We start from the raw sequence: 55,071 nt of genomic DNA on the forward strand, positions 1-55,071 counted from the left end.
GCCAGAGCCAGAGCCAGAGCCAGAGCCAGAGCCAGAGCCAGAGCCAGAGCCAGAGCCAGAGCCAGAGCCAGAGCCAGAGCCAGAGCCAGAGCCAGAGCCAGAGCCAGAGCCAGAGCCAGAGCCAGAGCCAGAGAAGATTGCGGCCAGAGCGATGCCTCCGCAAGCTGCTACGCCCGAAAATCCCGAGGAACCGGTATTCAGTTCCCGGCTTGCGGGTTTGCGTGTCGATCGTCGCTCTCCACCGGGCGCGCCCCCGACCGACGTGCCGCCGGTCGGTGAAACGGCAAGACCTGCCGTGGAGCCATCAGGCCCTGCGAAACCGCTTGCGGTGCGCGATACCCCGGTGCCGCCTCCGATCAGCCGACCATCGTTCATGCCGGCGCCGGACGCTCCGCGTCCCACTTCGGCTGTTTCTCCGTCTCCGAATCCGGTGGTTGCCCCTGTTGCCTCCACATCGGACGACAAGCCTTCACCGGCCCCCTCGATCCGTGCCGGAGCTGGTCCATCCGCGCCGATTGACGGAGACGCGCCGCAGCTCGCGCCCGCGACACGAACAGTGGTGCCATCGCCCAGGGTTCAAGCGGCGCTCAAAGCCGCCGTTTCCGCGCCCGGCAAGGTGGACATCGTCCGCCCAACCCCGAGTCTTGGGGCAAGTCTTGATCCGGTTCAGTCAACACAACGCACTCCTCCAGCCGGCGGTGCGAATGCGTTCGATACGAAGCCGAAACAATCCAACGGCGGTTTCTTCTCCAGCCGGCGCAAGAAGGATGCGAAATCCGCTACGGCAAAGGCCAAAGCACCGGTCGACGCGAAGGTCGCAGCGCGCAAGCGTGAGCGAGATCAGCTGACAATCTTCGGCGCCCGCAAAAAAGAAGAAAAGATCGTCGGAGGGAAACCCAGATTTCTTGGTTTGATCCTGACCGCCCTTTTGCTTTTTGTTCTGGCCGGCGTAGCTGCTTGGGCCACGCTTTCAGATGGCGGTCTGGGGCGATTGTTCGGCACCGGCGAGAACCAGCCAGCCGCAACTGCTTCGGCTCCGGAGCAGACATCTGACACCCCTACCGAGACATCGGTCCCAATTACCTCTTCACCCGATGCCGCACCTGTTTTGCAGGAAAACCCGGACGTAGAGGAAAACACCACTCCGGCCGCTGAGGATCTGATCTCGTCGACTGATGAAGTCACCCCTGAGCCGGATGAACTGGCGACAACCGCTCTGGCGACGCCAGCCGAGGCTGTCAACATTGCCCCAGGCGAAGTTTTGAGCCCGGCCGCTGCGGATCGGTTTTACGCCGCCACCGGTGTTTGGCTCAGAGCGCCACGCTTACCGCTCTTGCCGCAATCTGACAGCTTGGGAGAGTTGTCGTTTGCCGGTCAGGACGCGAGCGTCGTGCGAAGTTCGGCAGACACACTGCCGAGCTTGGGCGAACTGGCGCCTGACAGCACCTTGCCGGTTCAGATCACGCCTCCCCCACCGGATGTGGCATTCCCGCGAGACCCACGTGGTTTGATCCTTGCGACCGAGGCGGGCACCCTCACCCCCTACGGAATGCTGATCTACGCCGGGAGCCCGGCAGTTGTGCCTCCGACAAGGCCAAATACAATCGCGCCTCAGCAAGAAGCCACATTGCCAGAAGCGACCGAACCCGCATCGGATGCGCAACCGTCCCCCACCGAAGCCGAGACCTCGGCCGACGACGCAACGCTCCCGATTTCGCCCGAAGACGCCTTGGCGGCACTGCCCGCTTCAGAGCAGACAGAGGCACCCGCATCCGATGCTGTCGAGCGCGTCTCGACCGCTGGTGCTGTCAGCCTCGATGGCCTGCGACCACCGGCACGACCCCTTGATCTTGCCCCTCAAGAAGCGGCGCCTGAGCCGGAGCAGGTGGCATTTGCCGGGCCCAGACCCTCACTTCGCCCAGCCTCCATTGCACCTGCGCCACCTCCAGAAGAAGAAGAGGAGATCGCCGAGGAAGCCCCTGCAGAGCCTGATGTTCAATCCGCTCTGGCTGCCATCGTGGCCTCGGCACCGGATCCCCTCGCCACAGCGACGCCGCAAGCCGTGGCCCGTGCATCCCGCCCAGACGCACGGCCGCAGAACTTCTCTCGAGTCGTTTCACAAGCTCAAACACGGGCCGCTCGCGAGCAGCCTGCCGCGAGTGCGCCGCAGCCCGAAACGGTTTCCTCGGCTGCCGCGCAGCCGACCGGGCCGGTGTCGAGCAGCGTCGCCAGTGCCGCCACGACCGACAATGCGATCAATTTGCGGAACGTGAACCTGATCGGCGTCTACGGACGGCCAAATGACCGCCGGGCGCTCGTCCGTCTGGGCAACGGCCGCTACGTACGGGTCGGCGTCGGAGACAGCCTTGATGGCGGACAGGTGGCGGCGATTGGCGACAACTCGTTGAACTATGTGAAGCGCGGCAGAACCGTTACCCTGCAAATTCCAAGCGGCTAGACGACCGATCTGTGCGCACGAAAACGGCCAACTGCAGTTGCAGCTGGCCGTTTCCTTCAATCTAGCAGCTACTCGGCCTATTCGGCGGCAGTATCGTCCAGCACACCCCGTGCAATCTGATCCGCCTCGATGCTCTCGAACAACGCTTTGAAATTGCCCTCCCCGAAGCCGTCGTCACCTTTGCGCTCGATGAATTCAAAGAAGATGGGACCAATCACCGTCTTGGAGAAGATCTGGAGCAGAATGCGGGTCTCTCCGCCGTCGACAACGCCCTCGCCGTCGATCAGGATTCCGTGCTTCATCATCCGATCCAGCGGCTCTTCATGACCGACAACACGTGACTTGCTGAGATCGTAATATGCTGGCGGCGGCGCGGGCATGAACTTGATCCCTCGCTCGGCAATCTCGTCGACCGACTCGTAGATGTTCTGCGCACCCACGGCGATGTGCTGGATCCCTTCGCCGTTATAGCGCTTGAGATACTCGACGATCTGACCTTTCTCGCCTCGGTCCTCGTTGATCGGAATGCGAATACGTCCGCAAGGCGATGTGAGCGCACGGCTGAACAAGCCGGTAAACTTGCCTTCGATGTCAAAGAACCGGATTTCGCGGAAGTTGAAGATATCGCCGTAGAACTTGAACCACTTGTCCATATTGCCCTTGTGGACATTGTGGGTCAGGTGATCGAGGTAATAAAAGCCCACGCCGCTCGGGTGCGCATCCGTGACCCAATCGAACTCCTCGTTGTACGGACTTGCTTCGTAATACGTGTCGAGGAAATAGATCAAGCTGCCACCAATACCGATGATGGCCGGAGCGTCGATGGTTTTACCGTCCCCCGTATACTCGGTTGCCCCCTTCGAGAGCGCATGTGTCAAAGCGTGCTGAGCATCCACGACCCGCCACCCCATCGACGGCGCACAAGGACCATGTTCCTCCACGAATGCTCGAGCGTGCGAACCGGGTTCATTGTTGATGACGTAGGTGATGTCGCCTTGCTGCCATAGCTGAATGTCTTTGGACTTATGCGTCGCGACATGGACGTAGCCCATCTTGCCGAACAATTCGCGCAGAACCTCGGGTTCCGGATGGGCGAACTCAACGAACTCGAACCCGTCGGTGCCCGCCGGGTTCGCCTCTGTGATCGTGGACTTCGGTGCATCGTGTGGGAAGGGACCCATTGCATTCTCCTGCTGGCATGCCTGTGTTTCGGCATCAGTCTATGATGAATCGCATACACGTTGTGCGCCTATTGAAGCGCAGATATTGCCATTGGCGCGGGTTTCGAGCATGAAATAGCAAAAAGACGAGGATATCCCGCATGCCGCTTGATTCGACTGATATCCGCCTGCTGGCCGCACTTCAGCGGAATGCGCAAATGACGGCGCAAGAGCTAGGTGACGCCCTCAATCTGTCGCCGAGTCAGGCGGGACGCCGAAAGCAGCGATTGGAGACTGAGGGATATATCACGCACTACGCCGCTCGGCTTGATCCAAATCGTGTGGGTTTGGCCGTGCAGGCATTTATACAAGTCCAGCTTGGCACGCATGGCGCCGAAAACGCGCGCAGCTTCGCCACCTTGATTCAAGCCCGCTCAGAGATTGTCAGCGCTTGGACGATGACAGGCGAAGCTGACTACCTGCTGCGATGCTGGACGTCGGACTTGGCCGGTTTGAACAGTTTGATCCACGACGTCGTCTTGGCTCATCCGGCGGTTGCTCGCGTGCAAAGCCAGATTGTCATGGAGCAGTTGAAAGTCGACGCGCCTTTGCCGCTCTAACTTCTGAATTCAACCTAGAGACGAACAAATCCCCAAAACTGAACGCATTGTTAACGCGGCATTAACCTTTTGGCATCATTGATGAATAGTGTGTTCAGGGAAGCAGCGCCCTTGACCCACGCTTGGCCACCCTGAAGCGGGGCCCGGTGTCAGAGACCACCGGATGTAGCCGCTTTGGGGTGCGCCGTGGCGCTTCTCACAAATGATTGATTAGAAGTCAGGCAGTTGCGTGCCTGATGGCGCATTTGCAGACTGTTTCCGATTGCCTTGCCAACAGTCAGTTGTAATAGCTGCAATATGGACGCCTTTCTCCTCCAAGCCTCGATCTATCTCGGCGCGGCCGTGATCGCAGTGCCTTTGGCCGCACGCCTGGGGCTTGGATCGGTTCTGGGCTACTTGCTGGCGGGGATTGCAATCGGTTTCATTCCGGTGATCGGCTCTGGCACCGAGGATCTCCAGCACTTTGCCGAGTTTGGCGTTGTGATGATGCTGTTCCTGATCGGACTAGAACTCGAGCCCCGCGCTTTGTGGAATATGCGGGACCGTCTGATTGGACTTGGCGGATTGCAGGTCGTGGTGACCACCGCGGCGATCATGGGCGGAGCGATGTTGCTCGACCTTGGCTGGTCCGCGGCGCTTGCGGTCGGCCTCATCTTCGCACTGTCATCGACCGCGATCGTCCTTCAGACCCTATCGGAAAAGGGGCTGATGCAAACATCCGGTGGACGCTCGACCTTTTCGGTCTTGTTGACCCAGGACATCGCCGTGATCCCGATGCTGGCCCTGTTGCCGCTGTTGGCCGCCCGCACAAGTCGGGTCGAACTGTCAGAAGACGGTTCCATGCATCTCGTGACCGAGGCCCATGACGATGCGCATGCCGCGCTCAGCCTCGTCGAGGGCCTACCCGGTTGGGGCGTCACCCTTGTCACTCTCGGCGCAGTCGCCGCCGTCATTCTGACCGGCATCTACCTGACCCGCCCGGTCTTTCGCTATATCCACCACGCCCGCCTGAGAGAGATGTACACGGCCCTCGCTCTCTTGATGGTCGTCGGGGTCGCTGTGCTTATGGGCATGGTCGGTCTCTCGCCTGCTTTGGGGACATTTCTCGCTGGCGTCGTCTTGGCAAACTCGGAGTTCCGGCACGAACTGGAAAGCGACCTTGCACCGTTCAAGGGCCTGCTCTTGGGCCTGTTCTTTATCACCGTCGGAGCCGGCATAAATTTTGGCCTGCTGCTCGACGCTCCGTTGCAAATCTTGGGCCTGACCCTTGCCGTGATGGTGATCAAGGGTGCGGTGCTCTATGCCTTGGCGCTGCTCTTCAAGCTAAGAGGCAAAGATCGCTGGCTGTTTACATTGGGCCTCGCGCAGGCTGGTGAATTCGGTTTCGTCCTGGTTTCATTCTCGCTGCAACAAAACGTTCTGGGCGCTCAGTTGTCCGAATGGCTGCTGCTCATCATCGCCTTGTCGATGCTGATCACGCCGCTCCTGTTCATCCTCTTTGACGCGCTATCGCACAGGCTCGAAGCACCGGAAAGCCGGGAGGCGGACGAGATCGACGAACAAGGCACCGTCATCGTCGCTGGCGTCGGTCGGTTTGGACAGGTCGTGAACCGTCTGGTTCAGGGAGCGGGTTTCGCAACCGTCATTCTGGATAACAACCTCGAAACGGTGCAGACGATGCGTCGCTTTGGATTTCGGGGGTATTTCGGAGATCCGACCCGCCCCGAGATCCTACACGCAGCCGGCATCGAAGACGCGCGGGTTCTGGTCGTCGCATTGGATGATCGCAAGGCTGCGACCAAACTGGTGTCCTATGCCCGCAGAATTCGCCCGGATATTCACATCGTTGCGCGCGCTTATGATCGCGTCCATGTCTATGAGCTCTATCAGGCCGGCGCCAACGACATCGTGCGCGAGATGTTTGACTCGTCCCTGCGGGCCGGTCGCTACGTGCTCGAAAACCTTGGGCTCAGCGAGTATGAAGCCTCGGAAGCCGAGATGACGCATTACCACCATGACCGCGCTTCCGTCCGGGAGCTGGCCGATCTGTGGAAGCCCGGTGTTCCGACCAAGGACAACCCCGAATACGTGGCCCGTGCGCGCGAGCTGAGCAAAGAGCTGGAGACGTATTTCGCGAGCCGGAGCGAAACCGGGAGCACTGAACCGAAACCCGAAGCCAACAAGGATCAGGGGTTCCGGTCCAAGTCACGCAACTAGCCGTCGCTCACACCTGCCTCGGCGAATGTCGCCATACCGGAGAGGCATGCAACTGCCGCCTGCATCACGCCGATGGCGAGAGCCGCGCCGGACCCTTCGCCAAGACGCAACCCCATCGACAGGATCGGCTGCTTGTCCAAAGCCTCGAGCAACCGCGCATGTGCGCCCTCCGCGCTCTGATGTCCGGCGACCGCATGATCCAGCGCACCGTTCGACGACTTGGCGAGGACCGCCGCCGCCGCACAGCAGATGAACCCGTCGAGGATGACCGGAATGCGATGGAACCGCGCAGCGGCTATGGCGCCAGCCATCGCCGCGATTTCTCGACCACCGAGACACCGCAAAACCTCCAGGGCCGATGTCATGTCGGCCGCGTTCCGAACCAGCCCGGCAGCGACAGCCGCGGTTTTTCGTGCAAGCCCCGCATCGTCGACGCCGGTGCCACGACCGGTCCAATCCGCAGCGTCGCCTCCGTAGAGCGCAGCCGCGATCGCGGCGGCCGAAGTGGTGTTACCAATCCCCATCTCGCCGGTGACGACCAGATCGGCACCGGGATCCACGGCCTCCCAACCGGCGCGCAAGGCATCGACGACGTCAGCCTCACTCATGGCCGGGCCCTGCGTGAAATCCTGTGTCGGCCGGTCGAGCTCCAGCGCATGAACCTGCATCGTCGCGCCGAAAGTCTTGGCCAGTTGGTTGATCGCCGCTCCACCATGCTCAAAATTGGCCACCATCTGCGCGGTCACTTCCGCGGGGAAGGCCGACACGCCTTGCGCCGTCACCCCGTGATTGCCTGCGAAGATAAGTATCTGCGGCGCCATCAACGTCGGGCGCGCTTGGCCTCTCCACCCCGCGTACCAGATCGCTAGATCTTCTAGACGCCCGAGCGCCCCTGGCGGCTTTGTTAGCTGGCTGTTCCGGTCGTTGGCGGCAGCATTGGCCTCTCCATCCATATCGGGGAGTCCGACCAGACAATCCTGGAATTCCGTTAGAGTCGTGAAGGGGGCTGGCATTGTGGTCCTCTTTGCGTATCCATGGCCCCATGTCCCACAACACGGGCAGGCAGGGAAGGTGGAAATCGGCATGACAAGGCTCCCGCGCGGCTTGATCGCATGGTCCGACATTCCAGCGGCATTGGGGCTGCTCAGCCGGCTGCCGATTCCCGTGGATTCAGACCGCGCGACCAAGCGCGGCGCGAGGGCCGCATGGGCTTGGCCCCTCGCAGGCTTCGTATTGGGCGCGATGGCGGCAATCGTCGGAGCACTGTCGCTTTGGTTCGGCCTTGCCCCTACACTCGCAGCAGGGTTGGCTCTCGCCACTCAGGTCATACTCACAGGCGCCATGCACGAAGACGGGCTTGCGGACTGCGCCGATGGCTTCTGGGGCGGCTGGATCCCGGAGCGAAGGCTCGAAATCATGAAAGACAGCCGAATTGGGGCATACGGGGTCATTGTGCTCGTGCTGACGCTGATTTTGCGTTGGCATGCGCTTGCGCTGCTCTTTGAGGTCGACGCGCTTTGGGCGCCGCTGATTGCCGTCGCAGGACTGAGTCGGGCGCCGATGGTTGCCATGATGGCCCTCTTGCCAAACGCGCGCAGCGGCGGCCTCAGTCGGGCGGTCGGGCGCCCTAGCCCGATTGCTGCCATTCTGGCCGGCGTCATATCCGTGCTGGTTGGACTGCTTTTGTTGGGTTCGGTGGCGATCCTGCTCGCGCTGACCAATTGCGCCATAGTCTTGGGCTGGGCCGCTCTTTGTCGCCGCAAAATCGGCGGCCAGACGGGAGACACCTTGGGAGCCTTGCAACAACTCAGCGAAATCGGAGCGCTTCTGGTTCTCGCTGCGGGAATGGGGCTTGGCTAGGGCGGCACTGTTCCGATTTCAAAAATCAGCAATGCGCGGTAGCGCTCAATTGGATCAGAACCGGCAAGCAAGCGCGTCGGCAAACGATGCGCGGTTCTTATGCGCACCGATTTCGCGGCCGACCAGTTCGCCGTCCTGAAACCGAACCGCGACCACGTGACGCCAATCGGCACTCGCCACGATCATCTCAGGGCCCTGACCGCACTCTCGAATGCCACCCGCGATGTCGGCCTCACCGATCCGGTGATTGGTCAACCCACCGATCGCTGCGATCTCAGTCAGCACGCTTTCGTCAAAGCGCCAGACCCGCAAGGTTCGGGCCAGATGCGGACGATCGATATAGGCGACCTCGATTTGCCCGTCGCCATCCAGATCAGCCGCGCCGATCGGGGCGAGCCAACGGTGGGTTTGCCCGATGAACGGCGTTGCCGCCACGAGTCCACCGTCGCCGCCATAGATCGCCAATCGAGCGCCTCGATCGATGTCGGTTTCCACGACGACGACCTCGTTGGTGCCATCGCCGTCCATGTCGACGAGGCGCGGGGCGACATCTTCGAACACCCGGCTGTCTGGCAGTCGCAGCGTGATCGTTTGGATGTTGCCCACCGCGCAACGAGCGCATCGGTCGACGACCAGTCCCACGGCACCCCATTCGATGGCGTCGCCGAGGATGCCGTGATCGTAGCGCGTCGTCGGCTCGGTGTAGCGGGCCGACACGACACTATCGGTCGGGGTCGCCCCCGCCTGCCCGCCCCAAAGGCAGAATACCAAGAGCGCGGACGGGAATCGCATCAGATCTGCTTTTCGGGCATTTGCACCACGAGACCGTCGAGCGCATCGGTGACCTTCAACTGGCATGTCAGACGCGATCGGACAGGATCAGGCTCGTACGCGAAATCGAGCATGTCCTCTTCCATCGCATCCTTGGCGGGCAGTTTCTCTACCCAGTCGGCAGACACGTAAACGTGACAGGTCGAGCAGGCGCAGGCACCACCACAATCGGCCTCGATCCCCGGAATCCCGTTGTCGCGGGCGCCTTCCATCACGGTCAAACCGTTCGAGACGTCGACGACATGTTCTTTGCCGCCATGCTCAATATACGTAATCTTGGCCATATGCCTTGGGTCTCCATCGAAAGCTGATCTATCCGGGGCATATGTAGACAAGCTTTGCGCTGCCGACCAGAGGCTGTTCCTGTCCTGTGGGGGATCCGCGACAGTTCGCGCCTCGTTGAAGGCGGTATCGCCTCTGCGCTTGGCCTGTGCCCCTTGCCCGGCTAATCTGTGGGCAACAATAACGAGGCAGGTCATCGCGCCTGATGAGCAGAGCAAACTTCTATATGTCGGCCTTGTCGGGTCTGGCGCTGGCTGCCTGTGCAGCACAACCGTCCGCGGTGCCCGAAATGGTGCCCGCCTTTATGGCGGCTCAAATCGAGAGCGACAGTGACGGCCGCTGTTTCGGCCGCGACATCACTCCGGCAGTGATCGAAACCGTGACCGCGCAAGTGCTCGACGCGCCTGCCACGATTGCTGAGGATGGCAGCGTCATATCCCCTGCGTTCTACCGGAGCGAGATCCGCCAACAGATCACCCGCGAACGCCAGGAGGTCGCCTTCGAGACCCTTTGCCCCCCTGCCTACACGGTAGAATTCGTGCAAACGCTACAACGTGCCCTCAAGGCGCGCGGCTATTACACCGGGGATGTCCACGGTCATCTCGATACGATGACAGGCCGCGCGGTTCAGGAATTTCAGCGCGATGATGGGCCCGACAGTCCTTTGCTATGGATCGCGACGGCACGTGAACTCGGGATCGTCGAACTGTCACCAGAGCAAATCGACCTGCTCAACACTATGTGACGACACCGCATCGTCGAAAACAGAAAGGCGCCCCAAAGGGCGCCTTTCATGAGGGCTGATGCGTTTCGATCCGCTGATCAATCCGTATCGAGAACCAATGCCACGAAGCGTGGGTCACCACCCCGCCGCACCAGCAGCAGCAGCGACTTGCGCCCTGCCTCCGTTGCCGCGTCGATCCGGGCCGTGAAATCCTCGACCGTCGCGATGGCCTGCTGTCCTGCTTCGGTGATCACATCGCCGGCCATCAAGCCCTTTTCCTCTGCATCGGAGAGAGGCTCGACCGAGGTGATGACGAGGCCCTCGGTCTCGGAGATGCCATACTGATCGGCCAATTCCTCGGTGATCTCGGAGAGGCTCAGGCCGAGCATTTCCAACTCCTCCGGAGCCGCAGGCTCTTCGGCTTCGGCAGAGGCAGGGACAGCCGCCTCGGCTTCTTCGCGGCGACCGAGTGTGATGGTCAGCGTCACGGTTTCACCGCCGCGCAGCACTTCGACGATGACGTCGGTGCCGACCGGCGCGTTGCCCACCATGCGGACGAGTTCGCGCGTGTCGGGGACCATCAGACCGTCAAACGACAGGATCACATCGCCAGCAAGCACGCCGCCGTCCTCCGCCGGGCCGGGAGGCACGTCCGTGACCATTGCGCCGGCGGACGAGGTCAACCCGTCGATCGCATCGACCATGTCCGGCGTAATGTCCTGAATGCGAACACCCAGCCAACCGCGCCGTGTCTCGCCATATTCCTGCAGCTGCCCGACGACGTTCTCGACGACGGCAGCGGACATGGCGAAGCCGATGCCGATCGATCCACCGTTGGGGGACAGGATTGCGGTGTTCACACCGATGACTTCGCCTTGCAGGTTGAACAACGGACCGCCCGAATTGCCGCGGTTGATTGCAGCATCCGTCTGGATGTAGTCGTCATAAGTGCCCGAAAGCGCCCGATTGCGGGCCGAGACGATACCGGCGCTGACCGAAAAGCCCTGCCCCAGTGGATTGCCCATCGCCATCACCCAGTCGCCGACCCGGCTTCCCGGTCCGTCGCTGTCACCGAAATCCACATAGGGCAAATCCGTCGCATCGACCTTGAGCAGCGCTATATCGGTATTCGGATCGGTGCCAATGAGGTCCGCCTGAAGCAATTCGCCTCCACCGGGGAAGAATTCGATCTCGATCTCGTCCGCCCCTTCGATCACGTGATTGTTCGTCACGATATAGCCGTCGGGCGAAATCACGAAACCGGAGCCGAGCGCGGATGACCGGCGGGGCGCACCGTCGCCCCGATCCTGAAAGTCGCGGAAGAAATCCTCGAAGGGTGAGCCTTCCGGCACCATGCCTTCTGGGCCCGTGCTGGAGGCCACTACCGTGGACGTGGTGATGTTCACGACCGCAGGGCTGACCATCTCGGCAAGTTCGGCAAAGCTGATGGGACGACCGTCGTCCATCGTCTCGACGGGAAGAGCTTCCTGTGCGGACACTGGCAGAGCCTGACCGAGAGCCAATACGGCGCCCACGGCAAGCCCGCCAAGAAACAGCCGGGGCCAGTAAGTGTCGGCTTGATCGTGTGTCATTGTCTTTGCGATTGCCTGTGATTGCACGGGATGCTCCCTTTGTATTGCCAAACCCCGGGCGACCGGATTGCCGTCTGCCCGCTGCGTTATTGGTGAATGTAGGGCGGCAGGCCCGCAACGCAAAGCCTGAAAAGCAATCGTCACCGGCCCGTGATCGCGGCAAGGGCCGCGGCAGGACACAGACAGTGATTGTTGGGCCTTGCCAATACGATGCCGTCCCGGCTATCGATATCACGTCAGGTTCGGGAGAACCCGGTCCCAATCGTTCGTGGGTTGGTATCGGTGCCGAAGGAGCATCCGCCCCGGTAAACTCTCAGGCAAAAGGACCTTGCCTGGCTAACAGATTCTGGAGAGTGGCCGCCCCCGATGAGGGAACGGCCCGCCGAAGGGATAACAATCTCAGGCGCCTTTCGAGGCAGGGACAGATGGGGCATCAAACCGTGGGCGAAGCCGTCCGCGAATAATGATGCCCGGCCAAGTTCGGCTGGCCAGACAGGGACCGACCATATGACCGAGCTCGAGCAACTGCCCTTGCATGACCTTCACCTTGAGTTGGGCGGCAAGATCGTGCCCTTTGCCGGCTATGAGATGCCGGTGCAGTACCCCCTCGGGGTCATGCAAGAGCATCTGCATTGTCGCGCCAATGCCGGCCTCTTTGACGTCAGCCACATGGGGCAGGTGTTGCTGAAGCCCAAAGGCACCATGGAGCAAACCGCACTGGCGTTTGAAGAATTGATGCCCGTCGATGTGGCGGGATTGCCCGAGGGCCGTCAACGCTACGGCCTGCTGACCAATGACGACGGCGGCATTCTGGACGATCTGATGTTCGCCAACCGGGGCGATCACTTCTTTGTCGTCGTGAACGCGGCCTGCAAGGCGGCCGACATCGCCCACATGACCGCGCATCTGTCGGAAACCACGGACGTGATCCCTGTCACCGACCGCGCTCTGCTGGCCTTGCAGGGCCCAAAGGCCGAGGCCGCTCTTTCCGTACTGATACCGGATGTCACGGCCATGCGGTTCATGGACGTCCTCACGCTCGCGACGATCTATGACGAGATGTGGATCTCGCGTTCCGGCTATACCGGCGAGGACGGCTTTGAAATCTCGCTCCCCCAAGCAGGCGCCGAAGGCTTCGCCAGAGCGTTGCTGGAGATGGAGGCCGTGACACCCGTCGGCCTTGGCGCTCGGGATTCGCTCCGTCTTGAAGCGGGGCTCTGCCTCTATGGGCACGACATCGACGAGACGACGTCGCCGGTCGAGGCCGGGCTGACATGGGCCATCCAGAAAGTGCGCCGCAGCGGCGGTGACCGGGCCGGCGGGTTTCCCGGCGCCGCCCGGATCCTTGCCGAGTTGACCGATGGTCCGTCGCGCAAGCGGGTCGGCCTTCGGCCGGAAGGCCGTGCGCCGATGCGCGAAGGCACGGCCCTGTTCGAGGGCGACACCGAAATCGGCAAAGTGACCTCCGGTGGCTTTGGCCCCACGGTCGGCGCCCCCATCGCCATGGGCTATGTCCGTTCCGAACACGCCGCGGCAGACACGACGATCACCGGCGAAGTGCGCGGCAAACGCTTGCCGGCCACCATCAGCCCGATGCCCTTTACCCCCACCTCTTACAAACGTTGAGGATCACACAATGAAATACACCGAAGATCACGAATGGCTGCGTGTCGAAGACGACCTGATCGTCGTCGGCATCACCGAACACGCCGCGACGCAGCTTGGCGATATCGTCTTTGTCGAATTGCCCGAGATCGAGACCATGGTCGCCAAGGGTGACGAGGTCATCGTGATCGAAAGCGTCAAGGCCGCTTCGGACATCCTCGCCCCGCTCGACGGTGAGATCGTCGAAGTGAACGAAGCTCTTGGGGACACCCCCGGCCTCGTCAACGAAGACCCCACCGGCACCGCTTGGTTCTTCAAGCTGAAAGTCGACGATCTTTCCGTCCTCGACGATTTCTTGGACGAATACGAATACGCCGACCTTATCGCCTGACACCGCAATCGGCACCGCTCTGGATTTCGCCCTCAAAGGACACAAGATGCCCTACACGCCAACCACATATGACACATATGATTTTGCCAACAGGCGCCATATCGGCCCCTCGCCCAGCGAAATGGACGAGATGCTGGAGGTCGTCGGTGCGGCGGATTTGGATGCGCTGATCGCGGAAACGGTGCCGAAAGCAATCCGACAGGCCGATCCGTTGACATGGGCGCCGCTCACGGAGCACCACTTGCTTGACCGGATGCGCGAGGTTGCGGCCAAGAACAAGGTGATGACCTCGCTTATCGGCCAAGGCTACTATGGCACGGTCACGCCACCTGCGATCCAGCGCAATATCCTCGAGAACCCTGCGTGGTACACGGCCTATACTCCGTATCAACCAGAGATCGCGCAGGGCCGGCTGGAGGCGCTCCTGAACTATCAGACCATGGTGGCCGATCTGACGGGTCTGCCCGTCGCCAACGCGTCCTTGCTGGACGAGGCGACCGCCGCGGCCGAGGCGATGACCACCGCCAATCGGGTTGCCAAATCCAAAGCCAAGGGCTTCTTCGTCGACCGCAACTGCCATCCGCAGACCATCGCCGTCGTGCAAACCCGCGCCACGCCTCTCGGGATCGAGGTCATCGTGGGCGACCCCGCCGACCTCGACCCCGAAGCCGTCTTTGCCGCGCTGTTCCAATATCCCGGAACCTATGGCCATGTCGTCGACTACACCGACGACATCGCCCGCCTGCACGAGGCCAAAGCCGTCGCCATCGTGGCGACCGACCTTTTGGCTCTAACGATGCTCAAGGAACCGGGCGCGATGGGGGCGGATATTGCCGTCGGCTCGTCGCAGCGCTTCGGCGTGCCGATGGGCTATGGCGGACCACATGCCGCCTTCATGGCTTGCCAGGACGACTACAAGCGCGCCATGCCGGGGCGGATCGTGGGCGTCTCTGTCGACGCGCGTGGCAATATGGCCTACCGTCTGTCGCTGCAAACGCGCGAACAGCACATCCGCCGCGAGAAAGCGACGTCCAACGTTTGCACCGCACAGGCCCTGCTGGCCGTCATGGCCTCCTTCTTTGCGGTGATGCACGGCCCGGAGGGGCTTCGCGCGATTGCCGAGCAGGTGCATTTCCGGACCGTTCGGCTGGCCAAGGCCTTGCGGGCCGCGGGGGCCAAGGTATCGCCCAAGCACTACTTTGATACCATCACCGTCGAGGTCGGGGTCGGCCAGGCGGGCATCCTTGCCGCCGCCCGCGCCGAGGGTATCAATTTGCGCAAGATCGGCAACGACCGGGTCGGCATATCGCTGGACGAGACGACCGACGACAAGGTGCTGCACCGCGTTCTGCGGGCCTTTGGGATCGAGATCGCACCTCCGCATCGCGAAACTTGGGGCGTGCCCAAGGAGATGCTGCGCGAAACCGAATACCTCACCCATCCGGTGTTCCACATGAACCGTGCGGAATCCGAGATGATGCGCTATATGCGGCGATTGTCGGATCGGGATCTCGCGCTGGACCGGGCGATGATCCCGCTGGGCTCCTGCACGATGAAGCTCAACGCCGCCGCCGAAATGATGCCGATCACCTGGCCGGAATTCGGGGCGCTGCATCCGTTTGCACCCGTGGATCAAGCCGCCGGCTATGTCGAGGCGATCACCGATCTGTCTGAAAAGCTGTGTGAAATCACCGGCTATGACGCCATGTCGATGCAGCCGAACTCCGGCGCGCAGGGCGAATATGCGGGGCTTTTGACCATTGCCGCCTATCACCGCGGCCGTGGCGATCTGGACCGCAACATCTGCCTGATCCCGGTCTCGGCGCATGGCACCAACCCGGCCTCGGCACAGATGGCGGGGATGAAGGTCGTCGTGGTGAAATCGGCACCGAACGGCGACGTCGATCTGGTGGATTTCCGCGACAAGGCCGAGGCGGCCGGCGACAATCTCGCCGCCTGCATGATCACCTATCCGTCGACACACGGCGTGTTTGAGGAAACCGTCCGCGAGATCTGTGAGATCACGCATCAGCACGGCGGGCAGGTCTACCTCGACGGGGCCAACCTGAACGCCATGGTGGGCCTGGTCAAACCGGGCGAGATCGGCTCGGACGTGAGCCACCTGAACCTGCACAAGACCTTTGCCATCCCGCATGGCGGCGGTGGTCCCGGCATGGGGCCGATCGGGGTCAAAGCCCACCTCGCCCCCTATCTGCCCGGCCATCCGCAGACGGGCGGCGACGAAGGCCCGGTCTCTGCCGCCCCCTATGGCTCTGCCTCGATCCTGCTGATTTCATGGGCCTATTGCCTGATGATGGGCGGGCCGGGGCTGACCCAGGCGACCAAGGTTGCGATCCTGAATGCGAACTATATCGCAGCGCGGCTGCGCGGCGCCTACGACGTGCTGTTCATGGGCAACAAGGGCCGGGTCGCGCATGAGTGCATCCTCGACACGCGTCCCTTTGCCGATGTGGGCGTCACTGTGGACGACATCGCCAAGCGCCTGATCGACAACGGGTTTCACGCACCCACGATGAGTTGGCCGGTGACAGGCACGTTGATGGTTGAACCAACCGAGAGCGAGACCAAGGCCGAGATCGACCGGTTTGTCACCGCCCTGCTGGCGATCCGGGATGAGATCCGCGCCGTCGAGGCCGGCGAAATCTCTGCCACCGACAGTCCGCTGCATCACGCCCCGCATACGGTGGAAGACCTGATCGCAGATTGGGACCGCAAGTATCCCCGCGAACAAGGCGTCTTCCCACCCGGAGCGTTTCGCGTGGACAAGTATTGGCCCCCTGTCGGTAGGGTCGACAACGTCTTTGGTGACCGCAATCTGGTGTGCACCTGCCCCCCTCTAGAGAGCTATCAGGACGCCGCAGAATGACAGAATTGGCACCACAGGGCCTTTGGCTCGGCCGGGTAGAAACCGCAGCGGGACCGAGCGTTGTTACCCTCCGGGACGGGCGGGTTATCGACATCACGAGTCGCGCCGCCCCGACGGTCAGCGACGTGTTGGAGCAAGCGAACCCAGCCGAGTATGTGCGCACGGCCACGGGCCAAGACATTGGTTCCTTGGAGGATTTGGCCACGAGCCTGCTTGCCCCATGCGATCTTCAGGCGGTCAAGGCCTGCGGCGTGACCTTTGCCGGCTCCATGGTCGAGCGGGTGATCGAAGAACGCGCGGCGGGAGATCCGAGCAAGGCCCAGGAGATCCGCGCCCGCGTCGGCTCACTGATCGGCGACAGCCTTGCCAACATCGTGCCGGGCAGCGAAAAAGCAGCGACGGTCAAGTCGGCCTTGATCGCGGAGGGGCTGTGGTCTCAATACCTTGAGGTCGGTATCGGGCCTGACGCCGAGGTCTTTACCAAGGCGCCTGTGCTTTCATCCGTTGGCCACGGTGCGGCCGTTGGATTGCATCCGAACTCGGAATGGAACAATCCGGAGCCAGAGGTCGTGCTGGCCGTCAATTCGCGGGGCGAAATCGTTGGGGCCACCTTGGGCAACGACGTCAACCTGCGTGATATCGAAGGGCGTTCGGCGCTGCTTTTGGGCAAGGCCAAGGACAACAACGCCTCGTGCTCCATCGGTCCGATGATCCGGCTTTTCGATCAAGGCTTTAGCCTCGATACGGTGCGCGGATTGGAACTGTCATTGACGGTGACCGGCGCCGACGGATTCGAGATGAAGGGCGCGTCGCGGATGTCTGCCATCAGCCGCGATCCGGCCGATCTGGTTGCGCAGACCATCGGCGATCATCACCAGTATCCCGACGGCTTCATGCTGTTTTTGGGCACGCTTTTCGCCCCAACCCAAGACCGGTTCGGTCCGGGCCAGGGCTTTACCCATGCGGTCGGCGACATCGTGCGCATATCGACGCCGGAGCTTGGCCTGCTGGAGAACGAGGTTCGCCTCTCAACCCATTGTCCCAAATGGGATTTCGGCATCCGCGACCTGATGCGCAATCTGGCGGGGCGCGGCCTGATCTAGGCCGGGTCGCCAATCGTCAATCGCAGCGGTTCCAGCCCGTCGATCCCCCCGTCGAGCACATCGCCGGGGGAGACCGGGCCGACGCCTGCGGGCGTGCCGGTCATGATCAGATCGCCCGGCACGAGGTGATAGAACCCCGACAAGTGGGCGATGATCTCGGGCACGGACCAGACCATTTCGGCCAGCGTCGCGTCTTGGCGCGTCTCGGCGTTCTGTTGCAGCCAGATGCGCTGTGCACCGATGTCTCCAAATGCCTCCGCCGGCGTCAGGGGCCCAAAAACCGCTGCGTTTTCAACGTCTTTCCCCAAATCCCACGGCCTTTGTTTCTTGCGTTCCGAGAGTTGTAGATCCCGGCGTGTCATGTCGAGGGCGCAAGCGTAACCAAAAACAACCTCCATCGCGCGGTCCTTATTGATTCGGAATGCGGACGCGCCGATGGCGACGGCAAGCTCCATCTCGAAATGGAAGTCATCGGTCCCCGGTGGATAGGGCGTTACCGCGCCGCTCAACACCGTGGCGTGACAGGATTTGGTGAAATAGAACGGCTTTTCCCTGTCGACCTCCTGCCCCATTTCGGCGGCGTGCGCGGCGTAGTTGCGGCCCACGCAGAAGATGCGCCCGACCGGATAGACCGCGGTCTGTCCGACGACGGGTAGGATCGGTTGCGGGCGGGGTGGAAAGACATAGTCGGGCATCAGAGCCTCCGTTTCGGGATGGCCACGCGATTGGCATGTCCCACCGCAGCTTGTTGAGATTGCGTCATTTATTGACGAGAAACGCCGCAGGAACAAGGCCACGATCCGCACGGCCCCTGGCCATTTCCGGCCGCCTTAGACGGCCGCCCAGACGTGCGGCGATTGCTGGCAGGCTTTAACGCCGCAGCACATCGACCTTGAGCATTGCCGACCAAAGCGGACGCGCAACGCCTTGGGTTCGAGGCCGGAGCGTGTCGCGCGGGCTGCGTGTCATGGCGCTTGATGCCAGCCGATTCGGCGGTCATGACACGCCGCGCGACCGGAGCCGGCCCCGTTTTCGGCGGGATTTCCGGGGTTTATCGCGGCCGGCCACCTGCCGATCCGAAAGAATGCCGACGCCGCACGAGCGTGAAGCGAAGGCCATCCAGCCCCCGCACAGGGTGTTGCGCGCGCTACTTTTGCCCGCGTCTGGCGGCGCATCGGCATTTTTGGCCAAGTCGTCGGTACGACGTCGGTATGGCGTCGGTGTCGTTGCGGACGCGAGACCGACCGAACGGTGAAAATATTGTGATCCGGTCAGGTGGCGAGGAGCGCCTCGATCTCATCCAGCGTCGGCATGGACGGGGCGGTTCCGGGGCGGGTTACCGAAATCCCGGCGGTCGCACAGCCGAAACGCACGGCCTCGAGCGGGGCCATCCCCCGGGCCAAGGCCGCGGCGAAGCCGCCGTTGAACGCATCGCCCGCGCCCGTCGTCTCGACGACCGCGCCCGCGTTGAACACCGGCACCAGTTCGCTGACCTGCCCGTCGTGATAGAGCGCCCCCTGATCACCAAGCGTTATGATCGCGGCCCCTGCCCCACGTCTGATAAGGATATCAGCAGCTTGCCGCGCGGAGCTCATGTTCGTGACGGCGATGCCGGTGATCCCGTCGGCCTCGGTCTCGTTCGGGGTGACGAAGTCGCAGAGCGCCAGCATGGTGTCCGGCACATCGGCAGCGGGTGCGGGATTGAGGATGGTCTTGGCGCCGCCCTCACGGGCCAGTTTCAGCCCGCGCATGGCCGCGCTCATCGGCTGTTCCAACTGGGTCACGAAGACCGCCGCCGCGCGGATCAGGTCGCCACGCGCATCGACATCGACCGCCGAGATGCCTTCGGCGGCACCGGGGGCGACGATGATCGCGTTGTTACCCGTTGATTCCTCGACGAAAATATAGGCCGCGCCAGTATAGCTATCGGCGTCTATCGTGATCTCGGGGGTGACGCCGGCCTTGGCCCAGGTATCCTGCGCCATCTTGCCGAAGGGATCGTCACCGATCCGGGTGATGAAGTGAACCGACCCGCCGGCCCGTGCCGCAGCGACCGCCTGGTTCGAGCCTTTGCCACCTGGGCCGAGCGCAAAGCTGGTGCCCATGAGCGTTTCGCCCATCCGCGGCTGCCGCGCCGCCCTGTAGGCGGTATCGGCAACGAAGACTCCAAGGATAACAATATCTTCCGACATGATCTTCACCTTACTCCGCGTCGGGTGGGATCACCCCTTTGCGCAGGATGAAACAGCCGTAGAACCGCCGCTCGCCGGTCTGGATGACGGCATAGGCGTCCTTGGCCTGTTCGTAGAATGCGAACCGCTCGATAGAGACCATCGGGCGCGGTTCGCCCTCGGCGCTGTCGATGGCGGCTTGCACCTCTTGCGCGACGGGCAGAATTTCGGAGGGGTTTCCGACGACCTCCATCCGGGCGGCGTGATCCTCGACGAAGGTGTCGAGCGGCAGCACCGAGAGCACCGCTTCGCAGGCCTCTCCGGCGGTCAGGTTTTCCATCCGAAGCAGCTGACCATAGACGGTTTGCTGCGCGATGCTGTCGGCCGGGAAATTGGTGTCCGAGATCACCAGAGTATCCCCGTGCCCCATCGCCCGTAGCACGTAAAGCACATCGGCATTGAGCCGGTTGTCGATCCCCTTGAGCATCCTATCCTCCGTCTATTCGATGCGTTGCCCGGTTTCACCGTCGAAGATATGAAGATCCTCGGCGTTGGCGCTGATGTTCATGGTCTGCCCGACCTGCACCTCCTGCCGCTCGCGCAGGAGCATCACGAGATCGACGCCGTCGTGCCGCATGACCACGTGAGTCTCGGAGCCGGTGGGCTCGATCACGGTCACGGTGGCCGGCACTCCGGCAGCACCGACGCGCATGTGTTCGGGCCTGATCCCGATGGTGATGGACTGCCCCGCCTTGACCGGCAGCCCGGGTGGCAATTGGAACCGCGCCTCGCCCACCTTTGCCTCGACCCCGTCCAGCACCACGCCCTTGAGCATGTTCATCGAGGGCGAGCCGATGAAGCTGGCCACGAAGGTGTTCGCCGGCTTGTCGTAGACCGCGAGCGGCGCGCCGACCTGCTCGATATGCCCGGCTTGCATGACGACGATCTTGTCGGCCATCGTCATGGCCTCGATCTGGTCGTGCGTGACGTAGACCGTCGTGGTCTTGAGCCTTTGGTGCAGCTCCCGAATCTCGGTGCGCATCTGCACCCGCAGCTTGGCGTCGAGGTTGGAGAGCGGCTCGTCGAACAGAAACACCTGCGGGTCGCGCACGATGGCCCGCCCCATGGCGACCCGCTGCCGTTGCCCGCCGGACAGCGCCCGCGGATAGCGGTCGAGGTAGGGCGTCAGCCCCAGAACCTCGGCGGCGCGGTCGACCCGCTGCTTGATCTCGGCCTTGGGCATTTTGCGCATCCTGAGCGAGAACGCCATGTTCGCCCCAACCGTCTTGTGCGGGTAAAGAGCGTAGTTCTGGAACACCATCGCGATGTCGCGTTCGGCGGGCGGCAGGTTGTTCACCGTCTTTTCGCCGATGTTGATCTTGCCCGATGTGATTCCCTCAAGCCCGGCGATCATCCGCAGAAGCGTAGATTTCCCGCAGCCCGATGGCCCGACCAAAACCACGAATTCGCCGTCGTGGATATCGACATTTAGGCCATGAATGACCTCTAAAGACCCGTAATTCTTGCGCAAATCGCGAACGGTGACCTCGGCCATAGACGAGCATGCCTCCTGTGTTGGTGCCAAAGGGTTAGCGCAGCCGACGCCCTGTGTCCAACATCTAATCATACTAACATGTTAGAAGCTTGACAGGGCGCGGGGTGGCTGTGATGGTTTGACAGTCGGCGCCGTTTCGTGCGGTTCGAGACGCGAGAAGGTTTGGGCCTTGCAGGACTGTCGAACTGTGTGAGCCGCCCATCGTCATCCCGCGATTTCGGTGCTTGATCCATGAGATAGGGAGGACTGCTCGTGAAAGTTGAACTATATAACGCGATTTCCGGGGCCATGATGAGCCGCCGGAAGATGTTGGCCGGTGCGGCCAGCGTCGGTGCATTGGGCGCCATGGGGGGAATGGGTGCCACGCCAGCGATGGCCGATGCTCACAGCAATGTACGTGCCGAGATCCTGAAGATCCCCGGCGTCGGCATGGGAAGCCCGACAGATGCCGATTGGCAGAAGGTCGGCGAATTGTGTCTTGGACCAACCAAGGGCAACGTGGCCGAAGGCGAGTTCGAGGGCGTTGAGCTGACCTTTATGGGTCTAAACAACCAGAACCTGCACAACTTCCTGTTTCGCGGTTTCCTGAAGCCTTGGGAAGCCTACACAGGGGCCAAGATCAACTGGATCGACCTCGCGCAGGCCGATTACAACGCCCGCCTTCAGCAATCGATCGCCACTGGCACTGTCGATTTCGACATCATCGAAATGGGCGCACCTTTCGAGGGTGATACCGCCAGCCGTGGCCTTCTGGACGAGATGCCCGACTGGGTGAAGGAGCAGATCGAGGACGATGACCTCGTCGGCTATCTGCAACCGCCCGTCGGCACTTGGGACGGCAAGACCTACCGTGTGACCATCGACGGAGACTGCCACACCTTCTCGTATCGCAAGGACTATTTCGGCGAGGGTGGCATCGGCGGCGCTGAAGTGCCGAGCACTTGGCAGCAGGTCAATCAGGTGACCAAGGACCTCGTCGGCAAGGAAGACCCGCTGACCGGTCTGCCGGCACATGGCTATCTCGACCCGCTCAAGGGCTGGGGTGGTTTCGGCATGTACTTCATTGCCAACCGTGCCGCAGCCTACAACAAGCACCCGGACAGCCCGGCGTGGTTGTTTGAGCCGGACACCATGAAGCCCATGGTCAACAACCCCGGCTGGGTTCAGGCGATTCAGGACGTGATGGACCTGATTGCCGTCGACGGTGCCTATCCCGCCGACCAGATCAACGCCGACCCCGGCACCACGGCCTTCAGCCAGTTCCTTGCCGGCACCGGCTCGATGCTGATGTGGTGGGGCGACGTGGGCTCTAACGCCCGCACCTCCGACAGCTCTGTCGTGGGCGACGTCGTCGGCTTTGGCATCAACCCGGCTTCCGAGCGCCGCTACAACGCGGTGACCGGCGAGTGGGAAGAGGAGCGCAACGAAGCGCCGCAGATGGCCTATATCGGCTGGGGCGTCTACGTGACCTCGAACGTGTCGGGTGACGAAAAGCGTCGCAAGGCGGCATGGTCTGCCGCGGCCCATCTGGGCGGCAAGGACCTCAGCCTTTGGACTTCGGCCTATCCGTCCGGCTTCCAGCCCTACCGCAACTCGCACTTCCAGTACGACGAGTGGGAAGCAGCCGGCTATGACCGGGCGTTCGTCGAGGACTATCTCGGGTCCAACGCAGACAGCTACAACCACCCGAACGCGGCGATCGAGCCTCGGATCCCGGGCATCTTCCAATACTATTCGGTGGCCGAGGACGAATTGTCCAAGGGCTTTGCCGGGCAGTATGGATCGGCTCAGGAGACCGCCGACGCCATTGCCGCCGCATGGGAGGCGATCACCGACCAGATCGGTCGCGACAGCCAGATCGCCCTCTACAAGGCCAGCTTGGGCATGTAGCCCGGCCCGCAGGGCGCGTTCGGCGCGCCCTGCCGCACCTGATACGGGCCCGTCCGGAGAGTCCGGGCGGGCCGCCCCCTACCACCCTCAGTCAAGCAGGCCCCATGAGCAGCACCGAAGGCGACCTTCTCCATATTGTGACGGCGGACGATATCTCGCCCGGCCGGCAGAAGCTTGGCAAGTTCCTCATCTGGGGCTCGGCGGCGCTGATCGTCGTGGTTGCGGCCTTGCAGGTGTGGCGCGGCACCGCGACACCAGAGGCCGGTTTCGCGAATTGGCGCCCCACGCTCTATGCGTTTCTGGTCTGGGCCGTCTGCCTGTGCTGGGCGCAGGTCCTGATCCGCGGCGAATACGGCAAGCGCGTGCTCTTCGTCCTGCCGGCGGCTCTCTTTGTCGGCTGCATGGTGGTCTTCCCGCTGATCTTCGGCCTCGGGATCGCCTTTTCCGACTGGAACCTCGCCTCGCCCGACGGTCGCAAGTTCAACGGCGTCGACAACATTCGCCAGATGTGGACCGATCCGTTCTATTGGAATGCCATGACCAACATGGTCTGGTATGTCCTCGCGATCCTGCCGGAATACGCGATCGCCTTTGGCCTCGCCCTATTGCTCAACGCCCAGATCAAGGCCCGGAAGTTCTTTCGCGTGGCCTTTCTGATGCCCCTGATGCTCAGCCCCGTGGCGGTGTCGTGGATGATCGGCAAATCGATGCTCGAGGTCCGCTTTGGCCCGATCAGCCGCCTCGCCCGCGAATTGGGCGTCGACAGCCCGGCGTTCTTTTCCTCGCCCGAGATGGCCCGGTTCATCATCATGGCGATGGATGCCTGGACCTTCATCCCCTTCATGATGATCATGATCCTCGCCGGCTTGCAGGCGATCCCCAAGGAGCTTTCCGAAGCCTCCAAGGTGGATGGCGCCAGCCCGTGGCGCGGCTTTTGGGAGATCACCTTTCCGCTGATGCTGCCGGTTTCGATCACCGCGATCCTGATCCGCATCATCTTCAAGCTCAAGCTCGCCGACATCATCATCAACGTCACTTCAGGCGGCCCCGGCGGCGCCACCGACAGCGTGACGTCCTTCATTTTCCGCGAATACCGGGATCGGTCGAACGTGGGCTACGGCACCCTGCTGGCCATGGTCTATCTGGTCATCATCGTGATCGCGATGACCATCCTGATGAAGATCGCCGACCGTTGGATGAGGCCAAAGTTCTGATATGCCAAATTCTGCAAGCAACGAACAGATTTTTCACGACAGCCCGGCCGACAAGGGTCACTCCGCCAAGTGGTGGACCAGCCGCGTCCTGATCTACGGGATCCTGATCCTCTGGGCGTTCATCTGCCTGTTCCCGATCTATTGGACGATCACCACGTCGTTCAAACGCGCGCCCGACGTGATGCAGGGCAACATGATCCCGTGGGTCGACTTCGTCCCGAACTGGCTCGGCTGGCGGTCGCTCGGCCTGTCGCCGGACACCATCGGCGCCGAATCCACGGTCCGCGCCGAATTCATGAAGCGGTTCCTCAATTCGACGATCATCTCGGTGTCGGCCTCGCTGCTCGCGGTAATCCTCGGCAGCCTTGCGGCTTACGGGCTGTCGCGGTTCAGCTACAAGTTCGGCTTCATGCGCAATTCGGACATCTCGTTCTTCTTCCTGTCGCAGCTGATCCTGCCGCCGGTCGTATTGGCGCTGCCGTTCCTCGTGCTCTACAAGTCGTTGGCCCTGCTCGACACGCGGATCGGCTTGATCCTGCTTTACACGCTGACGGTGCTGCCCATCGTCATCTGGATCATGCGCGATCAGTTCGGCTCGATCCCAACCGAGCTGGAAGAAGCCGCCCTCGTCGACGGCCTGTCGATCTGGGGCGCCTTCCTGACCATCATCATGCCGATCGCCTTGCCCGGCATGGTCGCGGCCTTCATCATCAGCCTCGTGCTCACGTGGAACGAATATTTCTTCGCCGCCCTGCTCACCTCGACCAATGCGGTGACGCTCCCGGTCATGGTGGCCAGCCAGACCGGATCACAGGGGATCTCTTGGTGGTCGATGGCCGCGCTCAGTTTCGCGGCGATCTTGCCGCTGATCGTGATCGGCATCATCCTGGAGCGGTTCATCATCAAAGGCATGGCCGCCGGGGCAATCAAGTAGCCCTGCCTCGCGCCACAGGGGGGGGCAGTCACCCTCGCCCCGACTTCTTTGGGTCGAAAATATCCCACGGGGGTTTGGGGGTGTGAAACCCCCAATCCTACCCCAAGAGCCTGTTCAATCGCTCGAGGATCAGCGCCACACCGCGTTCGCCCTCTTCGGCCGTCGCGGCCTCGGCCCCGGCCACATACCACGGCGCGCCTTTGGCCAAGGCCTCCATATCCACCGTCTCCGGGGCCAGCGCCAGCATCAGAGCGGTCTCACCAAGCCCGGCATGGTCGAAATGAAACGCATCGATCACGCCCTGATCCATCAAGGGATGCACCTGCACCCAGTTGAACGGATTGTCCCCTGCGGCATGTCCTTCGTAGTAGCTCGCGTTGTCCGCATTGCCCCACCAGCCCTCTCCGCGCTCACCCTCGATCAGCTTGAAAACGGCCTGCCGACCGGCCAGCCGAAAGGCCAGATCGGTGGGCATGCCTTGCCCGAAATTCTCGGTCTGGTGATGGATCACCGCGTGGATATTGCGAAATCCTACCCGCAAGAGCCCGTAAAACATCGCCTCGGCAAAGGGCACCAGCGCCTCGGCCCCCACATGCACCGCGCCGCCTTCCGGGCCGCGCACCGCGTGGCTGGCCGCGCCGTAGGGGAAGGCGGGCAGGATCACCAGTTCCCGCGTCTGTTCAAGCCGGTCGAACACCCGCGTCACCGCGAGGCTGTCCATGCCCAGGGGCAGGTGTTCGCCGTGATATTCCAGCACCCCCAGCGGCAGGACGACAGGTGTGTTGGCCGCAATCGCCGCCCGGATCTGATCGGGTCGCATGAGTTCGTAGCGCATGGTCTATTCCAGATTGGTGTGCCGCGCCCGCATCGCCTCAGAGCTTTGCCCCAAGAGATCGCGTAGCCGCAGCACCATGATTTCAAACAGAAAGAACAGCGCCGCCTCATAGACAGAGCCCATCGGCAGCACCCCTGCCCCGGCGCCTTGGTCCCGCGCCATTGTCTGAGCCGGGATCAGCACGGTCTGGCCGGCATGCACGGCGCAGTCCGCTTCGGGTTCTGCCGTCAGAAGCAGCACCTTTGCCCCCGCTTGTTCCGCCACCTGCATCAGTGCCGTCACCGTGGACAGCGCCCCCGGCCCCGCCGAGCAGAGGAACAGATCGCCCGCCCCCACCGGCGGGCAATTCATGTCACCCTGCATCGCCACCCGGCACCCGAGGTGGTGAAGTCGCATCGCCAGTGCACGCATCATCAGCCCCTCGCGCCCGCAGCCATAGAGCACGATGGCCCCGGCCCCCGCGATCGTCTCACAGGCTTGAACGATCTGCGATTGGTCGATCCCCGCCAGCGCGGCTTGGGTTTCGGACAAGGCTCCGCGTAGCGCGTCGTCGAAGTCGGTCATGGCGCCCCCAGCGCATGGGCGATATCGCGCGTTTGCGTATAGAGCGCCCGGAACAGTGGCCCGGCCTTGTCATAGGCCGGGTGACTGACCGGTTCGACGACCTGCTCGGGCGGGTTCCAAGTCTGGATGTCGTCGCGCGTCGCCAGACCGACCGCCACCGCCGCAAGGAACGCATCGCCAAGCGACGCCCCGACGGAGGATCGGCTGATCACCTGCGGCACGCCCCCGATATCCGAGGTCGCCTGCAACCAGATGCCGTTCTTGGTCCCTCCGCCTACGGCCAGCACCCGTAGCGGCGCTTGCCCGGCATCGCGGAAAGTGTCGATCACATGCGCCGTGCCATGCGCGATCCCTTCGATCACCGCCCGGTAGATGTCGGCCCGGGTGTGCGTGAGATCCAGCCCGAAGATCACCCCCTTGGCATGCGGATCATGGATCGGCGTCCGTTCCCCCGAGAAATACGGCAGCACCAGCAACCCCTTGGCCCCCGGCGGCGAGGCGGCGGCCTCTTCGGTCAGGGTGGCAAAGGCGGTGTCGGTGTCCAGATCGCTTGCGAACTGGTCGCGGAACCAGTGCGTCAGCGTGCCAGAGGTGGCGAGGCCAGCCATTGAGACATGCTCGCCCGGAAACATCCACGGCGCATACCAGAGTGCCGGATCGGTGACTCGTTCGCTGGTGCGCTGGATCACGAAAATGGTGGAGCCATACATCATCATCATATCGCCCGGCGCGCGCAGCCCGACGCTGAGCGCCTCGGCGCCTGCGTCGATCGTCCCGCAGAGCACCGGCGTGCCCGCGGCCAGCCCGGTCTCTGCGGCGGCGGCGTCACTGATCTCGCCCGCGATTTCCGACGACCACATGAGCTTTGGCAGCTTCTCCAGCCCGATGATGTCGGGCGCGAGGTCGTCACACCAATCCTGCGTCGTGACGTCGTAAAGCGGGCTGAAATTCGCAGCAGTGTAATGGTCGATCACATATTCGCCGGTGAGCCGGAACGTCAGGTAGCTGCTCGCCGTCAGCACCCGGGCGGTCTTGGCGTAAAGCTCGGGCCGCTGTCGTTTCAGCCAGAGGATTTTCGGCCCTACGGATTGAGAGGTCAGCGCATTGCCGCACCGATCAAGGATCGTGCCTTCGCCGATCTCGGCGTTGAGCAGGTCGATCTCGGCGTGAGCACGGGTGTCGACCCCGTAGAGCACGCCGTTCATCAGGGGCCGTCCTTCCGCATCCACGGGCAGCATGCACGGCCCGATCGCACTGGCGGCGACGGCGGCAATGTCGGATGCGGCCACACCGGATTGTGCCAGCAGATCCCGCGTGATGGTGACGAAATCGCCCCACCAGTCTTCGTCCGGCCGATGCTCGGCCCAGCCCGGTTGCGGCACCAGCATCTTGTGCGGCGTGGACGATTGCGCCACCACCTTGCCCGTCTGATCCGCCAGAACCCCTTTGGATTCAAAGGTTCCTATGTCGATGCCGAGAGTGTATTTCATGACGCGTCTCGCGATAGCTCGAAATCGGGGGTGATATTGCCCAGTGCGGCGATCAGCAGGTCGCGCAGCTGTTCGAGATCGCGCATATCGGCGACTTCGCGCGACGAATGCGAATACCGCATGGGAAAACCCACATCCAGCGCGGCCACGCCGTTCCCGGTCAGTTGGACGTAGGACAAATCGGTCAGCACCCCGGACTGGGCGCTTCGTTGCAGGGGGATCCCTTCCGCCTGCGCCGTTGTCTCGAACAGCCGGACCATCGCCGGATGCGGGATCACACCGTTGAGCGTGCCGCGGCCGTGGAAGGTATAGAGGCTGATCCCCGGCCCGCCGCCCAAGGTCATTTCGCCCCGGTCCGCCATATCGGGCGTGTCGCTGGCGAGCATGAGATCGACCTGAATCGCGATGTCGGGTTGCAGCCGTTGCGCCAGCGGCTGGGCGCCGCGCAGGTTGAATTCCTCGAGCGTGGTGAAGGCGGTATGCACGGTGACACCGCTTTGCTTGGCCAAAGCCTGCGCCACCTCGACCAGCACCGCGCAGCCTGCCCGGTCGTCGATGGCCGGGCCGCATATCCGGTTCTTGCCCAGAGGGTAGCCGCCGGTCAGATAGACCACGGGCGCGCCGATCTGGATGCCCGCCGCCTCGGCCTCGGCCCGGCTTTCGAAGCCGCAGTCGACATAGAGGTCGGCAATCCGGGTGACGGTGTATTTCTCCTCCGGCGCGGTGGCGTGATGGCTCTTGTTGGTGATGATCCCTAGAACGTCGGTGCCGTCGCGCAGCGGGATCATCACCTCTTGGCTGGGCAGCGCCTTTTCCGGCACGCCGCCCATACGTTCCAGCCGCAGATAGCCGTCCGGCTCTATCTTGCGCACGATGAATCCGAGCTGATCCATGTGGGTAAAGAGCAGAACGGTCGGCCCCTCGCCTTGCCGCGTCGTCCAGAGGTTGCCCAGCATGTCGGTCTCGCACGGCAGGTTCAGCCGATCCCGGATCCGCGCGCGGATCCGGTCTTCGTGCCCCGACAGCCCCGGCACGTTCATCAGATCGAGTGTCAGGTCGCGCAGCGTCATCGCGCGGCCCTCGCCAGCGCCATGAACTCGGCCGCGCGGTCGGCGTCGACCGGCTTCCACGTGTCGCCGTCGATCTTGAGCGCGGAGCCGACCACGCATCCGTCGGCAATCGCCAGAACATCGGCCACCGTGGCGTGCTTGACCCCGGTGTTGGCCAGCACCGGCGTGTCGGGAAGCACCTTCTTGACCGCCTCGAGATCCTCCATCCGGGCGGCTTCGCCGGTGATCTGCCCCGACACCAGCACCGCGTCCGGGATCGACGAAAACACCGCGGAGCGCGCCCGGTCTGCCAGAGGCCGCTGATCCAGCGAATGCGCGAATTCAGCGGAGACGTTGTAGAGCATCGCCACATCCGAAGCCCCTAGCCTGTCGCGGTAGCGCATCGCCTTGCCCGCGTCGGGCGTCCACGGCCCCATGTCCGAGGCATAGGTGCCGGTGAAGATCTCGCGCACGAATTTCGCCCCGGTGGCCGCGGCGAGCGCCACGGTGGACATCGGATCCCAGAGCACGTTGACCCCGAACGGCACCTTGATCTCGGACCGCAGCGCCCCGATGATCCACGCCATCGTGGCGGTCGACGCGGTGTCGACGTCGAACTCGTAGGGCCGGTCGTTTTCGTTGCCGAACATCACCGCGTCAAAGCCCGCGGCCTGAAGCGCCTGAAGATCGCGCCGCGCCCCGTCGAGCAGGGCCTGAATGCCGCCGTCTGCGTCATAGAGCGGGGTTCCGGGCATAGCGCCGATATGAACCATCCCGATGACTGGCTTGCCGCCCCCGAACACCGAAGCAAATTTACGCATGATCCCTCCTGGATTGAATTTGTCCGCAGCCTAGCGCGGAAACCGTTGGCTCCCAAGCGATTCATGCTAGCATGTTAGCGAATAGGGAGGCGAAGAATGACGCTGACGACACGACACTGGGATCGCCATGGCACGGGCGGCCTGACCTTTACCGAACTGGGCTTTGGTGCCGCCCCTCTGGCCAACCTGTATCGCGCGATCAGCGATGCAGAGGCCGAGGCGATTCTGGAGGCCGCATGGGCTGCGGGGGTCCGCTATTACGATACGGCCCCTCTCTACGGGCTTGGCCTGTCCGAGACGCGGCTGAACCGATTCCTACGCGACAAGCCTCGCGACGAATACATCCTGTCGACCAAGGTCGGCCGGTTGCTTCGCCCCTGCGCGCCCGAGGATCGCGACGGCTTTGGCAAGTGGTTCGACGTGCCGGCCCGCAACGAGGTCTATGACTATTCCTATGACGGGGTGATGCGGTCGGTCGAGTTCTCGCTCGAACGTTTGGGTCTGCACCGGATCGACGTGCTCTATGCCCACGATCTGGATCAGCGCAATCAGGGCGGCGCCGAGGGCCTGCAGGCCCGCCTCGAAGAGTTCATGGGCGGCGGCCACCGCGCCTTGGTCGAATTGCGCGAGCAGGGTGTGATCGCGGCCATCGGCGCCGGCGTCAACGAATGGGAGCCCTGCGAGTGGCTCGCCCGGAACGGCGATATGGACCTGTTCCTGCTGGCCGGCCGCTATACCCTGCTGGAGCAGGAGGCACTTGAGACCATGCTCCCCCTCTGCGAGGCCAAGGGCATCGGATTGGTCATCGGCGGCCCCTATAATTCCGGCATTCTGGCCACCGGGCCTGTCGAAGGTGCCTATTACGACTACGAGATCGCCCCGCAGCCGATCCGCGACCGGGTTGCCGCGATCGAGGCAGTCTGCGCCCGTCACGACACCCGCCTCGTCGATGCCGCGTTCCGGTTTCCCCTGTGCCATCCGGCCGTGGTGTCGGTGATCCCCGGCGGCCAGTCCCTCGCGGATATGGCGGGCAACGTGAAGGCCGCGACGGCGGTGATCCCGCCCGCGCTCTGGACCGATCTCAAGGCAGAGGGACTGATCCGCCCCGACGCCCCCGTGCCGGAGGTATGACCGATGCAGATTGACGCTCACCAGCATTATTGGTGCCCGCAGCGCGGCGACTACGACTGGATGCCGATGGACAACGCGATCCTCGCCCGGACTTATGGCCCGTCCGATCTGTCGCCTTTGCTCGCCGCCGCCGGGGTCGACCGGACGATCCTCGTGCAGGCCGCGGCGACGGTGAACGAGACGGAGTATATGCTGGGGCTGGCCGACGCGACCCCGCATGTGGCCGGTGTGGTCGGATGGGTCGATTTCGAGCGCCCCGAGGATCTCGCCACGCTCACCCGTTTGGCTGGCCATCCGATGTTCAAGGGCGTGCGCCCGATGATTCAGGACATTCCCGACGACGACTGGATGCTGCGCGACGATGTTCAGTGGGCGTTTCAGGCGCTGTCCGATCTGGACCTGAGCTTTGACGCGCTCGGATTTCCGCGCCATCTGGCGAATTTCCTGACCATCCTCACCCGCTATCCCAAGCTGCGCGCGGTGATCGACCATTGCATGAAGCCCCAGATCCACGACCCTGCCCAGTTCGATCCCTGGGCCGAGGGGATGACCCGGCTCGCCGAGCAGACCGGCGCTTTCGTGAAATTCTCGGCGCTCGTGACCGAGGCGGCACCGGAGTGGACCGTTGCCGATCTGCGCCCCTATTGGGAGCATATCCGCGATGTCTTTGGCCCGGCTCGGATCATGTGGGGATCGGATTGGCCCGTCGTCCGGCTACGCTGTGAATACGATGTCTGGCGGGCGGCCGCGCTGGAGCTGACCGCCGACCTGAGCGACGCGGACAAGGCGCGCGTGTTTGGCGGCACGGCGGCGGAGTTCTACCGGGTCGGCTAGGCCCCGTAGAGCACCTGACCGATGATCCTCTGGCTGATCGCCGCGTCCTGCCGGGCGATGGCGGCGGCCAGTTCCAGATGATCGACCAGCCCTTCGGCGATGCTCCGCAGCCGCTCGACGAGGGCCAGATTGGTCCGCGCCTCTTCGATCGGGTCGAGCCCGCCGTGGTCGGGGAAGGTGTCGAAGTAGATCACGCCGTCATAGCCGATCCGGGCCAGTTCGACGAACAGCTCCAGCGTCTGGATCGGATGGACCGTGCCGACCATCAGCCCGTCGTCGCGCTTGCCGTAGCCGTCGTTGAGATGCACGCCGAGCAGCTTGGAATGCCGCGCTATGAGGTGGGCCGCGTGGGCCGGCATCTCGTCGGCATAGAGCACGTGGGCGAAATCAAGGGTGACGCCGAGGTTGGGCCGGTCGGCCTCGCGGATCGCCAGAAGAGTCGTCGCCGCGTCGGGCATCAGCGCATAGGCGCGCGGCTCGTTGGGCTTGTATTCAATCGCGATCTCGACGCCCGGATTGTGATCGGCCACCTCGCGCAGGGCGGCGATGGTGCTGTCCCACATGGCGCGGTAGTTGCCCTGAAAGGCGTAGTCGATCCCGTCCTGCCCCATCCAGAGCGTCATCAGGGTGCCGCCCATGGCGACGAGCGCGTCGATCCCGGCCTTGGTCTCGTCCACGGCCGCGCGGCGCACGTCTTCGTCCGGGTGGGTGAAGGCCCCGAGCCGGTAGCCCGGATTGGTGTAGTAGCGCATCGCCAGGCCATTGAGCGTCATGCCTTGGGCGGCCAGCAGCTCTGTCAACTGTGCGGGCGTGTGATCCACGAAGTGATCGGGATAGTTCAGATCGGCGGCGTCGATCCCGCCGACTTGCCCCGCCGCCCGGATCATATCCGCCACGCCCGGCTTCTTGGGCATGTCCCGCCCAAGCTTGAAGGCGTTGAGACGCGCGGCATAGCGTGGCCGGTTGGGCAGGTGAGGCATGGTGCGTCCTTTGCGTAGCAGGCGGGAGCAGGTTGGCGCGGTGCGGGTCGTCAATCCGGATCGAAGAGATCCGGCCGCGTGCGTTCGAGCGGCACGAGAAAGGTGAGCAGTTGGCGCAGGTGTGCGCTGAGCGCCTCGGCCGCGGCGTCCGGATCGCGCGCCTCGAGCGCCTTGAGAACGGCGTGGTGCTCGGCAAGCGTTTCGGCCAGCCGCCCCTCGATGGGGAGGGTCTGCCGACGCGCCCTGTTGACTTGGACCCATGCGGTCTCGGCTACGGTGCCGACCTTGGGAAAACCCGTGAAGCTGAGAAGGAGTTGGTGAAACTCCGCATCGTGATCATAGAAGGCCGCGGCATCGCCATCGGCAATCGTCGCCTCCTGCACCCGCAGGTTGCGGCGCAGGAGCACAAGCTGTTCCTCGCTGATCTCGGGGGCGATCCGCCGGATCGCGGCAACCTCGATCGCCTCGCGCAGGAACGCACCCTCCCGAATCTCGTTCATCGAGAACCGCGCCACGAAGGTGCCAGCCTGCGGCACGACATGCACCAGCCCCTCGCTTGCCAGTCGGGCAATCGCCTCGGAGACCGGCGACCGCGACACGCCCAGCGCCTCGCAAATCTCGCCTTTGCGCAGCAATTCGCCGGGTTTGTAGGTCAGATCGAGGATCGCCTGACGCAACGACAGGTAGGTGCGCGTCGCCAGAGACCCTTCAAAACGGTCTAGCGGAGGCACTTGTTGCCCCCTTTCCGCTTGCTGTGGTTCTGGTTCCCCATGTAACATACTAACATGTTAGGCGACCTCCATGACGAGTCAATGGGGCGTCGCACAGAGCCGACGCAAGGACAAGCCATGACAGCCACTTCCCGTTTCAGCATTCGCCTGCATCCACAAGACAATGTGGCGATCGCGCTGAGCGATTTGACCTCCGGCACGGTGCTGCCGGAGCATGACGTGACCCTGCCCGGCCCGGTTCCGCGCGGCCACAAGATCGCGCTTGTCCCGCTGTCCGAGGGCGACAAGGTAATCCGCTATGGCCAGATCATCGGCGTGGCGACAGAGCCGGTTGCCCCCGGCGCCCATATCCACACCCACAACCTCGGGATGGGTCCGCACGAGCAGGATTACGCCCATGCCAGCGCCAACAGCCCACTGCCGCCGATTGCCGAGCCGCGCACGTTTATGGGCTATCACCGCGCCGATGGCTCGGTCGGGACGCGCAACTATATCGGCATCCTGACGAGCGTGAACTGCTCGGGCAGTGTCGCCCGGATGATCGCCGAAGCCGCCGAACGCACCGATTGGCTGGCCGGCCTCGAGAATGTCGACGGCGTTGTCCCCATCGTGCATGGCACCGGCTGCGGCATGTCGGGCGACAACGAAGGCTATGACACCCTGTTTCGCACCCTCGCAGGATACGCCCGCAACCCCAATTTCGGTGGCATCCTCCTGATCGGTCTCGGCTGCGAGGTCATGCAGATCCCCGATCTGATCGGCGCGGGCCGGATGCGCGAGGACGGCAACTTCCGCTACATGACGATCCAGCAGACCGGCGGCACTCGGGCCAGCATCAACAAGGGGCTGGAGGTCTTGCGCACGATGGCCGAGACGGCCAACAAGGCCGCCCGCGCCCCGGCCCCGCTGTCGCATCTGACGGTGGGCCTGCAATGCGGCGGCTCGGACGGATATTCCGGCATCACCGCCAACCCCGCCTTGGGCCATGCCTCCGATCTGCTCGTCCGCCACGGCGGAACCACGATCCTGTCCGAGACGCCCGAGATTTTCGGCGCCGAGCATCTGCTCACCCGCCGTGCCGTGACCCGCGAGGTGGGCGAAACCCTGATCGAGCGCATCCATTGGTGGGAGGACTATACCACCCGCAACGGCGGCGAGATGGACAACAACCCCTCGCCCGGCAACAAGAAGGGCGGCCTGACCACCATTCTGGAGAAATCCCTCGGCGCGGTCGCCAAGGGCGGCACCGCCCCCTTGGCCGGGGTCTATAAATTCGCAGAGCCGATCACGACCCACGGGTTCACCTATATGGACAGCCCCGGCTATGACCCCTGCTCGGTCACCGGCCAGATCGCGTCGGGCGCCAATCTGGTATGCTTCACCACCGGCCGCGGCTCCGTCTCGGGCTACAAGCCCAGCCCCTGTATCAAGCTCGCCACCAATTCCGAGATGTATGCCCGGATGGCCGAAGACATGGACATCAACTGCGGCGATATCATCACCGACGGCGTGAGCGTCGAGACCAAGGGCGAAGAGATCTTCGAGTTGTTTATCGCCGTGGCCTCGGGCCAGCAGACCAAGAGCGAGGAGCTGGGCTTTGGCGGGGCCGAATTCGTGCCGTGGCAGATCGGGGCGGTGATGTAGGCGGTCAAGTCTGTCGCCTACGGCATAGGTCACGCCACCCGAGAAGAGCCGGTCCTGAACTTGTTCTCAGTGCTACCCAAGCGACTGAATTTCGTCGATTGAGACAGCAATGCACATGCAACGGCCGCAAATGCGTCGTATTTTCCGGTCATGAAAAGGCAGATTGTTTTGCATGCGAGGATGGATCAATGGACCGCGCTCATTGGCAGGAACTTCTGAAGCAACAAGAGCATGTCAGAGGTTACAACGACGGGTTCAAGTTGCTGTTTTGCCCCTGGAAGTTGCTCGATACCGCCGACACGCTGTTTCTGAGCCCTAATCCGGGTAATGACCCATCCGGAGAATTCATGCGGATTGCCTCAGATGAGCGGGGCAATTCCTACCTCGTCGAGCGCGAGGCGAAACATTCTCCGATGGCGGAGCAGTATCGCAAGCTTTGCGATTTCATCGACCAAGACCCTGAAGGCGTGCTGACTGGCACTCTCATGCCCTTCCGAACGGCGAAATGGAACCCGCTTCGCGACCGCCCCAACATCTCCATCGCTCGCCCGTTTTGGCGCGAATTCCTCGGGACCGGAAAGATAAAGCAGGTGTTCTGCATGGGGCGCGTCGTGGAAGATGCGATCGTCGAGCTCACCGGGGCAAGATTGGAACGTCAGTTGCCTGCAAATTGGGGCAACCTCACGATCCGAAGATATTCAACGACGAACCATGTTCAGATTTACGGCCTCTTGCATTTCTCAACCTACAAGATGTTTGGCCGTGCGGAGTGTATTCCACAACTCGCTCGCCTGATGGATTTGGACCAAGCAGCGTAGAGGCCGTGGACCGGAGCGCCAAATCTGCAAGTCGAGTTTAACGGACTCAGCCCCTGCTGATGCCCCGATCCAAATGCACATACCCGCCGTCGACATGATGCCATTGGCCCGTCGTATGCCCTGACCGGGGCGAGAGCAGGAAGACCGCCGCGTCGGCCAATTCCTGTGCCGTGGTCATCCGGGCACCGAGGGGGATTTTGGCGTTGATCGCCGCCTCCTTGGCCGTGGGATCGTCGAAGCTGGCCAGCCAGTCGCGATACATCGGCGTCATCACTTCGGCGGGAATCACGGCGTTGACCCGCACTCCGTCGGCCGCGAAATCCACCGCCCATTCGCGCGTCAGCGCCAGCATTCCGCCCTTGGCCGCCGCATAGGCCGAGGTGCCGCCCTGCCCGGTGATCGCCACTTTGGAGGCGACGTTGACCACGGCCCCTTTGGACGCCCGCAGAGCTTCTGCCGTCAGGTGCAGCATGGTGTAGGCGGGCACGAGGTTGAGGTTGAGCGAAGCGCGGAAGGCCGCCGGCCCCGCGTCCAGCCCGACCCCGTCGTTGACGCCTGCGTTGTTGACCACGCCGTCGATCCGCCCGTGCTGCGCCAAGACCGCCGTCACCGCCGCCGCGCAGCCGGCGTCGTCCATCAGGTCGACGGTCTGCCAGTCCGGCCCCTCGCCCGGCGTCCGGTCGAACACGATGGCCGTGGCGCCCTCGGACCGAAGCCCTTCGACGATCGAGGCGCCGATGCCCGATGCGCCCCCGGTGACGATGATCACCTTGCCCGACAGTCCCAGATCCATGCCTTGCCTCCCTCTCTGTTCGCTCTTGTCTAGGACAACTCGACATGGGGCACCAGAACGCTGACTGCGCCCCCTTGCAATTGGCTCGCCAAGGCTCAGGATACCGCTCGAAGGAGGACCTATGGCAGAGACATTCGATATGCTGATCCGGGGCGGCCGGGTCGTCACGCCGCAGGGTGTCGTGCAGTCCGATCTGGGTCTGCGCGATGGCCGGATTGCGGCCATGGATGCGGCTGGCACCGCGGCCCGCGTGATCGACGCGGACGGCCGCTATGTCATGCCCGGCGGGGTCGACCCACATGCCCATATTGAACAGATGTCTGGCATGGGCGTGATGAACGCCGACACATTCGAGACCGCCACCCGCTCTGCCGCGATGGGCGGCGCGACTTCCGTGATCTCGTTTGCCGCGCAGGCCAAGGGGGAGCGGCTGACGGACACGGTCTCAGCCTATGCCGCCCGCGCGGCGCAGGGCGCGATGATCGATCATGCCTTCCATATCACTGTGACGGATATGGCGGCGCCGGCTGTGCTGACCGATCTTGCGGCGTTGATCGGACAGGGCCACCGGTCGATCAAGGTCTTCACAACCTACAACATCCAGCTGCCCGACCGCGAGATCCTCGAGATCATGGCCGCTGCCCGTGCCGCCGGGGGCTTGGTTTGCGTCCATGCCGAGAACGACGGGCTGATCGGCTGGACACGCGACCGGCTGGTGGCCCAAGGCATGACCGCCCCGCCGTTTCACGCGGTCTCGCATCCTCGCATGGCAGAGATCGAGGCTGTCGAGCGGATGTGCCGCTTTGCCGAGTTCCTTGGCCAGCCGGTGATGCTATTCCATATCTCCACAGCCGAGGGCGTGGCTGCGGTGCGCGCCGCGAAGGCGCGCGGAGTACCGGTCTGGGCCGAGACCTGTCCGCATTACCTGTTCCAGACCGCCGAAGTTCTCGCCGCGCCCGGCCTCGAGGGGGCCAAGTGGATGTGCTCGCCGCCGCAGAGAACCGAAGCCGATCAAGCGGCCCTGTGGGACGGATTGGCCGACGGCACTCTGGCGCTGGTGTCGTCGGACCACGCCCCCTACCGGATGGATGCCAGCGGCAAGCTGTCGGCGGGCCCGGAGGCCGGGTTTCACCAGATCGCCAACGGCCTGCCGGGTCTGGAGACACGTCTGCCGCTGCTCTATGACGCGATGATGGGGCCGGACGGTGCGGGGCCAGAGGCCTTTGCCCGCGTGACCTCCGCCGCGGCGGCGGAGCTTTACGGCCTGTCTCGCAAGGGCCGCATCGCCGAAGGGATGGACGCCGATCTGGTGATCTGGGACGAGACGCCGCTGACCTATGGCCCGGACGATCTGCACGACAACGTAGGCTACAACCCGTGGGAAGGCCGCACCGTCCGCGCCCGCCCCGGCACGGTGATCCTGCGCGGTCAGGTGATCGTCGAGGACGGGCTGTTTCGGGGCGATCCGGGGGCGGGCCAAGGGCTCGACCGGCCCGCCTTGGGCGACACGCCCGCCACCAACCCGGCCCCGGAAGCCGCCCTCGTCTTGGGGGTGGTCTAATGCCGCGACCGCAGCAGACGCCCGAACTGGCGATCACCTTTCTCTATTACAAGGACCTGGCCGCGGCGCAGCGGTTCTACGAAGACATCCTCGGCCTGACGCTGGCGATCGACCAAGGCTGGGCCAAGATCATGGCGATTTGTCCGGGCGCCCACATCGGCCTCGTCGACGAGACCCGCGGCATGAACCGGTGGCAGGCCGAGAAATGCGTGCAGGTCTGCCTTCGGGTGCCGGATGTCGAGGCATGGTATGCCTATGCCCAGGAGATCGCGCTGCCCGGTCTGTCGAAGCTGTTCGTCAACGAGGCGCTCGGCATTCGGGCCTTCGTCTTTGCCGATCCCGAGGGCTACCAGATTGAAATCCAAACCCCGTTGAGGCCCGGCGCATGACCCTGATCGTGATCAATCCCAACTCCAGCCAGACCGTCACCGACGGGATCGACGCGGCGCTTTCCCCGCTGCGCCCATTGGGCGTGCCCATCCGCTGCCTCACATTGGCCGAGGGCCCGCCGGGGATCGAGGATCAGGCCCAGGCGGACCTGACGATTGCCCCGATGCTACGCCTAGCCGCTGCACAGACCGACGCGAGCGGTTTCGTCATCGCCTGTTTCGGCGATCCCGGTCTTTACGCCCTGCGCAGCCGGACCACCCTGCCGGTTCAGGGCATTCAGGAAGCCGCCGTGATGACCGCACTGACCCTTGGCCATCGCTTCGGCGTCATCGCCATTCTGCCCGCATCAATCCCGCGCCACCTGCGCGCCTTTGGGGCGATGGGCGTCCTCGACCGTTTGGCAGGGGACCGGTCCCTGGGGCTTGGCGTCGCAGACTTGGCCGACGCCGACCGCAGCCTTGCGGCGATGATCGCGACCGCCAAGCGCCTGCGCGATGAGGACGGGGCCGATGTGTTGATCATGGGCTGTGCGGGCATGGCGCAGTATCGCGCCGTGCTGGAGGCCGAAACCGGACTGCCGGTCGTCGAGCCCTGTCAGGCCGCCGCTGCGATGGCGATTGGCCAGATCACGCTCGGCCAGAGCCACCACGTATCGAGGGGATAACATGCTGGACGAGAGCGCAAAGGGCGTCTTTACCATCGCCGTCACACCGTTCCTGCCCGACGGATCGCTGGATCTGGACAGCGTCGACCGGGTCACCGATTTCTACCTCGAACAGGGCGCGACCGGCCTGACCATCCTTGGCATGATGGGCGAGGCCGGCAAGTTGTCGGCGGGCGAATCCCTCGCGGTGATCCGCCGCGTGACCGCCCGCGTGACCATCCCCGTCGTGGTCGGTGTCAGCGCCGCCGGGCTGGCTCCGATGCAGGCCCTCGCCGTCGAGGCGATGCAGGCCGGGGCCGCGGGCGTCATGGTCGCCCCGCCGCATACGTTGCGCAGCGATGGCCAGATCGTGAGCTATTATCACAGCGTGGTCGAGGCTTTGGGCGAGATCCCGTGGGTGTTGCAGGATTTTCCGCTGGCGACGGGCGTCCAGATCCCCACGTCCGTTATCGCCCAGATCGTGGCCGATTGCCCGACCTGCGTCATGCTCAAGCACGAGGATTGGCCGGGGCTGGACAAGATCAGCGCCCTGCGCGCGGCGTCTGAGGCCGGGGCGCGACGCATATCGATCCTTTGCGGCAATGGCGGGCTGTTCCTGCCCGAAGAAATGGCCCGCGGCGCAGACGGGGCGATGACCGGATTTGCCTATCCCGAGATGATGGCGCAGGTGATTGCCGCCATCGAGGGCGGCGGGGCCGACCGGGCGCAGGACATCTTTGACGCCTATCTGCCGATGGCCCGTTATGAGGGGCAGCCGGGGCTGGGACTGGCCATTCGCAAATATACGCTGGCCAAGCGTGGCGCGATTGCCCACCCCACCCTGCGCAAGCCCGGCGCGGCGCTCAATGCGGCAGGCATGGCCGAAGTCGACCGTTTGGCCGCACGGCAGGCGGTCCGATTGGCGGCCTTGGGCTAGACCTTGGGCAATGCGGCAAGCCGGGTGAGACAGCGGCGCAGGATGGCCTCCTCCTCGGGCGAAAACTGAGCGGCCAGTTTCGCGTCAAAGGCTTGGGCGGCAGCGGAGAGGTCGGCGTATGCCGCCTGCCCCGCCTTTGTGAGGTCGAGGCGCTCGTGGCGGCGGTCTTCCTCCACCTCCTGCCGGGCGATGAACCGCCGGGATTCAAGCCGCGCCACGGCCCGGCTGACCTTGGTCTTGTGCATGTTGGCCCGGTCGCAGATCTCCTTGGCGGTGAGCGTGCCATAGCGGCCCAGATGGAACAGCACCCGCCATTCCGTCCGCAGCATCCCGTAGCGGTCCTTGTAGAGCTTTTGAAACTCTATGCTCGACTGCTCGGCGGCCATGTTCAGCACGTAGGGCAGGAAATCGCGGAGGTCAAAATCAGACATATGGCTGAATAGCGCCTTGTTAGTTACATTTTCAACTACTACCTCGGGGCAACTTTCGGAGGCACCTCATGAACACTCAAGCCAAACCACACAGCCTGACCACTGCCGCCAGCCCGGTCGGACCCCATCAGGGCTATATGCCCGGCTTCGGCAATGATTTCGAAACCGAGGCGCTGCCCGGTGCTTTGCCGCAGGGCATGAACAGCCCGCAAAAGTGCAACTATGGCCTCTACGGCGAACAATTGAGCGGCACGGCCTTTACCGCCCCCAGCCACCAGAACGAGCGGACCTGGTGCTATCGCATCCGCCCCTCGGTCAAGCACACGCACCGATTTGCCAAGATCGACCTGCCCTATTGGAAGAGCGCGCCGCATATCGACCCCGACGTCATCAGCCTTGGCCAATATCGCTGGGACCCGGTGCCCCACGCCGACGAGCCGCTGACCTGGCTGACCGGCATGCGCACCATGACCACGGCGGGCGACGTGAACACGCAGGTGGGCATGGCGAGCCATATCTATCTGGTGACCGCGTCGATGCAGGATGCCTATTTCTTTTCCGCCGACAGCGAGTTGCTGATCGTCCCGCAAGAGGGCCGCTTGCGCTTTGCCACCGAGCTCGGCGTCATTGATCTGGAGCCGCAGGAAATCGCCATCATCCCCCGCGGCTTGGTCTACCGCGTCGAGGTGCTGGACGGCCCTGCCCGCGGCTTTGTCTGCGAGAACTACGGCCAGAAGTTCGACCTGCCCGGACGCGGCCCGATCGGGGCCAATTGCATGGCCAACCGCCGCGATTTCAAGACGCCCGTTGCCGCATTCGAGGATCGCGATGCGCCGTCGACCGTCACTGTGAAATGGGCGGGCCAGTTTCACGAGACAAAGATCGGGCACAGCCCGCTGGACGTGGTCGCTTGGCACGGCAACTACGCCCCGGTGAAATACGACCTGCGCACCTATTGCCCGGTCGGATCGATCCTGTTCGATCACCCGGATCCGTCGATTTTCACAGTTTTGACCGCGCCGTCAGGGGTCGAAGGCACAGCGAATATTGATTTCGTGCTGTTCCGCGATCGCTGGATGGTGGCCGAGGATACCTTCCGCCCGCCGTGGTACCACAAGAATGTCATGTCCGAATTGATGGGCAATATCTACGGCATCTACGACGCCAAGCCCAAGGGCTTCGTCCCCGGCGGCATGTCGCTGCACAACATGATGCTCCCCCACGGACCCGACAAGACCGCCTTCGAGGGCGCGTCCAATGCCGATCTGAGCGCGGAGAAGCTGGAGGACACCATGTCCTTCATGTTCGAGACCCGGTTTCCGCAGCATCTAACGGCCTTTGCCGCAAAGGAGGCCCCTTTGCAGGACGATTACATCGACTGCTGGACCGATCTCGAAAAGAAGTTCGACGGCACGCCGGGCAAGAAGTGACCGACACCCTTCTCACGGCGCTGGCGGTTGGCATGGCGGTCCTGCTGGTCGCCGGCGTTGTCCTCTATGTCTTGCTCAGCCAGTCGCCATGGGACGAGTGGGACGAAATCGCAGCCGATCCTGACGACGCCGAACCCGACGACGCAGTTCCTGACATCAAAGACGAGAAGCGAGCCAAGACATGCCACTGATGCCAAGCTGGGTTGCCAGCGCCAATTCTGCCGAAACTCCGTTTCCGCTGAACAATCTGCCCTACGGGGTCTTTTCGGTCGGCGATGAAGAGCCCCGCTGCGGTGTGGCGATTGGTGACATGATCCTCGATCTGGCCAGCGCGCAGAGTGCTGGTTTGATGGCGATGGAGGTGGAGGATGTCTTTGAGCAGCCCTATTGGAACGACGTCATGGACCTTGGCCCGGCGTTCTGGGCCAAGCTGCGCGCACGGCTGACGGAGGCACTGGCCGAGGGCAGTTCCGATCAGGCTTGGCTGGCCGCCCATCTGGCGCCGCTGTCTGAGGTCACGCTGCACATGCCCTTCGCGGTGTCCGAATACACCGATTTCTACGCCGGTCGGCATCATGCCACCAACGTCGGCACCATGTTCCGGGGAGCCGACAACGCCCTGCCGCCGAACTGGCTGCATATCCCGATCGGGTATAATGGCCGCGCCTCGTCCGTCGTGGTGTCGGGAACGGAGATCATCCGCCCCAACGGTCAGCTCAAGGCCCCCGATGCCGACGCCCCGCGATTTGGCCCCTGCCGCCGGCTGGATATCGAGTTGGAACTGGGCGCCATCGTCGGAGGATCGACCGCGCTTGGCCAGCCGATTTCGGTGGCAGAGGCAGATGCGATGATCTTTGGTTACGTCCTGCTCAACGATTGGTCCGCCCGCGACATTCAAGCGTGGGAATACCAGCCGCTGGGCCCGTTTCAGGCGAAGGCCTTTGCCACGTCGATCAGCCCTTGGATCGTGACCGCCGCGGCCCTCGAGCCGTTCCGCTGCGACACGCCGCCCCGCGAGGTGCCGCTGCTCGACTATCTGCAAGAGCCCGGTCCGATGCTCTATGACATCGACTTGTCGGTGACCATGCAGCCGGACGGCGCACCAACCGCCAGCACCATCTGCCGCACCAACTACCGCGAGATGTATTACTCCACCGCGCAGCAGCTGGCGCACCACGCCTCGTCGGGCTGTGCGATGAACGTGGGCGATCTGCTCGGGTCGGGCACGATCTCCGGCCCCGACAAGGACAGTCGCGGCAGCCTGCTGGAGCTGTCATGGGGCGGCAAGGAACCGCTGACCCTCGACACCGGCGAGACCCGCACCTTCATCGAGGATGGCGACACGCTGGTGCTGCATGGTGCGGCCAAGGGCGACGGATATCAGATCGGGTTTGGCACGTGCGAGGGCAGGATTGCCCCGGCCGTGGCTTTTCCAAAGGCATAGGCGACAAGGGGCTCCCGGCCCCGGCGATCGGGCGAGGAGGCGCGTCGGTCCGGCTTGGCCGCGGTCGCTGCGGCCTTTCTGGGTGCGTTCTTGCGCCAAACACACGCCCTGACAGGCAGGCTGTTTCACGTGGCGGAAAGCAGGGGGCTTTGCCGTTGTTTGCCCCCCATGCCGTTGTTAGATCAAGTCCCTGACCTAAAAGGAGCCTTCCATGTCACAGAGTGCAACCATCAATCGCCGCGTCGTCCTTGCCGAGCGGCCCGTGGGCCTGCCGAACGACGACACCCTGCGGATCGAGACAGCCGCCATCCCGACGCCGGGTCCGGGCGAGATGCTTCTCCGCACCGTGTATCTGTCGCTCGATCCCTACATGCGGGGCCGGATGAGCGCCGCCAAGTCCTATGCCGAACCCGTCGCCATCGGCGGTGTGATGACCGGGCAGGTCGTCGCTGAGGTGGTCGCCTCGAATTGCGAGGGCTTTGCCAAGGGCGATCACGTCCTGTCCGGCAGCGGCTGGCAGGACTATGCCGTTTCCGACGGCAAGGGTGTGATGAACCTGGGCCAAAACCCCGATCATCCGTCATGGGCCCTGGGTATTCTGGGGATGCCCGGCTACACCGCCTATGCCGGCCTTCTCAAGATCGGTGAGCCGAAGCCGGGCGAGACCGTCGTCGTCGCTGCGGCGTCGGGTCCGGTGGGGGCCACCGTCGGCCAGATCGCCAAGATCAAGGGCTGTCGCGTGGTCGGCGTGGCCGGCGGCCCTGAGAAATGCGCCCATGTCGTCGACGTCCTCGGCTTTGACGCCTGTATCGACCACAAGGCCGACGATTTCGCGGAACAGCTCGCCGCCGCCTGCCCGGACGGCATCGACGTCTATTTCGAGAATGTCGGCGGCAAGGTGCTCTACGGCGTTCTCCCCCTGCTGAACCCATTCGCCCGGATGCCCGTCTGCGGTACTGCGTCGTGGTACAACCTGACCGGCCTGCCCGATGGCCCCGACATGGGGCCGGTCCTCATGGGCACGATCCTGCGGATGAAGGTCAAGGTCGAAGGGTTCATCATCTTCGACAGCTTTGGCCCCGAGGTCTACAAGGAGTTCGCCAAGGAGATGGCCGGATGGCTGGCAGAAGGCCGGGTGCAATACACCGAACAGGTGGTCGAGGGGCTCGAGGCCGCCCCGGCCGCGCTGAACGATCTGCTGATCGGGAAGAACTTCGGCAAGATGGTCGTCAAGGTCGGCTAAGTCCGCATTGCGGGGCGGGTCCGCCCGCCCCGTTCTTCAGGTTTGCGCGGCGGCTTCGGCCGCCCATTTATCAGGCATGCGAGTCGGGTTAGCCCGCCTCGACGATCTCCTTGCGACGGAACGGGTGCGCCTCGGCAAAGGCGGGCAGCGCAAGCAACCGCTCGACATATCCCGAAAGGATCGGGAACGGGCTCAGGTCCACGTCAAACGGGCCTCCCGCAACGACGTGGCTGGCCAGTGCGATATCCGCCAGCCCGACGGTGTCTCCGAACAGGTAGGGGTCCGGCTTGCGGCGCGACAGCCGCGCCTCGTAGGCTGCGGCCCCTTCCGTCAACCAATGCCGCGCCCAGCCTTTGACCGCCGCCTCGTCCGCCCCGTGATGCTCGGCCAGTCGCTTGCGGATCCGCGGCACGATCAGCGGGTGGGCGTCGGCAATCGTGCCCATCGCCAAGGCAATCGCCTCGGCCCGGTCAAACGGATCGGAGGGCAGAAGCGCGGGCCCACCGGGCAACGTGTCGAGATAGTCCAGTATCGCATAGGATTGGGTGATCACCCGCCCCTCGACCTCGAGCGCGGGCACGGCGGCATTCGGATTGAGCGCCAGGAAGGCGGCGTCGAATTGATGCCCCTTGAGCAGATCGTACTCGATCTCTTCGAACGCGATGCCCTTGAGCAGCAGGGCCACCCGCACCCGATAGGTCGCATTCGACCGCCAATAGCCATGTAGCCGCATCGGACCCTCCCCCAGATCAGTGGACGCGACTATCGGCCAGATCGCCCCGGCGGCCAAATGATTTCAGTCTTCGTCGTCGATCAGCGGCTCGATCAACTCCGGCCCGCTGGCGCGATTGGAATTGACCGCACGGCTGACCCGGTGAAACCGCACGGCACCCTCGGGGGCGGCCTGCATCAAAGTCGCCGCGCCCTTGCCCGCTTCGCCCAGCCAAAGCGGCCAGTCGGCGGGGTCGAGGATCACCGGCATCCGGTGGTGGATCTGGCTCATCTGGGCATTGGCCCCGGTGGTCACGACCGCGCAACTCGTGTGGGCTTCGCCGTCGCGTTCCCACTCCTGCCAGACACCGGCAAAGGCCATCGGCGTGCCGTCGGCTCTGGTGATATACCACGGCAGGCGCACCTTGTCGGGTGTCACCGTCCATTCGTAGAACCCGGTCGCCACGATCAGGCACCGACGCTCGCGGGCGGCGGCGCGAAAAGCGGGCTTTTCCGCGATTGTCTCGGCGCGGGCGTTGATGAGCAGCGGACCGCCGCTCGTGGTCTTGTACCAATGTGGCAGAAAGCCCCAACGCATCGGGCGCAGGCGGCGCTCGCCCTCGGCGCTGGTGACGGTATGGATCTGCACCGTCGGACAGACGTTGTAGTTGGGCACATGCGGCAGATCGTTCGCGGGCGTGGCCTCGAACATCTGCGCCATCGCGTCATGGGGTAAGGTTATAGCCATTCGTCCGCACATGCGGCTATCTTGGCCGGAAACCCGACCCAATGTCACGAGGAGCCTGTCATGCGTCCACAAATCGCCCTTCCCCTGATCCTCGCGGCTTGCGCGGCCGCACCGATGACGCCGGCAGAGGAATACGCCGCAAGCTATGTCGGCTCTTACGGTCCGACGAACCTGTGTGTCGGGCAGGAGCTGATCGTCGACCTGTGGCCGGACCGGCTGGCCATCGGAGAGACCGCCTGCGATATCGCCAGCATCAGCCGGGCCGAGACCGGGATCAGCGACGTTGGGCTGAGCGTGGCTCTGGCCAATTGCGCCGCCGAGGGCACCGCGATCCCGAATTTCCGTGTGCGGCTGCTTCAAACGCAAGCGGGACTGACCTTGGCCAGCCCCACCGACAATTTGATCCTTCAAAGATGCACCGATCTCTGACCGGCGCATCTATGGGTCTTACTTCATGGTGATGCGACCATCGGTGTAGGGCGCATATGGGCCCTGCTCCTGCAGGTATTCGATCACCACATCGGCCAGATCGGGGCCAAAGTCGTAAGCGTTTTCAGCATCGACGAACATCGAGTAGCCGTCGCCGCCGTTGCGCACGAAGTTGTTGGACACGACGCCGTAGGTCGCCGCCGGATCAATCGGCTCACCGCCGACCATAACATCGGAGACACGGCTGCCCGGCTCCGTGCTCAGATCGAAGGTGTAGGACATGCCTGCCACCTGCGGGAACCGGCCAGAGCCGTCTTCGTGCTGGCTGACGCCATTCTCGAGCGCATCCAGCATGGTCTGACCACTGACGAAGAAGGTGGACAGCGTGTTCTGGAACGGCAGCACCGTGAGGACTTCGCCCTTGGTGATCTCGCCGGCTTCGATGTTGGCGCGGATACCGCCCGAGTTCATGAACCCGATCTGGATGCCCTGATCGGCCACGCGGGCCAGCATCGCATCCGCGATCAGGTTGCCACCGGAGCATTCCTCGGCCCGGCAGACACCACGATCCCCAACGATCATCTCGGCAGCCTCAGCGACCACCTCGTTGCGGATTTCGTCGAGCGGCACGGCCAACTCGTCGATCCGCGCAACCGAGGCTTCGTCTTCGGTGACGCTGGCATCCATGATGATCGGCTCGCCGACGGCTTCGGTGATGACACCGTCGTCGTCGAAGGTCACGTTCAACTCGCCCAGGAATTTGCCGTAGGCGTAAGCCTGCACGATTGCCGTGTCACCGACCATGATCGGATAAGGCCCTTCGGCGTCTTCGATCGTGTTCGACAGCAGGGTGTTGTCGTGGCCGCCGACGATCACGTCAACGCCGGTGGTCTCTTCGGCAACCCGGATATCGACGTTCAGACCAGAGTGGCTGAGCACGATGATCTTGTTCACGCCGTCGGCGGCGAGGGCGTCGACTTGCGCCTGAACTGCAGCCACCGGATCGGAGAAGGTGACATTCGGGCCCGGCGAGGCAAGCTCGTGGGTGTTTTCCGGTGTCAGGCCGATCAGGCCGATCCGCTCGCCGCCACGCTCGATCACGGTCGAGGGCATGATTGCCTCATGAAGCAGCGGCTCGCCTGCAAATTCAGCATTCGACATCAGCACGGGGAATTCGACCGAATCGACGAAGCCACGCAGAACCTCGGGGCCGTCGTCGAATTCGTGGTTGCCCACGGTCATTGCATCATAGCCCATCAGGTTCATGAACTCGGCTGCCATGGCACCTTTGTAGTAGGTGTAGAACAGCGTGCCTTGGAACTGGTCGCCGCCGTCCACGAGGATCGAGTTGTTCGACCGCGCACGGGCCTCGGCAACGGCCGTCACCAGACGGGCAGAGCCGCCAAAGCATTCGCCCGCGGTGTTGTCTTCGTCGGAGCATCCGCTGTCGAACCGGCTGATCGGCTCGAAGCGCGCGTGAAAGTCGTTGGTGTGCAAAATCGTCAGCGAATAGTCCGCTGCCGCGCCGCTGGCCGACAGCGCAAGCGCACAGGATGACAGGAAAAATCTGGAAAGCATATGTAGGAACCCCCTAGGTTGGACTGCGGCTTAGATTGGGCCGGATGGAAGCGCGTGTCAAAGCCCCTCTCGGCTTGCCCTAACGTCGCGCTGTGAAACTTTTGCGACGCCATCTGCCCTGTTCTTCTGACAGTGGCTGATCGGCGGCCGCGCCATTCCAAGATACTGGCGAGCGATGAAATGGAACGCCAGCCCAAAATGGCGCGGTCGAGCCGGTGCGATAGCCGGACCCCAACGCTGCATGAGCAGCCGGCTGTCGAAAGCAGTCCTTGACCACGCGCAGACACCCCGGCAAGACAGCGGCCATGATGATTTACAAACTCTTCCTGCCCGCCGAATGGGCCGAGCTGCAGGCCAACGGCCAGACGGCCGGCGCCCCCATCGACATTGCCGACGGCTACGTGCATTTCTCGACCGCCAAACAGGTCGCCGAGACCGCCGAGAAATACTTCTCAGGCGTCGAGGGCCTCGTGCTGCTCGGGCTCGACGCCGCGCCGCTGGAGGCGGATCTGAAATGGGAGCCGTCGCGCGGTGGCGCCCTGTTTCCGCATCTTTACCGCGAGTTGCGCCTCTCCGATGTGACCTGGGACAAGGTCCTGCCATGGGACGGGACGCGCCACATCTTTCCCGAACTGGCATGAAGCTCCTCGAAAAAGCCGGCCTTGCCGCGCTGCGCCGGATTGATCCGGAGGCGGCTCACGGATTGGCGCTGCGCGCGCTTAACTCCGGACTGGCCGACCGGGCCGGCCCGGTCACTTCACCGCGGCTGCGCTGTTCCTTCGGCGGCCTCGACCTGCCCAATCCGATCGGCCTTGCCGCCGGCTTCGACAAGAATGCGACGGCGGTGCATGCGCTTTCCAGAACCGGCTTCGGTTTCTTGGAGGTGGGCGCCGCCACCCCGCGCCCGCAACCCGGCAACCCCCGCCCGCGCCTGTTCCGGCTGACCGAGGACAAGGCCGCGATCAATCGCTTCGGATTCAACAACGACGGGATGGAGGCCATCTCTGCCCGCCTCGCACAGCGGCCAGAGGGCAGTATCGTCGGCCTCAACCTCGGGGCCAACAAGGACAGCGATGACCGCGCCGCCGATTTCGCCAAAGTGCTGCGGCACTGTGGGACGCGGATCGATTTCGCCACCGTCAACGTCTCGTCGCCGAACACCGAGAAACTGCGCGACCTGCAGGGCAAGGACGCGCTCGCGGCCCTGCTGGACGGCGTGATGCAGGCGAACGGCGATCTGGCCAAGCCGCTGCCGATCTTTCTCAAGATCGCCCCTGATCTCACCGATCAGGACTTGGCCGACATCGCAGAGGTTGCCACCGGCGCCAACCTCGCCGGGATCATCGCTACCAACACCACGCTCGACCGGAATGGTTTGAAAAGTGCACACAAGGACGAAAAGGGCGGCCTGTCCGGCCAACCCCTGTTCGAAAAGTCCACGCGCACTCTGGCAAAGCTCTCCACGCTGACGGCACTCCCGTTGATCGGCGTCGGCGGGATCGGCACCGCCGAGCAAGCCTATGCCAAAATCCGGGCCGGTGCGCACGCGGTGCAGCTCTACACGGCCTTGGTCTATGGCGGCATCAGCCTCGCCCGCGACATCGCAACCGGCCTCGACGCGCTGCTCGCGCGGGACGGCTATACCTGCGTCAAGGATGCAATCGGCACCGACAAGGCACCATGGCTCTGACCTTCAACTTGGCCGAAAAACTCCGGGGGACGCCGCAGGCGGGGGGCAGCGCCCCCTAGTCCAGCACCGCCCGCTCCAACGCCGGGTAGCGCAGCGCAAGGGTCAGCCCGCGCAGGGCAAAGCTCAGAAGCATCGCCGCCCAAAGCCCGTGATTGCCGAAACCGGCCATCAACGGATAGGCGACGACGAAATAGCCCAGCGCCGACAGCGCCATCATGTTGCGCATGTCACGGGTCCGGGTCGCGCCGATGAAGATACCGTCCAGCATCCACGGGACCACCCCCACCAACGGCGCAAGCACCATCCATGCCAGATAGGCGCGCGCGGCGGCCCGCACGTCGGAGGCCGTGGTCATCACGTCGATCAACGCCCCGCCAAAGAGCGCGAACCCGACCGCCAGACCGATGCAGACGATGCCGCCCCAAAGGCTTGCCAGCGCCGCCCCGCGCCGCAACGCCGCCCGGGCGCGCGCACCAAACGCCTGTCCCACGATCGCCTCGGCGGCAAAGGCAAAGCCATCCAGCGCATAGGCGGTGATGCTCAGGAACTGCAAAAGCACCTGATTGGCGGCGAGCTGCACATCACCCAGCCCCGCCCCCCAGAACAGAAAGCTGACGAAGATCGCCTGCAACAGCACCGATCTGAGCAGGATGTCGCCGTTGACGCTGGCCATGCGCCGCAATTGCGGCATATCGAACACCTGCCCCCAATCGCGCCACGCCGGAACGGCGAAGGCCGCACGGCAGAGCCACAGTCCTAGGCCGAGCCCAGTCCATTCCGCCAGAAATGTGGCTGCCGCCACGCCCTGCACGCCCCACCCGAGGCCCAGCACGAACCACAGATCCAGACCGACGTTCAGCCCGTTCATCCAGACCTGCAACACGAGCACCGCCCGCGTCCGCTCTTGCGCGATCAGCCAGCCGGTAATGCCGTAGAGCGCGATCGCCGCCGGAGCCGACCAGATCCGGATCGCCATATAGTCGCGGGCCAGTGCCTCGACCTCCGCGCTGGCGGGCGACACCTGAAAGCCACCCCAGAAGAGCAGGCCCTGCAACGCGATCAATGTGGCGCCGGCCCCGAAACCGATCATCAGAACGCGCGACAGCAAAGCAGCGACTTCGGCCCGGTCGCCTGCGCCCAGCGCCTGACTTGTCAGCCCCGTCGTGCCCATGCGCAGAAAGCCGAACACCCAGTAGACAGCGGTCAGGATGATCGCCCCGATCCCCACCGCCCCGATGGGTGCGGCCTCGCCCAGCTGCCCGACCACCCCGGTGTCCACCGCCCCGAGGATCGGCACCGTCGCATTCGACAGCACGATCGGCACGGCAATCGCGAGGATCCGGCGATGGGTGATCGGACCGGCCACCGCCGCCGTCTCAGCCATCGCTGGCCGGCATCAGGAAATGCCCGGTGGCCTGCGCGAACAGACGGGACCGGTTGTCCTGCCAGGCCTCGACATGCACCGAGGCATAGCGGCGCCCGGACCGGTTCACCCGTGCGCGGGCATAGGCATCGCGCGGCAATCCGGCGCGCAAATAGTCCACGGTGAAATCAATCGTCTTGGGCAATCGGATCGGGCCGGCATCGCGGCCCTCGGATTCCATTGCCTCCCAGCGCATCGCCCACGCCAGCTCGATGATCGCCGCGACCTCCAGAAAGGCCGCCGTGGCGCCGCCGTGGAGCGCGGGGAGCGTGGGATTGCCGATCAGTAGATCCGCAAAGGGCATGATCGCGGTCAGCTCGTCGCCGCGGCGCTCGAACTCGATCCCCAGAAGCTGGATATAGGGCACCCCGCCGACGAGGTCCTGCAACGCCGCATCGCGCCGTTGCTTGATCACCTGAACAGGCTCGGGTCTCTTCATGACGATGGCTCCACGGTAAAGGCTCCGGTGGCGGTGGCCACCGGCCTGTCCGTGTCTTCGTCGGTCGCCGTCGCGCGAACGAAGGCGACGCTCCGGGTCATGTGATAGCATTCGGCCGTCGCCGTGATCGTCTGGCCGGGCGTCGCCGGACGCATGTAGTCGATCCGCAGGTCCAGCGTGGCCGTGCTCAACGGCGCGGCGGAGTGCGCCATCACCGCCGCACCGCCGCAGGTGTCCATCAGCGCCGAAACCGCCCCGCCATGGATCACCCCAGTGTCCGGATCGCCGACCAGCTTGGCCGCATAGGGCATGTCGATGACCGCTCTGCCGCCACCCACATCCAGCAGCCTCATGCCAAGTGCCTGCGAATGCGGCAAAACCTGGATGAACGCCTCCGCCAGCGCCTTCTGCCGTTTCCTGATGGCCTCGTCGTTGCTGTCTTGCATTGTTCGCCCCTTGTTGCCCCTGTTTTGGCCCTCTGCCGCCGGCGGCGCAAGAGCCATCACCACGCCGAGAGATCCACAGACAATGAGTTGCCCCACCCCGGGCAGAGCACTAAACTGTAAACCGTAGGGAGAATACCGATGTCTGAAACGCCTCGTCTGTCATTCAAAGAGATGTGTGCCAAATTCGACGTCACACCGCGCACGTTGCGGTATTACGAGTATATCGAGTTGCTCACACCCGAAAAGGAAGGCCGCTCGCGGTTCTACGGGCCGCGCGAACTGGCTCGGATGACGCTGATTCTGCGCGGTCGCCGGTTTGGCTTTGCGCTTGAGGACATCCGGCAGTGGCTGCTGATCTACGAAAAGGAAGGCACACAGGCGCAGATGCGCAAGTGGATCGATCTGGCCGACCGGCAGATGGCCGAATTGCAGGAACAGCGGCAGCAACTCGACGAGACGATGGACGAGCTCAGGCGCCTGCGCGACGAAACGGCCGTCACCCTAGACTAACCTCAGCCCGCCCCGGATTCGTCCGAATTATGGGGGAAATCGCTGAATTTCTCCCCCCGGCCTGCCGCATCGCGGGGTCATTAAATTGCGCTTGCCCCTGCGTTACCTTTGCTGACCTTTCGTCACCCGAAAAATGACGCCGCGTTACATTTACGTTAACGTCACCTTTGCTTGTAAGGTTGCTCCAAACCACGCACCTGACCCTCTGACGTTTGAATGACGAGGCTAGGGAAAATGGCAACCAACACGGCGAATGAAACAACCATGACGATCCGCGAAATGTGTGACACCTACGATGTGACGCCACGCACCTTGCGGTTCTATGAATCGAAAGAGCTGCTGTTTCCGCTCCGGCAGGGCACGAAACGGCTGTTCACCAAGCGCGACCGGGCGCGGCTCAAGCTGATCCTGCGAGGCAAGCGGTTCGGCTTCAGCCTCGAAGAGATCCGGCAACTGCTCGACATGTATGACATGGGCGATCAGGGCGGGGCGCAACTGGCCAAGACATACGATCTGGCCGCCAAGCATCTCGCCGAGATGGAGGCCCAGCGCGACGAACTGCAACAGGCCATCGAAGAGCTGAAGAGCCAGATGGAATGGGGCGCCGCAGAAATGGCCCGATTGGGCATCAAAGAAAGCGCGGCCTAGAACCGGCCGCCGCACAGGACACAAACGGGAGAGACCTTAATGCCCAGCTACGCAGCACCGACAAAAGACATTCAATTTGTCCTGCATGATCTTCTGAACGTCAGCGAACAGGAGATCCCCGGATTCTCGGATCTGGAGACGGATTTCACCAGCGCTGTGCTCGAAGAGGCAGGCAAGCTGGCGTCCGAAGTGCTGCAGCCGCTGAACGTGGTCGGCGATACCGAAGGCTGCACCTTGGAAAACGGCGTCGTGCGCACGCCCCCCGGTTTCAAGGAAGCCTACAAGCAGGTCTGCGACGGCGGCTGGCCAGGCCTCGACTGCGATCCCGAATACGGCGGTCAGGGCATTCCCTATGTGCTGCACACCGCTGTGGGCGAGCTCTTCAGCTCTGCCAACATGGCGTTTCAGGTCTATAACGGCCTGACCCACGGTGCCGTATCCGCGATCAACGTCCATGCGACGGACGCTCAGAAGGCGACCTTCCTGCCCAAGATGATCACCGGCGAATGGACCGGCACCATGAACCTGACCGAGCCGCATTGCGGCACCGATCTGGCCCTCATGCGGACCAAGGCCGAGCCGCAGGATGACGGCAGCTACCGGGTGACCGGCCAGAAGATCTTCATCTCCGGCGGCGAACAGGACCTGTCCGACAACATCATTCACCTGGTGCTGGCCAAGATCCCCGGCGGTCCCGAGGGGATCAAGGGCGTCTCCCTGTTCATCGTGCCGAAGTTCCTGATCAACGAAGACGGCTCCCTCGGTGCGCGCAACGGCGTCTCGGTCGGATCGATCGAAGAAAAGATGGGCCTGCACGGCAACGCGACCTGCGTGATGAACTACGACGGCGCCGTGGGCTACCTCTTGGGTCAGGAACACAAGGGCATGCGCGCCATGTTCACCATGATGAACGAGGCCCGGCTGGCCGTCGGCCTGCAAGGCTATGCGCAGGCTGAGGTCGCCTATCAGAACGCCGTGACCTACGCCAACGACCGGCTTCAGGGGCGGGACGTGACCGGCGCGAAATACCCGGAGAAGGCCGCCGACCCGATCATCGTGCATCCCGATATCCGGCGGAACCTGATGGATCAGAAGAGCTTCATCGAGGGCGCGCGGGCCTTGACCCTTTGGGGGGCCAACCTGATCGACCGGGCGCACCGCCTGAACGACAAGGAGGCCGATGGGC

General features: G+C 63.6%; 54 protein-coding genes and 1 riboswitch (1 of these 55 only partly in view). Of the genes, 30 read left to right on the plus strand and 24 right to left on the minus strand.

Translation table 11 applies throughout. The features are described from left to right. The first annotated feature begins 910 nt into the window (after positions 1-910). The gene (locus LOM8899_RS20155) at positions 911-2,458 is read left to right on the plus strand and encodes a hypothetical protein (RefSeq protein WP_133065080.1); all 1,548 of its coding nucleotides are present in this window, start codon (positions 911-913) and stop codon (positions 2,456-2,458) included. A gap of 77 nt (positions 2,459-2,535) precedes the next feature. Here LOM8899_RS20155 and hppD read toward each other — a convergent pair whose 3' ends face one another. After that, positions 2,536-3,639, minus strand: a complete 1,104-nt coding sequence (gene hppD, locus LOM8899_RS20160; RefSeq protein WP_093994055.1) for a 4-hydroxyphenylpyruvate dioxygenase — start codon at positions 3,637-3,639, stop codon at positions 2,536-2,538. Positions 3,640-3,779: 140 nt separating this feature from the next. Here hppD and LOM8899_RS20165 point away from each other — a divergent pair, with 140 nt between their 5' ends. Together LOM8899_RS20165 and LOM8899_RS20170 are read left to right on the plus strand one after the other, a co-directional pair. Beyond that, the gene (locus LOM8899_RS20165) at positions 3,780-4,238 is read left to right on the plus strand and encodes an Lrp/AsnC family transcriptional regulator (protein ID WP_093994056.1); all 459 of its coding nucleotides are present in this window, start codon (positions 3,780-3,782) and stop codon (positions 4,236-4,238) included. A gap of 297 nt (positions 4,239-4,535) precedes the next feature. Then, positions 4,536-6,455 carry a cation:proton antiporter domain-containing protein gene (locus LOM8899_RS20170; RefSeq protein WP_093994057.1) on the plus strand — a complete coding sequence of 640 codons (1,920 nt, stop codon included), beginning with the start codon at positions 4,536-4,538 and terminating at the stop codon, positions 6,453-6,455. On the opposite strand, the gene cobT is transcribed toward LOM8899_RS20170, so the two are convergent. Then, positions 6,452-7,468 carry a nicotinate-nucleotide--dimethylbenzimidazole phosphoribosyltransferase gene (gene cobT, locus LOM8899_RS20175; protein WP_093994058.1) on the minus strand — a complete coding sequence of 339 codons (1,017 nt, stop codon included), beginning with the start codon at positions 7,466-7,468 and terminating at the stop codon, positions 6,452-6,454. The two genes, LOM8899_RS20170 and cobT, sit on opposite strands and share 4 nt — an antisense overlap. A gap of 70 nt (positions 7,469-7,538) precedes the next feature. Between cobT and cobS the strand changes: the two genes are divergently transcribed. Then, positions 7,539-8,315, plus strand: a complete 777-nt coding sequence (cobS, locus tag LOM8899_RS20180; RefSeq protein WP_093994114.1) for an adenosylcobinamide-GDP ribazoletransferase — start codon at positions 7,539-7,541, stop codon at positions 8,313-8,315. 54 nt (positions 8,316-8,369) lie between these two features. Here the strand turns inward: cobS and LOM8899_RS20185 are convergent, their stop codons facing one another. Together LOM8899_RS20185 and LOM8899_RS20190 are read right to left on the minus strand one after the other, a co-directional pair. Beyond that, positions 8,370-9,107 carry an FG-GAP repeat domain-containing protein gene (locus LOM8899_RS20185; RefSeq protein ID WP_093994059.1) on the minus strand — a complete coding sequence of 246 codons (738 nt, stop codon included), beginning with the start codon at positions 9,105-9,107 and terminating at the stop codon, positions 8,370-8,372. Then, positions 9,107-9,430: a 2Fe-2S iron-sulfur cluster-binding protein gene (locus LOM8899_RS20190; RefSeq protein WP_093994060.1), complete on the minus strand. Its 324-nt coding sequence runs from the start codon at positions 9,428-9,430 to the stop codon at positions 9,107-9,109. The genes LOM8899_RS20185 and LOM8899_RS20190 overlap by 1 nt, the downstream gene beginning before the upstream one ends. A 203-nt stretch (positions 9,431-9,633) precedes the next feature. Here LOM8899_RS20190 and LOM8899_RS20195 point away from each other — a divergent pair, with 203 nt between their 5' ends. Then, positions 9,634-10,173 carry a peptidoglycan-binding domain-containing protein gene (locus tag LOM8899_RS20195; protein ID WP_245820653.1) on the plus strand — a complete coding sequence of 180 codons (540 nt, stop codon included), beginning with the start codon at positions 9,634-9,636 and terminating at the stop codon, positions 10,171-10,173. A gap of 77 nt (positions 10,174-10,250) precedes the next feature. Here the strand turns inward: LOM8899_RS20195 and LOM8899_RS20200 are convergent, their stop codons facing one another. Beyond that, positions 10,251-11,744: a Do family serine endopeptidase gene (locus tag LOM8899_RS20200; protein WP_093994061.1), complete on the minus strand. Its 1,494-nt coding sequence runs from the start codon at positions 11,742-11,744 to the stop codon at positions 10,251-10,253. A 233-nt stretch (positions 11,745-11,977) separates the two neighbouring features. Continuing rightward, a riboswitch (glycine riboswitch) is annotated at positions 11,978-12,083 on the plus strand. Between the two features lie 168 nt (positions 12,084-12,251). Between LOM8899_RS20200 and gcvT the strand changes: the two genes are divergently transcribed. The 4 genes from gcvT to LOM8899_RS20220 are packed head-to-tail and all read left to right on the plus strand — an operon-like array spanning position 12,252 to position 17,730. Continuing rightward, on the plus strand, positions 12,252-13,370 hold the full coding sequence (gcvT, locus tag LOM8899_RS20205) for a glycine cleavage system aminomethyltransferase GcvT (RefSeq protein ID WP_093994062.1): 1,119 nt from the start codon (positions 12,252-12,254) through the stop codon (positions 13,368-13,370). A 10-nt stretch (positions 13,371-13,380) separates the two neighbouring features. After that, positions 13,381-13,740, plus strand: a complete 360-nt coding sequence (gene gcvH / locus LOM8899_RS20210; RefSeq protein ID WP_093994063.1) for a glycine cleavage system protein GcvH — start codon at positions 13,381-13,383, stop codon at positions 13,738-13,740. Between the two features lie 46 nt (positions 13,741-13,786). Then, positions 13,787-16,627 carry an aminomethyl-transferring glycine dehydrogenase gene (gene gcvP, locus LOM8899_RS20215; protein WP_093994064.1) on the plus strand — a complete coding sequence of 947 codons (2,841 nt, stop codon included), beginning with the start codon at positions 13,787-13,789 and terminating at the stop codon, positions 16,625-16,627. Further along, positions 16,624-17,730: a fumarylacetoacetate hydrolase family protein gene (locus tag LOM8899_RS20220; protein ID WP_093994065.1), complete on the plus strand. Its 1,107-nt coding sequence runs from the start codon at positions 16,624-16,626 to the stop codon at positions 17,728-17,730. The genes gcvP and LOM8899_RS20220 overlap by 4 nt, the downstream gene beginning before the upstream one ends. On the opposite strand, the gene LOM8899_RS20225 is transcribed toward LOM8899_RS20220, so the two are convergent. From LOM8899_RS20225 to LOM8899_RS20240, 4 genes are all read right to left on the minus strand, one after another. After that, the gene (locus LOM8899_RS20225) at positions 17,727-18,425 is read right to left on the minus strand and encodes a fumarylacetoacetate hydrolase family protein (RefSeq protein ID WP_093994066.1); all 699 of its coding nucleotides are present in this window, start codon (positions 18,423-18,425) and stop codon (positions 17,727-17,729) included. The two genes, LOM8899_RS20220 and LOM8899_RS20225, sit on opposite strands and share 4 nt — an antisense overlap. 576 nt (positions 18,426-19,001) lie before the next feature. After that, on the minus strand, positions 19,002-19,922 hold the full coding sequence (locus LOM8899_RS20230) for a ribokinase (protein ID WP_093994116.1): 921 nt from the start codon (positions 19,920-19,922) through the stop codon (positions 19,002-19,004). Positions 19,923-19,932: 10 nt separating this feature from the next. After that, positions 19,933-20,388: an RbsD/FucU family protein gene (locus tag LOM8899_RS20235; RefSeq protein ID WP_093994067.1), complete on the minus strand. Its 456-nt coding sequence runs from the start codon at positions 20,386-20,388 to the stop codon at positions 19,933-19,935. A 12-nt stretch (positions 20,389-20,400) separates the two neighbouring features. Further along, a complete protein-coding gene (locus LOM8899_RS20240) occupies positions 20,401-21,456 on the minus strand; it encodes an ABC transporter ATP-binding protein (RefSeq protein ID WP_093994068.1) in 1,056 nt (351 codons plus the stop codon). 252 nt (positions 21,457-21,708) lie between these two features. Here LOM8899_RS20240 and LOM8899_RS20245 point away from each other — a divergent pair, with 252 nt between their 5' ends. The 3 genes from LOM8899_RS20245 (at position 21,709) to LOM8899_RS20255 (ending at position 25,494) form a co-directional block, all read left to right on the plus strand. After that, positions 21,709-23,346, plus strand: coding sequence for an ABC transporter substrate-binding protein (locus tag LOM8899_RS20245; RefSeq protein ID WP_093994069.1), 1,638 nt, complete (start codon positions 21,709-21,711; stop codon positions 23,344-23,346). Between the two features lie 104 nt (positions 23,347-23,450). Continuing rightward, positions 23,451-24,560 carry a carbohydrate ABC transporter permease gene (locus tag LOM8899_RS20250; protein WP_093994070.1) on the plus strand — a complete coding sequence of 370 codons (1,110 nt, stop codon included), beginning with the start codon at positions 23,451-23,453 and terminating at the stop codon, positions 24,558-24,560. Between the two features lies 1 nt (position 24,561). Next, positions 24,562-25,494, plus strand: coding sequence for a carbohydrate ABC transporter permease (locus tag LOM8899_RS20255; protein WP_093994071.1), 933 nt, complete (start codon positions 24,562-24,564; stop codon positions 25,492-25,494). 97 nt (positions 25,495-25,591) lie between these two features. Here the strand turns inward: LOM8899_RS20255 and LOM8899_RS20260 are convergent, their stop codons facing one another. The 5 genes from LOM8899_RS20260 to LOM8899_RS20280 are packed head-to-tail and all read right to left on the minus strand — an operon-like array spanning position 25,592 to position 30,253. Next, on the minus strand, positions 25,592-26,329 hold the full coding sequence (locus LOM8899_RS20260; RefSeq protein WP_093994072.1) for a creatininase family protein: 738 nt from the start codon (positions 26,327-26,329) through the stop codon (positions 25,592-25,594). A gap of 3 nt (positions 26,330-26,332) precedes the next feature. Beyond that, positions 26,333-26,893 carry an SIS domain-containing protein gene (locus LOM8899_RS20265; protein ID WP_093994073.1) on the minus strand — a complete coding sequence of 187 codons (561 nt, stop codon included), beginning with the start codon at positions 26,891-26,893 and terminating at the stop codon, positions 26,333-26,335. Then, complete coding sequence (locus LOM8899_RS20270) at positions 26,890-28,383, minus strand: FGGY-family carbohydrate kinase (protein ID WP_093994074.1); 1,494 nt, start codon at positions 28,381-28,383, stop codon at positions 26,890-26,892. The genes LOM8899_RS20265 and LOM8899_RS20270 overlap by 4 nt, the downstream gene beginning before the upstream one ends. Further along, a complete protein-coding gene (locus LOM8899_RS20275) occupies positions 28,380-29,453 on the minus strand; it encodes a M20/M25/M40 family metallo-hydrolase (RefSeq protein ID WP_093994075.1) in 1,074 nt (357 codons plus the stop codon). The genes LOM8899_RS20270 and LOM8899_RS20275 overlap by 4 nt, the downstream gene beginning before the upstream one ends. Beyond that, positions 29,450-30,253, minus strand: a complete 804-nt coding sequence (locus tag LOM8899_RS20280) for a BtpA/SgcQ family protein (protein ID WP_093994076.1) — start codon at positions 30,251-30,253, stop codon at positions 29,450-29,452. Before LOM8899_RS20280 ends, LOM8899_RS20275 begins: the two co-directional genes overlap by 4 nt. 96 nt (positions 30,254-30,349) lie before the next feature. On the opposite strand from LOM8899_RS20280, the gene LOM8899_RS20285 reads away from it, so the two are divergent. Together LOM8899_RS20285 and LOM8899_RS20290 are read left to right on the plus strand one after the other, a co-directional pair. Next, entirely contained in the window at positions 30,350-31,384 is a 1,035-nt protein-coding gene (locus LOM8899_RS20285; RefSeq protein ID WP_093994077.1) for an aldo/keto reductase, read from the plus strand. 3 nt (positions 31,385-31,387) lie between these two features. Then, on the plus strand, positions 31,388-32,218 hold the full coding sequence (locus LOM8899_RS20290; RefSeq protein WP_093994078.1) for an amidohydrolase family protein: 831 nt from the start codon (positions 31,388-31,390) through the stop codon (positions 32,216-32,218). On the opposite strand, the gene LOM8899_RS20295 is transcribed toward LOM8899_RS20290, so the two are convergent. Further along, entirely contained in the window at positions 32,215-33,198 is a 984-nt protein-coding gene (locus tag LOM8899_RS20295) for a sugar phosphate isomerase/epimerase family protein (protein WP_093994079.1), read from the minus strand. The genes LOM8899_RS20290 and LOM8899_RS20295 overlap by 4 nt on opposite strands. A gap of 50 nt (positions 33,199-33,248) precedes the next feature. Then, positions 33,249-33,929, minus strand: a complete 681-nt coding sequence (locus LOM8899_RS20300) for a GntR family transcriptional regulator (RefSeq protein ID WP_245820655.1) — start codon at positions 33,927-33,929, stop codon at positions 33,249-33,251. A gap of 117 nt (positions 33,930-34,046) precedes the next feature. On the opposite strand from LOM8899_RS20300, the gene LOM8899_RS20305 reads away from it, so the two are divergent. Further along, a complete protein-coding gene (locus LOM8899_RS20305) occupies positions 34,047-35,573 on the plus strand; it encodes a UxaA family hydrolase (protein WP_093994081.1) in 1,527 nt (508 codons plus the stop codon). Between the two features lie 188 nt (positions 35,574-35,761). Further along, positions 35,762-36,391 carry a hypothetical protein gene (locus LOM8899_RS20310; protein ID WP_093994082.1) on the plus strand — a complete coding sequence of 210 codons (630 nt, stop codon included), beginning with the start codon at positions 35,762-35,764 and terminating at the stop codon, positions 36,389-36,391. Positions 36,392-36,437: 46 nt separating this feature from the next. On the opposite strand, the gene LOM8899_RS20315 is transcribed toward LOM8899_RS20310, so the two are convergent. After that, the gene (locus LOM8899_RS20315; protein ID WP_093994083.1) at positions 36,438-37,184 is read right to left on the minus strand and encodes an SDR family oxidoreductase; all 747 of its coding nucleotides are present in this window, start codon (positions 37,182-37,184) and stop codon (positions 36,438-36,440) included. Positions 37,185-37,305: 121 nt separating this feature from the next. Between LOM8899_RS20315 and hydA the strand changes: the two genes are divergently transcribed. Genes hydA through LOM8899_RS20335 form a run of 4 tightly spaced genes read left to right on the plus strand, consistent with a single transcriptional unit; the run spans position 37,306 to position 40,715 of the window. Further along, entirely contained in the window at positions 37,306-38,745 is a 1,440-nt protein-coding gene (hydA, locus tag LOM8899_RS20320) for a dihydropyrimidinase (protein WP_093994084.1), read from the plus strand. Continuing rightward, positions 38,745-39,134 carry a VOC family protein gene (locus LOM8899_RS20325; RefSeq protein ID WP_093994085.1) on the plus strand — a complete coding sequence of 130 codons (390 nt, stop codon included), beginning with the start codon at positions 38,745-38,747 and terminating at the stop codon, positions 39,132-39,134. The genes hydA and LOM8899_RS20325 overlap by 1 nt, the downstream gene beginning before the upstream one ends. Further along, entirely contained in the window at positions 39,131-39,799 is a 669-nt protein-coding gene (locus LOM8899_RS20330; RefSeq protein ID WP_093994086.1) for an aspartate/glutamate racemase family protein, read from the plus strand. The genes LOM8899_RS20325 and LOM8899_RS20330 overlap by 4 nt, the downstream gene beginning before the upstream one ends. Position 39,800: 1 nt before the next feature. Then, the gene (locus tag LOM8899_RS20335; RefSeq protein ID WP_093994087.1) at positions 39,801-40,715 is read left to right on the plus strand and encodes a dihydrodipicolinate synthase family protein; all 915 of its coding nucleotides are present in this window, start codon (positions 39,801-39,803) and stop codon (positions 40,713-40,715) included. On the opposite strand, the gene LOM8899_RS20340 is transcribed toward LOM8899_RS20335, so the two are convergent. Beyond that, positions 40,712-41,146, minus strand: a complete 435-nt coding sequence (locus tag LOM8899_RS20340; protein WP_093994088.1) for a MarR family winged helix-turn-helix transcriptional regulator — start codon at positions 41,144-41,146, stop codon at positions 40,712-40,714. The genes LOM8899_RS20335 and LOM8899_RS20340 overlap by 4 nt on opposite strands. A 68-nt stretch (positions 41,147-41,214) precedes the next feature. Between LOM8899_RS20340 and hmgA the strand changes: the two genes are divergently transcribed. The 4 genes from hmgA to curA all read left to right on the plus strand — a co-directional run bounded on the left by hmgA (position 41,215) and on the right by curA (position 45,263). Continuing rightward, positions 41,215-42,576 carry a homogentisate 1,2-dioxygenase gene (hmgA, locus tag LOM8899_RS20345; protein ID WP_093994089.1) on the plus strand — a complete coding sequence of 454 codons (1,362 nt, stop codon included), beginning with the start codon at positions 41,215-41,217 and terminating at the stop codon, positions 42,574-42,576. Next, positions 42,573-42,767, plus strand: coding sequence for a hypothetical protein (locus tag LOM8899_RS20350; RefSeq protein WP_093994090.1), 195 nt, complete (start codon positions 42,573-42,575; stop codon positions 42,765-42,767). The genes hmgA and LOM8899_RS20350 overlap by 4 nt, the downstream gene beginning before the upstream one ends. Next, positions 42,758-44,020 (plus strand): fumarylacetoacetase, encoded by a 1,263-nt coding sequence (gene fahA, locus LOM8899_RS20355; RefSeq protein WP_093994091.1) that lies wholly within the window; start codon positions 42,758-42,760, stop codon positions 44,018-44,020. Before LOM8899_RS20350 ends, fahA begins: the two co-directional genes overlap by 10 nt. A gap of 211 nt (positions 44,021-44,231) precedes the next feature. Beyond that, complete coding sequence (gene curA, locus LOM8899_RS20360; RefSeq protein WP_093994092.1) at positions 44,232-45,263, plus strand: NADPH-dependent curcumin/dihydrocurcumin reductase; 1,032 nt, start codon at positions 44,232-44,234, stop codon at positions 45,261-45,263. Between the two features lie 88 nt (positions 45,264-45,351). Here the strand turns inward: curA and maiA are convergent, their stop codons facing one another. Beyond that, positions 45,352-45,996 (minus strand): maleylacetoacetate isomerase, encoded by a 645-nt coding sequence (gene maiA, locus LOM8899_RS20365; protein WP_133065081.1) that lies wholly within the window; start codon positions 45,994-45,996, stop codon positions 45,352-45,354. A gap of 63 nt (positions 45,997-46,059) precedes the next feature. Continuing rightward, positions 46,060-46,734 carry an SOS response-associated peptidase gene (locus LOM8899_RS20370; protein WP_093994094.1) on the minus strand — a complete coding sequence of 225 codons (675 nt, stop codon included), beginning with the start codon at positions 46,732-46,734 and terminating at the stop codon, positions 46,060-46,062. A gap of 48 nt (positions 46,735-46,782) precedes the next feature. Here LOM8899_RS20370 and LOM8899_RS20375 point away from each other — a divergent pair, with 48 nt between their 5' ends. Then, positions 46,783-47,151, plus strand: coding sequence for a hypothetical protein (locus tag LOM8899_RS20375; protein ID WP_093994095.1), 369 nt, complete (start codon positions 46,783-46,785; stop codon positions 47,149-47,151). Positions 47,152-47,169: 18 nt separating this feature from the next. On the opposite strand, the gene LOM8899_RS20380 is transcribed toward LOM8899_RS20375, so the two are convergent. Beyond that, positions 47,170-48,729 carry a bifunctional metallophosphatase/5'-nucleotidase gene (locus LOM8899_RS20380; protein WP_093994096.1) on the minus strand — a complete coding sequence of 520 codons (1,560 nt, stop codon included), beginning with the start codon at positions 48,727-48,729 and terminating at the stop codon, positions 47,170-47,172. Between the two features lie 305 nt (positions 48,730-49,034). Between LOM8899_RS20380 and LOM8899_RS20385 the strand changes: the two genes are divergently transcribed. Together LOM8899_RS20385 and LOM8899_RS20390 are read left to right on the plus strand one after the other, a co-directional pair. Next, complete coding sequence (locus LOM8899_RS20385; RefSeq protein ID WP_093994097.1) at positions 49,035-49,370, plus strand: DUF952 domain-containing protein; 336 nt, start codon at positions 49,035-49,037, stop codon at positions 49,368-49,370. Beyond that, positions 49,367-50,419, plus strand: a complete 1,053-nt coding sequence (locus tag LOM8899_RS20390) for a quinone-dependent dihydroorotate dehydrogenase (RefSeq protein WP_093994098.1) — start codon at positions 49,367-49,369, stop codon at positions 50,417-50,419. The genes LOM8899_RS20385 and LOM8899_RS20390 overlap by 4 nt, the downstream gene beginning before the upstream one ends. Before the next feature lie 55 nt (positions 50,420-50,474). Here LOM8899_RS20390 and LOM8899_RS20395 read toward each other — a convergent pair whose 3' ends face one another. The 3 genes from LOM8899_RS20395 to LOM8899_RS20405 are packed head-to-tail and all read right to left on the minus strand — an operon-like array spanning position 50,475 to position 52,727. After that, entirely contained in the window at positions 50,475-51,803 is a 1,329-nt protein-coding gene (locus LOM8899_RS20395) for an MATE family efflux transporter (RefSeq protein ID WP_211096238.1), read from the minus strand. After that, complete coding sequence (locus LOM8899_RS20400) at positions 51,796-52,281, minus strand: PaaI family thioesterase (RefSeq protein WP_093994099.1); 486 nt, start codon at positions 52,279-52,281, stop codon at positions 51,796-51,798. The genes LOM8899_RS20395 and LOM8899_RS20400 overlap by 8 nt, the downstream gene beginning before the upstream one ends. Next, positions 52,278-52,727: a PaaI family thioesterase gene (locus LOM8899_RS20405; RefSeq protein ID WP_093994117.1), complete on the minus strand. Its 450-nt coding sequence runs from the start codon at positions 52,725-52,727 to the stop codon at positions 52,278-52,280. Before LOM8899_RS20405 ends, LOM8899_RS20400 begins: the two co-directional genes overlap by 4 nt. Positions 52,728-52,865: 138 nt before the next feature. Here LOM8899_RS20405 and LOM8899_RS20410 point away from each other — a divergent pair, with 138 nt between their 5' ends. The 3 genes from LOM8899_RS20410 to LOM8899_RS20420 form a co-directional block, all read left to right on the plus strand. Continuing rightward, positions 52,866-53,237 (plus strand): MerR family transcriptional regulator, encoded by a 372-nt coding sequence (locus tag LOM8899_RS20410; protein WP_093994100.1) that lies wholly within the window; start codon positions 52,866-52,868, stop codon positions 53,235-53,237. Between the two features lie 264 nt (positions 53,238-53,501). After that, positions 53,502-53,885 (plus strand): MerR family transcriptional regulator, encoded by a 384-nt coding sequence (locus LOM8899_RS20415; RefSeq protein WP_093994119.1) that lies wholly within the window; start codon positions 53,502-53,504, stop codon positions 53,883-53,885. A gap of 39 nt (positions 53,886-53,924) precedes the next feature. Continuing rightward, a protein-coding gene (locus tag LOM8899_RS20420) for an acyl-CoA dehydrogenase C-terminal domain-containing protein (protein WP_093994101.1) crosses the window boundary here: on the plus strand, positions 53,925-55,071 show its 5' portion. The gene runs 632 nt beyond the window's last position; 1,147 of the gene's 1,779 nt are visible here — the first part of the coding sequence; it begins with the start codon at positions 53,925-53,927; its stop codon lies off the right edge, out of view.

The organism is Flavimaricola marinus, assembly GCF_900184895.1.
In the GTDB taxonomy this organism is placed as follows: domain Bacteria; phylum Pseudomonadota; class Alphaproteobacteria; order Rhodobacterales; family Rhodobacteraceae; genus Flavimaricola; species Flavimaricola marinus.

What these genes read in the sequence shown, in the direction of transcription:
- cobT (WP_093994058.1), bottom strand. Translation starts at nt 7,468, where the DNA reads ATGCCAGCCCCCTTCACGACTCTAACGGAATTCCAGGATTGTCTGGTC.
- LOM8899_RS20375 (WP_093994095.1), top strand. Translation starts at nt 46,783, where the DNA reads ATGCGTCCACAAATCGCCCTTCCCCTGATCCTCGCGGCTTGCGCGGCC.
- hydA (WP_093994084.1), top strand. Translation starts at nt 37,306, where the DNA reads ATGGCAGAGACATTCGATATGCTGATCCGGGGCGGCCGGGTCGTCACG.
- hmgA (WP_093994089.1), top strand. Translation starts at nt 41,215, where the DNA reads ATGAACACTCAAGCCAAACCACACAGCCTGACCACTGCCGCCAGCCCG.
- LOM8899_RS20270 (WP_093994074.1), bottom strand. Translation starts at nt 28,383, where the DNA reads ATGAAATACACTCTCGGCATCGACATAGGAACCTTTGAATCCAAAGGG.
- LOM8899_RS20240 (WP_093994068.1), bottom strand. Translation starts at nt 21,456, where the DNA reads ATGGCCGAGGTCACCGTTCGCGATTTGCGCAAGAATTACGGGTCTTTA.
- LOM8899_RS20285 (WP_093994077.1), top strand. Translation starts at nt 30,350, where the DNA reads ATGACGCTGACGACACGACACTGGGATCGCCATGGCACGGGCGGCCTG.
- LOM8899_RS20195 (WP_245820653.1), top strand. Translation starts at nt 9,634, where the DNA reads ATGAGCAGAGCAAACTTCTATATGTCGGCCTTGTCGGGTCTGGCGCTG.
- LOM8899_RS20230 (WP_093994116.1), bottom strand. Translation starts at nt 19,922, where the DNA reads ATGTCGGAAGATATTGTTATCCTTGGAGTCTTCGTTGCCGATACCGCC.
- LOM8899_RS20165 (WP_093994056.1), top strand. Translation starts at nt 3,780, where the DNA reads ATGCCGCTTGATTCGACTGATATCCGCCTGCTGGCCGCACTTCAGCGG.
- LOM8899_RS20200 (WP_093994061.1), bottom strand. Translation starts at nt 11,744, where the DNA reads ATGACACACGATCAAGCCGACACTTACTGGCCCCGGCTGTTTCTTGGC.
- LOM8899_RS20400 (WP_093994099.1), bottom strand. Translation starts at nt 52,281, where the DNA reads ATGAAGAGACCCGAGCCTGTTCAGGTGATCAAGCAACGGCGCGATGCG.
- LOM8899_RS20250 (WP_093994070.1), top strand. Translation starts at nt 23,451, where the DNA reads ATGAGCAGCACCGAAGGCGACCTTCTCCATATTGTGACGGCGGACGAT.
- curA (WP_093994092.1), top strand. Translation starts at nt 44,232, where the DNA reads ATGTCACAGAGTGCAACCATCAATCGCCGCGTCGTCCTTGCCGAGCGG.
- maiA (WP_133065081.1), bottom strand. Translation starts at nt 45,996, where the DNA reads ATGCGGCTACATGGCTATTGGCGGTCGAATGCGACCTATCGGGTGCGG.
- LOM8899_RS20225 (WP_093994066.1), bottom strand. Translation starts at nt 18,425, where the DNA reads ATGCCCGACTATGTCTTTCCACCCCGCCCGCAACCGATCCTACCCGTC.
- LOM8899_RS20385 (WP_093994097.1), top strand. Translation starts at nt 49,035, where the DNA reads ATGATGATTTACAAACTCTTCCTGCCCGCCGAATGGGCCGAGCTGCAG.
- LOM8899_RS20190 (WP_093994060.1), bottom strand. Translation starts at nt 9,430, where the DNA reads ATGGCCAAGATTACGTATATTGAGCATGGCGGCAAAGAACATGTCGTC.
- hppD (WP_093994055.1), bottom strand. Translation starts at nt 3,639, where the DNA reads ATGGGTCCCTTCCCACACGATGCACCGAAGTCCACGATCACAGAGGCG.
- LOM8899_RS20305 (WP_093994081.1), top strand. Translation starts at nt 34,047, where the DNA reads ATGACAGCCACTTCCCGTTTCAGCATTCGCCTGCATCCACAAGACAAT.
- LOM8899_RS20280 (WP_093994076.1), bottom strand. Translation starts at nt 30,253, where the DNA reads ATGCGTAAATTTGCTTCGGTGTTCGGGGGCGGCAAGCCAGTCATCGGG.
- LOM8899_RS20315 (WP_093994083.1), bottom strand. Translation starts at nt 37,184, where the DNA reads ATGGATCTGGGACTGTCGGGCAAGGTGATCATCGTCACCGGGGGCGCA.
- LOM8899_RS20255 (WP_093994071.1), top strand. Translation starts at nt 24,562, where the DNA reads ATGCCAAATTCTGCAAGCAACGAACAGATTTTTCACGACAGCCCGGCC.
- LOM8899_RS20265 (WP_093994073.1), bottom strand. Translation starts at nt 26,893, where the DNA reads ATGACCGACTTCGACGACGCGCTACGCGGAGCCTTGTCCGAAACCCAA.
- LOM8899_RS20310 (WP_093994082.1), top strand. Translation starts at nt 35,762, where the DNA reads ATGGACCGCGCTCATTGGCAGGAACTTCTGAAGCAACAAGAGCATGTC.
- LOM8899_RS20405 (WP_093994117.1), bottom strand. Translation starts at nt 52,727, where the DNA reads ATGCAAGACAGCAACGACGAGGCCATCAGGAAACGGCAGAAGGCGCTG.
- LOM8899_RS20295 (WP_093994079.1), bottom strand. Translation starts at nt 33,198, where the DNA reads ATGCCTCACCTGCCCAACCGGCCACGCTATGCCGCGCGTCTCAACGCC.
- LOM8899_RS20275 (WP_093994075.1), bottom strand. Translation starts at nt 29,453, where the DNA reads ATGACGCTGCGCGACCTGACACTCGATCTGATGAACGTGCCGGGGCTG.
- LOM8899_RS20260 (WP_093994072.1), bottom strand. Translation starts at nt 26,329, where the DNA reads ATGCGCTACGAACTCATGCGACCCGATCAGATCCGGGCGGCGATTGCG.
- LOM8899_RS20325 (WP_093994085.1), top strand. Translation starts at nt 38,745, where the DNA reads ATGCCGCGACCGCAGCAGACGCCCGAACTGGCGATCACCTTTCTCTAT.
- LOM8899_RS20220 (WP_093994065.1), top strand. Translation starts at nt 16,624, where the DNA reads ATGACAGAATTGGCACCACAGGGCCTTTGGCTCGGCCGGGTAGAAACC.
- cobS (WP_093994114.1), top strand. Translation starts at nt 7,539, where the DNA reads ATGACAAGGCTCCCGCGCGGCTTGATCGCATGGTCCGACATTCCAGCG.
- LOM8899_RS20415 (WP_093994119.1), top strand. Translation starts at nt 53,502, where the DNA reads ATGACGATCCGCGAAATGTGTGACACCTACGATGTGACGCCACGCACC.
- LOM8899_RS20185 (WP_093994059.1), bottom strand. Translation starts at nt 9,107, where the DNA reads ATGCGATTCCCGTCCGCGCTCTTGGTATTCTGCCTTTGGGGCGGGCAG.
- LOM8899_RS20410 (WP_093994100.1), top strand. Translation starts at nt 52,866, where the DNA reads ATGTCTGAAACGCCTCGTCTGTCATTCAAAGAGATGTGTGCCAAATTC.
- LOM8899_RS20390 (WP_093994098.1), top strand. Translation starts at nt 49,367, where the DNA reads ATGAAGCTCCTCGAAAAAGCCGGCCTTGCCGCGCTGCGCCGGATTGAT.
- gcvT (WP_093994062.1), top strand. Translation starts at nt 12,252, where the DNA reads ATGACCGAGCTCGAGCAACTGCCCTTGCATGACCTTCACCTTGAGTTG.
- LOM8899_RS20330 (WP_093994086.1), top strand. Translation starts at nt 39,131, where the DNA reads ATGACCCTGATCGTGATCAATCCCAACTCCAGCCAGACCGTCACCGAC.
- gcvH (WP_093994063.1), top strand. Translation starts at nt 13,381, where the DNA reads ATGAAATACACCGAAGATCACGAATGGCTGCGTGTCGAAGACGACCTG.
- LOM8899_RS20170 (WP_093994057.1), top strand. Translation starts at nt 4,536, where the DNA reads ATGGACGCCTTTCTCCTCCAAGCCTCGATCTATCTCGGCGCGGCCGTG.
- LOM8899_RS20290 (WP_093994078.1), top strand. Translation starts at nt 31,388, where the DNA reads ATGCAGATTGACGCTCACCAGCATTATTGGTGCCCGCAGCGCGGCGAC.
- fahA (WP_093994091.1), top strand. Translation starts at nt 42,758, where the DNA reads ATGCCACTGATGCCAAGCTGGGTTGCCAGCGCCAATTCTGCCGAAACT.
- gcvP (WP_093994064.1), top strand. Translation starts at nt 13,787, where the DNA reads ATGCCCTACACGCCAACCACATATGACACATATGATTTTGCCAACAGG.
- LOM8899_RS20335 (WP_093994087.1), top strand. Translation starts at nt 39,801, where the DNA reads ATGCTGGACGAGAGCGCAAAGGGCGTCTTTACCATCGCCGTCACACCG.
- LOM8899_RS20340 (WP_093994088.1), bottom strand. Translation starts at nt 41,146, where the DNA reads ATGTCTGATTTTGACCTCCGCGATTTCCTGCCCTACGTGCTGAACATG.
- LOM8899_RS20395 (WP_211096238.1), bottom strand. Translation starts at nt 51,803, where the DNA reads ATGGCTGAGACGGCGGCGGTGGCCGGTCCGATCACCCATCGCCGGATC.
- LOM8899_RS20380 (WP_093994096.1), bottom strand. Translation starts at nt 48,729, where the DNA reads ATGCTTTCCAGATTTTTCCTGTCATCCTGTGCGCTTGCGCTGTCGGCC.
- LOM8899_RS20370 (WP_093994094.1), bottom strand. Translation starts at nt 46,734, where the DNA reads ATGTGCGGACGAATGGCTATAACCTTACCCCATGACGCGATGGCGCAG.
- LOM8899_RS20235 (WP_093994067.1), bottom strand. Translation starts at nt 20,388, where the DNA reads ATGCTCAAGGGGATCGACAACCGGCTCAATGCCGATGTGCTTTACGTG.